General features: G+C 45.1%; 42 protein-coding genes and 4 pseudogenes (1 of these 46 running past the window's edge). 29 read left to right on the forward strand and 17 right to left on the reverse strand.

Annotated features, from left to right (window positions below; translation table 11 throughout):
* From F6K64_RS19965 to F6K64_RS38995, 3 genes and pseudogenes are all read left to right on the forward strand, one after another.
* Positions 1 to 198 (forward strand): transposase (locus F6K64_RS19965; protein ID WP_287265468.1); only part of this gene is annotated, 198 nt, incomplete at its 5' end.
* Between the two features lie 307 nt (positions 199 to 505).
* A pseudogene (locus tag F6K64_RS38990) lies at positions 506 to 805 on the forward strand (IS701 family transposase); the annotation flags it as partial.
* Positions 806 to 1,208: 403 nt separating this feature from the next.
* Positions 1,209 to 1,488 (forward strand): annotated as a pseudogene (locus F6K64_RS38995) (IS701 family transposase); the annotation flags it as partial.
* 289 nt (positions 1,489 to 1,777) lie between these two features.
* On the opposite strand, the gene F6K64_RS19975 reads toward F6K64_RS38995, so the two are convergent.
* Positions 1,778 to 2,032, reverse strand: coding sequence for a hypothetical protein (locus F6K64_RS19975; RefSeq protein ID WP_287266156.1), 255 nt, complete (start codon positions 2,030 to 2,032; stop codon positions 1,778 to 1,780).
* Positions 2,033 to 3,626: 1,594 nt separating this feature from the next.
* Here F6K64_RS19975 and F6K64_RS38300 point away from each other — a divergent pair.
* The 5 genes from F6K64_RS38300 (at position 3,627) to F6K64_RS38305 (ending at position 4,961) form a co-directional block, all read left to right on the forward strand.
* The gene (locus F6K64_RS38300) at positions 3,627 to 3,809 is read left to right on the forward strand and encodes a transposase DNA-binding-containing protein (protein ID WP_161603132.1); all 183 of its coding nucleotides are present in this window, start codon (positions 3,627 to 3,629) and stop codon (positions 3,807 to 3,809) included.
* 138 nt (positions 3,810 to 3,947) lie between these two features.
* The gene (locus F6K64_RS19980) at positions 3,948 to 4,196 is read left to right on the forward strand and encodes a hypothetical protein (RefSeq protein WP_008180813.1); all 249 of its coding nucleotides are present in this window, start codon (positions 3,948 to 3,950) and stop codon (positions 4,194 to 4,196) included.
* A gap of 134 nt (positions 4,197 to 4,330) precedes the next feature.
* The gene (locus tag F6K64_RS19985) at positions 4,331 to 4,654 is read left to right on the forward strand and encodes a hypothetical protein (RefSeq protein ID WP_008180811.1); all 324 of its coding nucleotides are present in this window, start codon (positions 4,331 to 4,333) and stop codon (positions 4,652 to 4,654) included.
* On the forward strand, positions 4,654 to 4,857 hold the full coding sequence (locus tag F6K64_RS19990; RefSeq protein WP_008180808.1) for a hypothetical protein: 204 nt from the start codon (positions 4,654 to 4,656) through the stop codon (positions 4,855 to 4,857). Before F6K64_RS19985 ends, F6K64_RS19990 begins: the two co-directional genes overlap by 1 nt.
* Positions 4,854 to 4,961: a hypothetical protein gene (locus F6K64_RS38305; protein ID WP_353737160.1), complete on the forward strand. Its 108-nt coding sequence runs from the start codon at positions 4,854 to 4,856 to the stop codon at positions 4,959 to 4,961. The genes F6K64_RS19990 and F6K64_RS38305 overlap by 4 nt, the downstream gene beginning before the upstream one ends.
* Positions 4,962 to 5,353: 392 nt before the next feature.
* On the opposite strand, the gene F6K64_RS19995 is transcribed toward F6K64_RS38305, so the two are convergent.
* Positions 5,354 to 5,542 carry a CAB/ELIP/HLIP family chlorophyll-binding protein gene (locus F6K64_RS19995; RefSeq protein ID WP_008180807.1) on the reverse strand — a complete coding sequence of 63 codons (189 nt, stop codon included), beginning with the start codon at positions 5,540 to 5,542 and terminating at the stop codon, positions 5,354 to 5,356.
* The gene (locus F6K64_RS20000; RefSeq protein WP_044492440.1) at positions 5,539 to 6,540 is read right to left on the reverse strand and encodes a succinate dehydrogenase/fumarate reductase iron-sulfur subunit; all 1,002 of its coding nucleotides are present in this window, start codon (positions 6,538 to 6,540) and stop codon (positions 5,539 to 5,541) included. Before F6K64_RS20000 ends, F6K64_RS19995 begins: the two co-directional genes overlap by 4 nt.
* A 408-nt stretch (positions 6,541 to 6,948) precedes the next feature.
* On the opposite strand from F6K64_RS20000, the gene F6K64_RS20005 reads away from it, so the two are divergent.
* Together F6K64_RS20005 and F6K64_RS20010 are read left to right on the forward strand one after the other, a co-directional pair.
* On the forward strand, positions 6,949 to 7,368 hold the full coding sequence (locus tag F6K64_RS20005) for an AbrB family transcriptional regulator (protein ID WP_008180804.1): 420 nt from the start codon (positions 6,949 to 6,951) through the stop codon (positions 7,366 to 7,368).
* A gap of 1,164 nt (positions 7,369 to 8,532) precedes the next feature.
* On the forward strand, positions 8,533 to 9,393 hold the full coding sequence (locus F6K64_RS20010; protein WP_008180802.1) for a CPBP family intramembrane glutamic endopeptidase: 861 nt from the start codon (positions 8,533 to 8,535) through the stop codon (positions 9,391 to 9,393).
* Between the two features lie 498 nt (positions 9,394 to 9,891).
* Here F6K64_RS20010 and F6K64_RS20015 read toward each other — a convergent pair whose 3' ends face one another.
* The 6 genes from F6K64_RS20015 to F6K64_RS20040 all read right to left on the reverse strand — a co-directional run bounded on the left by F6K64_RS20015 (position 9,892) and on the right by F6K64_RS20040 (position 12,521).
* Complete coding sequence (locus F6K64_RS20015; protein WP_071986820.1) at positions 9,892 to 10,011, reverse strand: photosystem II reaction center protein J; 120 nt, start codon at positions 10,009 to 10,011, stop codon at positions 9,892 to 9,894.
* Positions 10,012 to 10,265: 254 nt separating this feature from the next.
* Positions 10,266 to 10,385 (reverse strand): photosystem II reaction center protein PsbL, encoded by a 120-nt coding sequence (gene psbL, locus F6K64_RS20020; protein WP_071986819.1) that lies wholly within the window; start codon positions 10,383 to 10,385, stop codon positions 10,266 to 10,268.
* Positions 10,386 to 10,396: 11 nt separating this feature from the next.
* On the reverse strand, positions 10,397 to 10,531 hold the full coding sequence (gene psbF / locus F6K64_RS20025) for a cytochrome b559 subunit beta (RefSeq protein WP_071986818.1): 135 nt from the start codon (positions 10,529 to 10,531) through the stop codon (positions 10,397 to 10,399).
* A gap of 122 nt (positions 10,532 to 10,653) precedes the next feature.
* Positions 10,654 to 10,899, reverse strand: a complete 246-nt coding sequence (gene psbE / locus F6K64_RS20030; RefSeq protein ID WP_008180799.1) for a cytochrome b559 subunit alpha — start codon at positions 10,897 to 10,899, stop codon at positions 10,654 to 10,656.
* Positions 10,900 to 11,032: 133 nt separating this feature from the next.
* Positions 11,033 to 12,037, reverse strand: a complete 1,005-nt coding sequence (locus F6K64_RS20035) for a photosynthesis system II assembly factor Ycf48 (protein ID WP_044492399.1) — start codon at positions 12,035 to 12,037, stop codon at positions 11,033 to 11,035.
* 136 nt (positions 12,038 to 12,173) lie between these two features.
* A complete protein-coding gene (locus tag F6K64_RS20040) occupies positions 12,174 to 12,521 on the reverse strand; it encodes a rubredoxin (protein WP_008180797.1) in 348 nt (115 codons plus the stop codon).
* Positions 12,522 to 12,844: 323 nt separating this feature from the next.
* Between F6K64_RS20040 and ndhC the strand changes: the two genes are divergently transcribed.
* The 7 genes and pseudogenes from ndhC to F6K64_RS20075 all read left to right on the forward strand — a co-directional run bounded on the left by ndhC (position 12,845) and on the right by F6K64_RS20075 (position 20,964).
* Positions 12,845 to 13,207: a photosynthetic/respiratory NAD(P)H-quinone oxidoreductase subunit C gene (ndhC, locus tag F6K64_RS20045; protein ID WP_008180796.1), complete on the forward strand. Its 363-nt coding sequence runs from the start codon at positions 12,845 to 12,847 to the stop codon at positions 13,205 to 13,207.
* Positions 13,204 to 13,950: a photosynthetic/respiratory NAD(P)H-quinone oxidoreductase subunit K gene (gene ndhK / locus F6K64_RS20050; protein ID WP_008180795.1), complete on the forward strand. Its 747-nt coding sequence runs from the start codon at positions 13,204 to 13,206 to the stop codon at positions 13,948 to 13,950. The genes ndhC and ndhK overlap by 4 nt, the downstream gene beginning before the upstream one ends.
* Entirely contained in the window at positions 13,943 to 14,473 is a 531-nt protein-coding gene (locus tag F6K64_RS20055; protein ID WP_008180794.1) for an NAD(P)H-quinone oxidoreductase subunit J, read from the forward strand. The genes ndhK and F6K64_RS20055 overlap by 8 nt, the downstream gene beginning before the upstream one ends.
* 906 nt (positions 14,474 to 15,379) lie before the next feature.
* Positions 15,380 to 16,357: a family 2A encapsulin nanocompartment shell protein gene (locus F6K64_RS20060; protein WP_287266158.1), complete on the forward strand. Its 978-nt coding sequence runs from the start codon at positions 15,380 to 15,382 to the stop codon at positions 16,355 to 16,357.
* Positions 16,350 to 19,067, forward strand: coding sequence for a SufS family cysteine desulfurase (locus F6K64_RS39000; RefSeq protein ID WP_502708054.1), 2,718 nt, complete (start codon positions 16,350 to 16,352; stop codon positions 19,065 to 19,067). The genes F6K64_RS20060 and F6K64_RS39000 overlap by 8 nt, the downstream gene beginning before the upstream one ends.
* Positions 19,068 to 19,275: 208 nt before the next feature.
* A pseudogene (locus F6K64_RS20070) lies at positions 19,276 to 20,253 on the forward strand (family 2B encapsulin nanocompartment shell protein); the annotation flags it as partial.
* A 39-nt stretch (positions 20,254 to 20,292) separates the two neighbouring features.
* Positions 20,293 to 20,964 carry a LamG domain-containing protein gene (locus F6K64_RS20075; protein ID WP_287266214.1) on the forward strand — a complete coding sequence of 224 codons (672 nt, stop codon included), beginning with the start codon at positions 20,293 to 20,295 and terminating at the stop codon, positions 20,962 to 20,964.
* 185 nt (positions 20,965 to 21,149) lie between these two features.
* Here the strand turns inward: F6K64_RS20075 and selD are convergent, their stop codons facing one another.
* Positions 21,150 to 23,561, reverse strand: a complete 2,412-nt coding sequence (gene selD / locus F6K64_RS20080; protein ID WP_287266159.1) for a selenide, water dikinase SelD — start codon at positions 23,559 to 23,561, stop codon at positions 21,150 to 21,152.
* Between the two features lie 688 nt (positions 23,562 to 24,249).
* On the opposite strand from selD, the gene F6K64_RS20085 reads away from it, so the two are divergent.
* From F6K64_RS20085 to F6K64_RS20095, 3 genes are all read left to right on the forward strand, one after another.
* Positions 24,250 to 25,170, forward strand: coding sequence for a putative selenate ABC transporter substrate-binding protein (locus F6K64_RS20085; protein ID WP_287266160.1), 921 nt, complete (start codon positions 24,250 to 24,252; stop codon positions 25,168 to 25,170).
* 280 nt (positions 25,171 to 25,450) lie between these two features.
* On the forward strand, positions 25,451 to 26,218 hold the full coding sequence (locus tag F6K64_RS20090; RefSeq protein WP_287266163.1) for a phosphonate ABC transporter ATP-binding protein: 768 nt from the start codon (positions 25,451 to 25,453) through the stop codon (positions 26,216 to 26,218).
* Positions 26,219 to 26,636: 418 nt separating this feature from the next.
* Positions 26,637 to 28,271, forward strand: a complete 1,635-nt coding sequence (locus F6K64_RS20095) for a PhnE/PtxC family ABC transporter permease (protein WP_287266164.1) — start codon at positions 26,637 to 26,639, stop codon at positions 28,269 to 28,271.
* A gap of 145 nt (positions 28,272 to 28,416) precedes the next feature.
* On the opposite strand, the gene F6K64_RS20100 is transcribed toward F6K64_RS20095, so the two are convergent.
* A complete protein-coding gene (locus tag F6K64_RS20100) occupies positions 28,417 to 29,535 on the reverse strand; it encodes a trans-sulfuration enzyme family protein (RefSeq protein ID WP_287266166.1) in 1,119 nt (372 codons plus the stop codon).
* 487 nt (positions 29,536 to 30,022) lie between these two features.
* Here F6K64_RS20100 and dxr point away from each other — a divergent pair, with 487 nt between their 5' ends.
* The 6 genes and pseudogenes from dxr to F6K64_RS20130 all read left to right on the forward strand — a co-directional run bounded on the left by dxr (position 30,023) and on the right by F6K64_RS20130 (position 37,609).
* Positions 30,023 to 31,234 (forward strand): 1-deoxy-D-xylulose-5-phosphate reductoisomerase, encoded by a 1,212-nt coding sequence (gene dxr / locus F6K64_RS20105; protein WP_044492437.1) that lies wholly within the window; start codon positions 30,023 to 30,025, stop codon positions 31,232 to 31,234.
* Between the two features lie 217 nt (positions 31,235 to 31,451).
* A pseudogene (locus F6K64_RS20110) lies at positions 31,452 to 32,323 on the forward strand (RNA-guided endonuclease InsQ/TnpB family protein); the annotation flags it as partial.
* 371 nt (positions 32,324 to 32,694) lie between these two features.
* Positions 32,695 to 32,952 carry a zinc ribbon domain-containing protein gene (locus F6K64_RS20115; protein ID WP_008180765.1) on the forward strand — a complete coding sequence of 86 codons (258 nt, stop codon included), beginning with the start codon at positions 32,695 to 32,697 and terminating at the stop codon, positions 32,950 to 32,952.
* A 278-nt stretch (positions 32,953 to 33,230) separates the two neighbouring features.
* The gene (locus tag F6K64_RS20120; protein WP_287266168.1) at positions 33,231 to 34,817 is read left to right on the forward strand and encodes a glucose-6-phosphate isomerase; all 1,587 of its coding nucleotides are present in this window, start codon (positions 33,231 to 33,233) and stop codon (positions 34,815 to 34,817) included.
* Between the two features lie 253 nt (positions 34,818 to 35,070).
* Entirely contained in the window at positions 35,071 to 36,735 is a 1,665-nt protein-coding gene (locus tag F6K64_RS20125) for an alpha-keto acid decarboxylase family protein (RefSeq protein ID WP_008180762.1), read from the forward strand.
* A 232-nt stretch (positions 36,736 to 36,967) separates the two neighbouring features.
* A complete protein-coding gene (locus F6K64_RS20130; RefSeq protein WP_071103214.1) occupies positions 36,968 to 37,609 on the forward strand; it encodes a response regulator transcription factor in 642 nt (213 codons plus the stop codon).
* A 68-nt stretch (positions 37,610 to 37,677) separates the two neighbouring features.
* Here the strand turns inward: F6K64_RS20130 and F6K64_RS20135 are convergent, their stop codons facing one another.
* A complete protein-coding gene (locus F6K64_RS20135; protein ID WP_044492396.1) occupies positions 37,678 to 38,166 on the reverse strand; it encodes a low molecular weight protein-tyrosine-phosphatase in 489 nt (162 codons plus the stop codon).
* A 171-nt stretch (positions 38,167 to 38,337) separates the two neighbouring features.
* On the opposite strand from F6K64_RS20135, the gene F6K64_RS20140 reads away from it, so the two are divergent.
* On the forward strand, positions 38,338 to 39,729 hold the full coding sequence (locus F6K64_RS20140) for an SGNH/GDSL hydrolase family protein (RefSeq protein ID WP_287266170.1): 1,392 nt from the start codon (positions 38,338 to 38,340) through the stop codon (positions 39,727 to 39,729).
* Positions 39,730 to 39,841: 112 nt separating this feature from the next.
* On the opposite strand, the gene F6K64_RS20145 is transcribed toward F6K64_RS20140, so the two are convergent.
* From F6K64_RS20145 to murC, 3 genes are all read right to left on the reverse strand, one after another.
* Positions 39,842 to 40,195 carry a YbaB/EbfC family nucleoid-associated protein gene (locus F6K64_RS20145; protein WP_008180753.1) on the reverse strand — a complete coding sequence of 118 codons (354 nt, stop codon included), beginning with the start codon at positions 40,193 to 40,195 and terminating at the stop codon, positions 39,842 to 39,844.
* 954 nt (positions 40,196 to 41,149) lie between these two features.
* Positions 41,150 to 42,130, reverse strand: coding sequence for a UDP-N-acetylmuramate dehydrogenase (gene murB / locus F6K64_RS20150; protein WP_008180749.1), 981 nt, complete (start codon positions 42,128 to 42,130; stop codon positions 41,150 to 41,152).
* Between the two features lie 206 nt (positions 42,131 to 42,336).
* Complete coding sequence (murC, locus tag F6K64_RS20155; RefSeq protein ID WP_008180746.1) at positions 42,337 to 43,884, reverse strand: UDP-N-acetylmuramate--L-alanine ligase; 1,548 nt, start codon at positions 43,882 to 43,884, stop codon at positions 42,337 to 42,339.
* A gap of 636 nt (positions 43,885 to 44,520) precedes the next feature.
* Between murC and F6K64_RS20160 the strand changes: the two genes are divergently transcribed.
* Positions 44,521 to 45,534, forward strand: coding sequence for a type I glyceraldehyde-3-phosphate dehydrogenase (locus tag F6K64_RS20160; RefSeq protein ID WP_044492436.1), 1,014 nt, complete (start codon positions 44,521 to 44,523; stop codon positions 45,532 to 45,534).
* Between the two features lie 203 nt (positions 45,535 to 45,737).
* Here F6K64_RS20160 and F6K64_RS20165 read toward each other — a convergent pair whose 3' ends face one another.
* Positions 45,738 to 48,386: a KGGVGR-motif variant AAA ATPase gene (locus tag F6K64_RS20165; RefSeq protein ID WP_287266173.1), complete on the reverse strand. Its 2,649-nt coding sequence runs from the start codon at positions 48,384 to 48,386 to the stop codon at positions 45,738 to 45,740.
* Positions 48,387 to 48,388: 2 nt separating this feature from the next.
* Positions 48,389 to 48,817 carry a hypothetical protein gene (locus tag F6K64_RS20170; protein WP_287266174.1) on the reverse strand — a complete coding sequence of 143 codons (429 nt, stop codon included), beginning with the start codon at positions 48,815 to 48,817 and terminating at the stop codon, positions 48,389 to 48,391.
* 771 nt (positions 48,818 to 49,588) lie between these two features.
* Between F6K64_RS20170 and F6K64_RS20175 the strand changes: the two genes are divergently transcribed.
* Positions 49,589 to 57,671, forward strand: the 5' portion of a protein-coding gene (locus F6K64_RS20175) for a non-ribosomal peptide synthetase/type I polyketide synthase (RefSeq protein WP_287266177.1). It continues 1,463 nt past the right edge of the window; 8,083 of the gene's 9,546 nt are visible here — the first part of the coding sequence; it begins with the start codon at positions 49,589 to 49,591; the stop codon falls past the right edge of the window.

The following is a 57,671-nucleotide window of genomic DNA, read 5'->3' on the forward strand; positions in this document are numbered from 1 at the left end:
TATCTTCCCGAGTATAGTCCTGATTATAACTTAATTGAATTGGTTTGGCATTCAGCAAAAGAATATATTGCCAATCGAGTTTTCAAATCAATTGAAGAATTAGAATGTTTGTTAAATCATCTTTTAAATGAAGGAGGGTTAATTATAAAATGGGTACGAAAAATAAAAAACAAAGGCAATGCTGTTATCACAGTTTAAATGCGCAACAGCTTAATCGAGGCGCGACCCAAGGGCAGTTTACCTGCCCATTGGAATGCGCGCCTCCAAGTAATTTGATTAATAAATTGCCTATAGGTCAATCACGAAACCCAAAAGTTTTGGGTAGTATACTATCGGATTTATGACCCATAACGGTGAAGTTACCGTAAGAATAGGGTCGCCTTAATCAATGGAGGCGCGCTTTCCTATGGCGAATTAAATTACGGGGTCGCGCCTCAAGTTTTAACCCTTCTATGCATAGCTTGTCAACCATAAAGGCGACCCTATTCTAAGGTTTCGTCTCTAGGATGGTAAGACAAAAATAGAACAGGTTTTGGATAGGCTCCAAAACCTTGTCTATTCTAAGGAGTTGCCATTTAGAACTGTATTGATGGACAGTTGGTATGCCAAAAATAAATTAATGTTATATATCGATGGTTTGGGATAATATTATTATTGTCCTCTCAAACGGAATCGACTTGTGGATGAGACTGGCAATCAAAAAGATTATCAAAGAATTGAATCATTAGTTTGGGATGAAAAAGAGTTAAAATCCGGTAAATTAGTAAAAATTAACAAATTTACCTGCTCCAAAAAAGTGAAACTTTGACCGGTAAGTGTCTCCACCGACAAAACGGATTTTATCGCTGTCTTGATGCAGTCGCTCATGGTTTGAATTTACCGTAAGATAGGGTTGCCTTGTCTTGATGCAATAGCGAGTGGGGGAAACCACGGCAGTCGCTCATGGGGGAGACCCCCAAGACCGCGCTGCCTCCCCAAGACCGCGCTGCATCGCTATTAAAAAATATTTAACCCTTTTCTGCATAACCTGCTAACTATAAAGGCGACCCTATCTAAGGTTTTGTCTCCGGGGGAAACCACGGCAGTCGCTCATGGGGGAGACCCCCAAGACCGCGCTGCCTCCCCAAGACCGCGCTGCATCGCTACAAACGATTTATCTCAGAATTATGAGGCGCGACCCAAGGGCAGTTTACCTGCCCATTGGAATGCGCGCCTCCAGGGACGTTGTACAAAAAGAGTGTAAGGTTCGATGTCAGGTTGAGGAGTTTCATCTTAAATTAAAACAATTGACTGGTATTGAATCATGTCAAGGTCGCAAGGGTCGTATTCAAAGAAACCATATTGCTTGTGCTATTTTAGTTTGGCTCTTTCCTTAAAAATTTGGCTTATAAAAGTGGTCAAACAATTTATCAAATTAAGCATGGGCTCAAATCCAATTACTTAATTAACCAACTAAAACGTCCCGACATTACTATGTCTATAGTTTAGTTATTAGACTCTCGCCGTGGTCTAGCCCCCTGGTTGACTGACAAAACTCAACAAGCATAGTCAAAAGACCTTACTGTAAACTAAGCGCCGATACCTCTTCTGCTCGTCCTGTTTTCGGGAAGCCATCGCTGGTGATGGGTCGGGTTTCCCACTTAAAATTAGGGTTTCAAACAACTCCCAACCAAGAGTAGCGTGCAGTCAATACCCATGCCCAACCAATGCATGAGATAACTGTTACCGCGCGCACCAGTGAGGGTCTACAAAACGGCGTAATCCTCGGGCTACGACCTTAGTTCCTTGGGCAGTGAGATAAAGAGTAGCGTACCCCAAGACGAAACACAATCGCGATCAGGCGCTTTGCATTCCGAATCTCACAGCTTTCCAACTCAAAACCATTGGACTTGTCATCAAGAAAGCTCTCTTCAATATCAAAGCGTAAGCCATATTCCCGAAATGTCAGCAAGGGTGGTCGGTTCGTCCCTGACGATGTACCAAAGTTCTCCGCTAATTCCATCATTTGCCAGACCCAGATTAACTGCACCATGCATATTCGGTTTTGTGAATCCAGACATTTTGGAGTAAAAGAGCTTCACCCCGTAGAACATGAAAATCTCGTACTTGAGACCAACCTAACCCATGTCGCCAGACCCAGAAATCACAGACCAATGCGGATGCGATAATGCGTTCCCCAGTTCAGCCAAGGCATACAACATTCACCTGAGTATTGATGAATCCTCTGTCTGCTAGCAGTACAACTTGAACTCTATCTGGGATTAATCGCGACACTGTCAAGAGCTTTGTCATTATAGCTGCCTATCAAGACGCTGCATTAAGAATGCTCCAGTACTCGCGCTCGCCACTGGCACTGCTCTTCCTCGATATACCACAGCTACCCTAATCAGACAATATTGATTCCACAGCATGGAAGTATCCAAGCGAAGGATACAATAGTTCATTTTCCCATCTATTCTTCGCTTCCTGAATCAGTGGGCTATATAACCGTTGTGGATTAATCCGGGGACCGAAGCAACCATCGACTGAATCGACGTTGCGTGACTGTCGCAAACACAGCACTTGAGTGGATGTACATAGTCCATTTTGTCAGATTTACGCTACCTGAGTGAATTAGTCCAACTACCATCCAGACGCCTTGTATGTAGATGCCTGATATCAGCCCATTGTTTGGATTGACCCAATAACGTAACTTCGGCATTATAGAGACGGGAGGTGTTTTCGCTTGTCATCCTGTCTGAGTTTAGTCACCCAGTCAGAATATGGCATTTGTAGCCAATTTGAGAAGGTAACACCTTCCATCACTGGGAAAGGATGAGTCTTCCGTTGGGTAGCGCGCCGCTACACCGATTGCTGCACCGATCGCGCTATGTGAACTTTTGTCAGTCAACCAGGTCTAGCCCCACCATTAGTTGTGCCAGTTGCGTAAGTCCTATATTAAATTCGCTCAAGGTGCGCGCCTCCTAGGGCGAGTAAATCGCCCTTGGGTCGCACCTTCGGGTCGCACCGCCAGGAACGGGCAAGATGCCCATTCCACCTCACTCTTAAAATCATTCCATTATTAAGCAATGCCATCTAATTGGCACAACTGATCCCCAATCCGGGTGCAATACTCCGGTTTAATTCAGTCCCCAGAGGCTTGTAAAGACCTAGCATGCTAGGTCTTTACATTTGTGTAGCCGCAACAATCACCTCGTCAGGGCAAAGAGGAAATACCAGGCAGAGGTAGTATATAGCGCTACGGGCAAGGCCAGAGGAATCCCCCCTACCTTAATACTATCCATTAGGCAAAAGTAGTCGAAACAGTGATAGAGACGTTTGATGTAGGCAAGGATGGGGAGAGGAGTGGTGAGCGTAATTATTAACTGGAGTATAGACTAACAGGGGTTTCCCAAGACTGTGATCGCTAATCTTGAAGTGCGATCGCTAATCTTGAAGTGCGATCGCTAATCTTGAAGTGCGATCGCGCTTAATTCGGTGCAGCAAAGCTGGAGTGGACAGTGAGGCGGAGGTTGTGAGAGTATGAAAGGAAAAAGCCAATCAGGGGATGAAGAGGAACAAATGAAGGATTGGATAAGCCAGGAGATAAATCCGAAATTTTTCAGGACATACGCCACGCAAAAAGATTGAGAAAGACACTTCTGGTCTTAAGTGAGCATCCAGGAGAAACAGTACCAAAAGCGAGTGGAAATGCCAGCGAGAGTCAAAGTATCTACAGATTTTGGTCAAATAAGACAGTGAAAGGGACCGACTTATTGGCTTCACACAGGGAAGGCGTAGTGAGGAGGTGTGTCGGTCGCCGTGAGTAGTGCTGGCAATACAGGACACGACCGACTTGGAGTATAGGACACATCAAGCCACGAAGGGTTTGGGATATATCAATCAGACCAAGCAACTTCGAATCAAAGTTCATAGCTGTATAGCGGTGAGTGCGCGATTGAGAGCCATTGGGACTGCTACATCAGCAGAGTTGGACAAGAAAGCACAGGAGTGGAAAGAAAAAAGAACGCAAGAAAAAAGCGATTCAAGAAAAAGAAAGCTATCGATGGTTAGAGACTCTTACAGGAGCCGAGGAAGGACTAGCCGAAAAAGCGAAGCTCATACATGTTGCTGATCGCGAGGCCGATATCTTTGAGTTGTTCGCCCAAAAGCGCTCTGCCAAAGCGCGAATTACTGATTCTTCGAGAGCAGTATAACCCCAGGGTGAAAGAGGAGATGGGATATCTTTTGCCGACGATTGAACAAAGGCCAATCTTAGGTAAAATGACCATCAACTTAGAGCGTAATCCCAAACGTCCAGCTCGCCCGCGCACTATTACAAATCCGAGGGATGAGAGTCACTCTGGAAGTGCCTCAACATCACCCCAAACCCCACAATCTCCAGCCAGTGGAAATCAATGTACTACTCGTAGAAGAAACTGAGAAACCTGCTGATGGTAGTCCACCCATTCGTTGGTTATTGCTCACCACTCTACCCATTGACAACTTTACTCAAGCTTGGCAATGGGTGCAGTGGTATAGCTATCGGTTGCTGATCGAACCCTTTCACAAAACCGCTCAAAAGTGGCTGACGCGCGCGAAAAACTTCAACTTCAAACCCGAGAGCGTTTACTCAAAGCACTGGCTACTTATAATATTGTTGCTTGGCGATTAATGTGGTTAACTTATCAAGCTCGACTTAATCCCGATGCTTCTTGCCAAGTTGTTTTCTCTCCACCGGAATGGAAGCTCAAGCGACTTCAATTTCAACCCAAAAACCCCTCGAAAAAACCTCCTACTCTTGCGTTTTGCTCTGACGCGGGATTGCACGCTTGGGTGGATTTTTGGCTCGTACTGGAGATGGCGAACCTGGCTTGAAAACTCTCTGGCGAGGGCTTTCTACCTTCTACCATTTGCTTGAAGGTTCACAACTTGCTTCTACATCAAACGTCTCTATCACTGTTTCGACTACTTTTGCCTAATGGATAGACCTTAATAAGGGGGGCGGACAATAGGCAAAGGTGCGCTTTCCGGAGACGAAACCTTGAAGAGGGTCCCCTTATTACAAAAGTTTTAACCCTTTTACGTATAGCCAGTAACCCATAAAGGCGACCCTCTGAATACGGTAACTTCATTCCTGCATCTAATTATTAAATTAGCCACGAGTCGCACCTAAAAGTTGACTACAACAGCGTAGGTGCGCTTGACCTTGGCGAATTAAATTAGCCACGGGTCGCACCTTTTGCTGCTTGTATCAATGTCAAACACCTTAATGGGTAGTGCTATAACCGTCAACCCTCAACCCTCAACAACCGTGATGGTAAGAGCAAAGAAATCTCAAGCTCCCGATCATTATATAGTGGTTGGAAATTCCTTAGAGTAGACCCAGCCAAGTCAACAAACCTTGACCAGTGAGCAATTCCAGTAACAGGATACAAACTAAGGCAACCATCGCAAACCTGCCGTTGATTTGCTCAGCATAGGGAGTCCAACCAAAAGCTGGTTCAGGTTGGTTAAAAGACTCCTCAGATGATTCACTAGAATTGGGTGTTTCAGAACTCATGGCTGCTCAGATCCTTCAGACTCCAAATTTTTTACCGATTCAATTAGCGATCGCACTTGTGATGTCCCTGCTGATGGAGAAAAGCTCAAGGGAAACTTACCTCGAACTAGCATTCGTAATCCCAGTGGTCCTAGGCTCGCCAAACCTTGGATATCTCGAAATGAGTTACCAACCACCTGCAAGCCAAACTTACGCTCATCAATCCAACCTCCCTCTTTCACTAAATCAATTAGGACTTTGCGGTGGCGGATTGGACGACTATCTTGGTCATCAATACCTTCAAGAATATCCTGTTTAATCTTACCGATTTGATCCATAGGAGCCACACCCATCGGGCAAACGGCATTACACATCATACAGCGGGTACAACCCCAGACTCCTTTTGTTCCTTCGTTATATTTCTCCAAACGATTTTCCGTGGTATTATCACGGGAATCTACCACCAGACGCTGTGCTTTAGCCAAGGCATGAGGACCGACAAAATCTCGATTAACTTCTTTGGCATTACACTCAGAATAACAGGCACCACACATGATACAATTACCTGCCTGAGCCAAATGCGATCGCTCTTCAGGACTCTGTAAAAATTCCCGTTCGGGAATCTTCCTAGCAGCAGTGCTGACGTAGGGATCAACAGCTTCTAAGTTATCCCAGAAGCTGCTCATCTCAACGACTAAATCCTTGATTACTGGCATATTCCCCAGAGGTGCTATAGTAATCTCCGGAATTTTAGATTCATCTGGCAGCTGTTGGTTCCCCAATTCATTGCCCACATTTTCCTTACAGGCCAAAGCCGACCGACCATTAATTCGTATGCCACAGCTACCACAAATCGTGTTGCGACAATTTTTGCGAAAAGCTAAAGTACCATCTTGTTCCCACTTAATACGATTCAAGCATTCGAGAATCGTGTTTCCTTTCTCGACATCCAGCTTATAAGTCTGGAGTAGTGGGGCAGTGTTTTGAGTCTGTCGAATGATTTTGAAATCAACTTGCATAAAACTAAGCTCTTGAATATTCCAACATATACAAGGATAATCGGTAAGGTTAAGGGCTAGGGTCAACAGGACTCCTATTCCGGTGAGTAGTTCCTCTTGATAATTAGGCCATACTTGTTTGAGTAGTCCCTCCCGAAGCAATACCGCTCGCTAGTTGACTTCTGGTGTAAGAGTGCTTTCCTTTTGGTATGTTTCCTGGATTATTTCCATAGTTATCATGTTACTGCCCCTAAAGGCTTAGGCAGGGATTGTCTGATCTGTTATTATTGAAATACGTAAAGATTTAAACAAATGATCCAAAATATCTTGTCAACTGAGATAGATTTAACGATATATTTTTAATAGAGCCAAAGTTTGGCGATTAATGATCTTGACCACTCTGAAGTTTAAAGGATATCTCGTGAGATTATGCCAGAGATTTCAAGTACTCCCCTAACTGGTAAAGCATTACTTCAAAAAGTAAAAGAGCTATCACACTTGCCTCGCCGAGAGACAGCCAAGCGTTGCGGCTATTACACTATAACTAAAACAGACCAGACCCGCGTTAATTTAACAGATTTTTATGATGCGGTTTTAGGAGCCAAGGGTGTTCCCCTGGATCCAGAAGGCACAAAAGATGGTCGGGGGCGTGAACCGACTTATCGTGTGAGTGTCCATAAGAATGGTCAAATTGTTATTGGTTCAACCTACACTCATGCCATGGGATTAGAGCCTGGTGATGAATTTGAAATTAAACTAGGCTACAAACATATCCATCTCAAGCAGGTGGATAACGATTTTGAATCTGAAGAGGTATCTACTCAAAAAGCAAAGAAAGCCACCTCTTAGTGCGTGTTCCCTAGCGCTCTCTTGGTGCGCGTTACCTAGCGCTTTGAAAAAGTGCGGGGTGGCACCGCTTTGAAAAAGCTCGGGGTGGCACCGCTTTGAAGTAATCCTTCTTACAGAAAATCCTGCGAGTTTGAAACCCCCGTCTCTCAGCGAGCGGGGATGAAAAACGACCATGTGGGGCTAGCGTTGCCTCGCCGTGAATATTTTTTGGGCACGTGAGCTTTTAAGAATCTGTTACCGACGTGATGGGTAAAGCCCCCGTGATTTATCCGGGGGATAAAACAGAAATTGACGAATAAATTCGTCAATGGATATTTTTTTATTCTGTTGTCGGTAATCCCTAAACTAGCGCTGTCCTATATAATAGGAAGTGAGACAACCAACTTGCCTGAATATAAATAGACAACGTAAAAACCTGTTCAAAGTAATGATACGTGCACCTCGGTTTCGTCTAAGGATCTGGAAGTCTATGAAACGAATAAGGTAGATATTGTATTAAAGTTGATTGTCTCCCATTCTAAAAAGGTAGGGTGGGGCACACCACAACCTGGATCTTAAATCCAAACCCTGGGTTTGAAGTTACCGTTAGAGAGGGTCGCCTTATTAAAAAAGATTTAACCCTTTTCTGCATAACCTGCCGACGATAAAGGCGACCCTCTCTAAGGTTTCGTCTCCGGGGAGATTTGGCCTCTACTGTGCTTGGTTAAAACCAATCATAGCAAGCCGAATCGTTGAGCCAAGAATCCCCATCTATTAGCGAGCGGGGAGTCTCAAAATAATTGAATCGGTACCATAAGGCACAAGCAAACCGCAGGTAAAAAACCTGAAAAAGCTTGGGCTAAGCTCACTATGAGGGAAAAAGGACAGACCCACATCTACTTGGAAAATGTCAATTTTTTAAGCAAGTGGACTGGTTGATCTGCTGAAAAGCTGATCACCTTGAAGAATCATATGTCTACCCTTCGATAGTGGAGGATGCCCCATAAGAAGACAGTAGAAACAAAAATCTTCTTTCTACTACCTGAGGAGTCGGTAAAGCAGGCTATTACTAACCAGCCCGATGTGCTCTGTCCTTAGGGAACTTGGCATAGGAAAAAAGCAGCCGCTTATGATAGTGTAGTTGAGACCTTATAGTAATTTGATAGTAATTTGCCAATCTCGCCAATGGCTATTCTTGATCAGGCAACTAATGGGTCGTTTGTGTCATTAATGACGTCAACTACTCTTTTGAAGGTAGGAACTTTTTTCCTAGCTTGGGCAGTTTTTTGGCTTCCCCTAGCTTTCCCTATAGCTATGGTTTTAAAGTGGCGTCCAAATCAGCCTTTAGCACCAGACCAAAAGTTACCACTACTGGCAGCACTTTACCTGATTGCTCCCCTAATTTTATGGGGAGCTTCTCAACTAGAGGGGGTGCCTTTCTCCGATTACGGATTGGATTGGAAATTAAGCGTTTTAGGGTCTCTAGGATTGGGACTAGGAGTAGGTATTCTCAGCTTAATCATAGTATTTACTGGGCAATTATTACTAGGCTGGGTGAGGTGGAATTATGAAAATTGGCAGCGTTTGGGACCGATATTACTGCCAGTGATGTTATTAGGGCTGTGGATTGGGCTTACAGAAGAGTTAGTCTTTCGTGGCTTCTTAGTGAATCAACTACAGCAGGATTATTCTATCTGGGTAGGAGCAGCCATCTCTAGTGGGATTTTTGCCCTGTTACACCTAGTTTGGGAACAAAAAGATACTATCCCTCAGTTACCAGGATTATGGCTAATGGGAATGGTATTAGTCCTAGCCCGTTGGGTGGATGGAGGCAGTCTGGGTTTAGCATGGGGACTACATGCTGGTTGGATTTGGGGTTTAACTTGTTTGGACTCAGCTGAGTTAATTGCTTACACAGGCATTGGACCAATTTGGATAACGGGTTTGGGAGGAAAACCGTTAGCTGGGATAGTGGGTCTTCTTTGTTTATTGGAAGTTGGGGCTTTATTATTACTGATGTTGCCAGATCAGCTGGTCAACATTTGATCAACATAATAGACTTCGCGGCAGTTGTCGGGAGGGAACAGCGGATCACCGAAACAGTGGACAATAATTGAGGCAAACACTATCAGAAAACTACTTTTGAGGTCTAATCAATATTTAACCTGTTTTAAATTGGCTTTAAGCCTGTCAACAGACTCCTATATATAGCACTACCCATTCAGATTAGGACATTCCTAAACTCCGAAACGTAAGTAATCGCTTACTTTTAGGTGCGACCCGTGGCGAATTTAATTCGCCTACGGAAAGCGCACCTTTGACTTCTGACTTCTAACTTCTCACGCTAAGCGTAGCGCTATAACACTACCCATTAAGGTTAGGACATTGATAAAAGCTGAAAAAGGTGCGACCCGTGGCGAATTAAATTCGCCACGGGTCGCACCTGTGGATTTACTTCATGTTTAATTTCGCGCCTTTCTTGTCGTGCGCGTTACCTTGGCGAGGGAACCTCGCCGGGGTGTTAATCAGAGAAATCGGTCAACCTTACATGGAAGAACCAACTCCCACATAGGCACCATAGAAGAAAAGACCAACCACTACGAGGACACCAGTACCAGCGATAGTGGCAACTATCCATAAAGGAATTCTTCCCCCTCCAGACACAGCTTATACCTCCAATTTTAAATCAAGTTTTTTTTAGATGCAGTTAACGATAGAAGGCTTAATAACTAGTCTTAATAACTAGTAATTTCCTTGAAAAGCCTCCCTAGTGGTAAGGGTTTTGTGCAACTCCTATCAGGAGTAAAGTAGTAAATTCCCGATTAACCGGAAATTACCAGGGAATTAACTAAGAGTCTTTTCCCGTCTACATCCTAGCCTTCTCTAAGATGGAGATTTAGGCGAATCTGTTAAATCAGTTAATTAAAGAAATAACTGGAAAACAGAATACCAAGCACAAAAATCAGTAATAGACCTAAGTAAAGAGACGTCCGATTGAGTTCAACCGGCTGTCTATTGGGATTGGAATTCCGCTCCATAATTGCTTCTCCTATCGTTGAATAAATTGCATGGCTGCGATCGCGCCTAAGAAAAAGACTGAAGGAACGGCTAGGGTATGAACCGCTAACCATCTAATCGTGAAAATCGGATACGAAACTGGTTGATTGGGATTACTGCTAGTCATGATTGTCTGCCTTTATCTAAAAAACCTTTAGGTGCGCTTGACCCATTAAGAATTAAATTCGCTCAAAGTGCGCTTTCCCATGGGCGAGTAAATCGCCCTTGGGTCGCACTTTCGGGTCACACCTATGGAGCAAATTGTTCAACTTGCTGTTTAGCATTGTAGCGGTCGGAAACGATTGGTAGTTCCATCCGCTCTTGAGTAAAGTATTCATTAGGACGGGGTGTGCCAAACACATCGTAAGCCAGACCAGTGCTAACAAAAAGCCAACCAGCGATAAATAGGGCTGGGATAGTAACACTGTGAATGACCCAGTAACGAACGCTGGTAATAATGTCACCAAACGGACGTTCTCCAGTTGTACCTGCCATCGTAGATTCCTCTTACCAACAACCGTTTAGAATTCCATAACTATAATAGTTCTAAGTGCCGTTTTTTTCTACATCTTCAATGTTGAAACATAAAACGAAACTGACTGGCATCGATCATAGGGATTTCAAAGCCCTAAGCTTCCTGGGTATGCGGCTCATACTTGAGTAAAATCCCTTTCTGACCAATTACAAACCCCTGTTCTGGTGTTACAAAGACGATTTTGTAAAAATTGGAGGGAACATCCTTAAGATCCCGGTCTTTTTGCCAAGTTTTTCCACCATCAAAGCTACAAAGCAAATTACCACTGCCACCTGCTAACCAAATTTCATTGGGTGTGCGATAGGCTAAGTCAAGTAATCCCAAGCTGTTGGAAACTTCCGGATACATCGGTTCTTGCCAATCTTCTAGGTCTTCAGCACTGCTAAATTGTACCTGACCACCCCGGGCAAGAATCCACAGACGACCATCGGGGGTAAACCCCATATTCTGAAGACGCTTGGAACTGTAACGATTATGCTGTAACCAAGCACTCTGACCTGGATCCCAAGTGGAGTAAAAGTTACCTCTAGCAGACACAGCCACGTATTTACCATCTTCAGAGCGGGAAATATTACGGGTGACTCCGACCGCCTGTGCTACCTGTGCTTTCCAGGTTTTCCCAGCATCCTTAGTCTGATAAATTGCGCCAACATCAGTGGTCATCTCTGCTGAGTTGGGTCCGAGAGCGAGCACTCTGTTGGGTGAACCTGGTAACTTTTCACTTAAGAGAATGCGAGACCAAGATTCCCCCCCATCAGTAGTATGGAGCATGATCGAAGGTTGACCAACAATCCACCCCTCATCACCAGCAAAGCTTACAGAGGAGAAGCGATAATTTTCATCTCCGAGATCCAAGCCTTTCTGTTGCCATGTATTACCCCCATCCTTAGTCTCAAAAATTGTGGCATAGCTACCCACAATCCATCCATGACTAAGATCCCCCGTAAAGCCAAGGTCTTGCATGGTCGCTTCTGTAGGTAAGGAAATAACCGCCCAAGGATTGTAGCTTATGGATGAAGGAGATTTGCAGCTGACACAAATTAATGCCACCGCCAGTAATATTAAAATTTGTTTCAGCGTTTTCATCAAATATCTCATTATTTCCAGAACTTTTTGAGTATGGCAGCTTTCTCCGTAGGTTTTCAGAACCCAGCAAGGGCGATGGCTTCTAGATCTAAGCTTTGGTGATGCCAGCAGTTGCTCACGTTCAATAAACTTGCCAACTGCCCTGATTTCAGTTCAAACCGTAAAGGCTCAGAAAAAATAAAAAGCCTAATCCTAAAGCGCTAAAAATTAAAAGGTTTTTTTGTGCTGGTGTCATGCGGTTAACACCTAAGCCATAGGTAAGATTCTCCTGAAATCCAGACGGGGCATTAACAGCACCAATATTAATAAACTGAATTTTCGGAGCGCTGCACACTGGACAGCGCCAATCATCTGGCAAATCCTTATATAATGTCCCTCCTGGAACATTGCGATTGCTATCTCCCTTAGTCGGATCGTAAACATAGCCACAAGCACGGCATTCATAGCTGCTGGGTGCTTGTTCAGCTAGGGTTTGCTCTGGGGCTCGTTCAGTCATTGCTCTGTAAGCTTAAGCAGCAAATCTTAATAACTATGTTAAAAAATATTATCACACACTAAGGGTCAGATTTTCTTAACTTTTGATTTAAGCTCAGGAGTTTCTCCCCAATGCCTGACCGGATTTTTGATCAACCCTTGAAATGGTAGGGTCTTCTAGGCAAAGCGATTACCCTCAACTACGAACAACCTTGAAGTCTATGGTAGTCATTGGCTTTTGAGAACCAACCACTGATCCCTGAGGACCGTTCAAAAGGGCAGAGCACCTATAATAAAGTTTGTAAAGAAGTACTAACGCCAGTTTTTACCTGGCACTGACCAATTGTGTTTGTTCTTAGCGGTTACGAGTATCTCTTAGGCTTCATACTAGCTTGCAGCTTAGTGCCCCTACTAGCCCTGTCGGCTTCCAAGCTTTTGCGACCTAGCCATCGGGAGCCAGAGCGACGCACCACCTATGAATCTGGTATGGAACCAGTGGGGGGTGCTTGGATTCAGTTCAACATTCGTTACTATATGTTCGCCCTGGTGTTCGTGATTTTCGATGTTGAAACTGTATTCCTCTATCCCTGGGCTGTCGCCTTCAATCGCCTGGGATTACTGGCATTTGTGGAAGCCCTAATTTTTATTGCAATTCTTGTGCTTGCTCTGGTTTATGCTTGGCGCAAAGGAGCCTTGGAATGGTCATGAAATCTAATCTTACAAAGGATAGTGCTGCTATAGAACAGCAGCAAACAAACAAAATTCTTAACCCGATTGAGCGAACCCAAGTCACTCAAGACCTATCGGAAAATGTAATTTTGACTACAGTAGACGACCTTTACAACTGGGCGCGGCTTTCCAGCCTCTGGCCGATGTTGTATGGTACGGCTTGCTGCTTCATTGAATTTGCAGCAATGATTGGGTCGCGGTTTGACTTTGACCGTTTTGGTTTGGTTCCTCGTTCTAGCCCCAGGCAAGCGGATTTAATTATCACAGCGGGTACCATAACTATGAAAATGGGACCAGCACTGGTTCGTCTGTATGAGCAGATGCCAGAGCCGAAGTACGTGATTGCCATGGGAGCTTGTACTATCACTGGCGGCATGTTTAGCGTTGATTCTCCAACAGCAGTCCGTGGTGTGGATAAATTGATTCCAGTGGATGTCTATATACCTGGATGCCCCCCTCGTCCAGAAGCAATCATGGATGCTATTGTCAAGCTTCGCAAAAAGGTGGCTAACGAGTCGATTCAGGAGCGTGGTCAGCTCAAGCAAACCCACCGTTACTACAGCACCACTCACAACATGAAAGTGGTACCAGAGATTTTGACGGGTAAGTACCTGCAATCAGAGGAGCGCTATACTGCACCCAAACAGTTGACCGAGGAGATGGGAATAGCAGTACCACCAGCACTCAAATCCTATCAAAAGCAGGAGGTAAAGCGTGGCTGAAGAGTCAAAACCAGTAGAGCAAACCACACAATCCTCTGAGATAGTTGAAGCGGGAAAAGTCTCCGGATGGCTCAAGGAAAACGGTTTTGACCATGAGTTCATGGAGCTGGATCACCTAGGCGTTGAGGTACTCAAAGTTCAACCAGATGTCTGGCTTCCCATTGCTACTGCTCTGTACGCCTATGGGTTTAACTACCTCCAATGTCAAGGAGGCTATGATTTTGGTCCTGGGGCAGACTTGGTGAGCTTTTACCACTTGATTAAAGTGAGTGATAATACTGATCAGCCTGAGGAAGTGCGTGTAAAAGTATTCCTACCGCGAGATAATCCTAAGGTTCCCTCGGTGTACTGGATTTGGAAAGCTGCTGATTGGCAGGAGCGGGAAACCTACGATATGTTCGGTATAGTTTTTGAAGGACACCCTAACCTGAAGCGGATTTTGATGCCAGAAGATTGGGTGGGTTGGCCTTTGCGGAAGGATTACATATCACCGGACTTCTACGAATTACAGGATGCTTATTGATTAGCTATGGGTTTGTGATCGTTTCCCTGATGCGATCGCAAACTCAACATCGCACTTTCCTCACTCCCTAAGAGGGCTGATGGGTTATAGTCAAATCAACTTACTTAGGATTCTCGATGACCTGATCAGCTTTTAGCTTCCAGGAAAAGAAGCCCCAAATCTGCAAGGGTGATCGACCACCCATGGCCTACGGCCAAGTGTGAGTGTGGGATAAATTTTGCACAAAGTCTTTCACACAAAACCGGCACGATGCCTTATATTATATTGACTGACAAGCAAGGTCTAAAATGCTGCTTGTTGGTGAAATGCTTCACGTATTTGGATGCATCAGTTACCTCAAATCTTTGTCGTTGATCGTAACTTTGCTCTAAATCTCTATCCTTCTGATTACTTTTAAAATATAGCTTAGGCACAAAGATGGTGCCAGTTTCGAATAGATAAACAAAGAGCGCATTTTCCGCAATGAAATAGCCCTGGTTAGATATACTTATGCCTTGGTTAAATTAACTAGGTTTTTATTTTTGTCTGATCAGGTGCAAGAGCTGAGTATACTTAGATATTGCACCAAGTTAAAAATTTACCTGTCAAACTAGGGAACAGGGAACGGGGAACAGGGAAAAGTGATAAGATTTGACTATTTAAGTACTGAAATTGATTGTTATCACTGCCGTTATTAAGTTTTTTGTAGTTGTGCAATATTTCATTATATAGTGTTTTTGTAATTCAATAAACACTATATGTGGAAAATCCCTTGTCAACAAGCACAATAAGCCATGGTTAATTAAGAAATATTACCGATTACCTAACAAGATATTAAGATTTGTTTACTCTAAATTCCTGTCCGCGTCAGGAGAATAGTATATTAATCGAGGTGAATTAAATTAATGTACTGCTTGGATTTAAGAGATGGTTTATACATCAGACCAACCGCAACAAAGCTTAAGTACTCAAACAGCGCGTAATTTAGCGACGACGACTAAAACAGCGCCCCAAATGCGGGGGAAGACCCCACGTTTACTCCTCAAGCTTCTACCTTGGGTTGAGGTTTCAGGTGGTACTTACCGGGTGAACCGCCGAGATGTCAGAGTTACAGAAGAGATGGCCACGAACGACCATGGGGAAAAGAACATTGAAATACTAAGTGGTCACGAAGGCGAACCCAGCCTCACCCAAACCTTTGTTGACTACGACGATGAACCTCGGGAGTATCCCATAAGTATTGCCCAGACAATCTTGAAGGTTCATACCCGAGTCGGTGATCTCTACAGCAATGCCACGGATCAGGTGCGAGAGCAGTTGCGCCTCACCGTTGAAGGATTGATGGAACGTAAGGAAAACGACATTATTAACCATGATGGTGATGGTGATCCCGACAAAGCCTATGGCTTACTCCATGCCGCAGATCCATCTATGCGCATCTCCACTCGTACTGGGCCACCCACACCGGATGACTTTGATGAACTATTGGCAAAGGTCTGGAAACAGCCAGCATTTTTCTTAGCTCACCCCCAAGCGATCGCTGCCTTTGGTCGAGAATGTACGCTCCGGGGTGTTCCTCCTGCAAGCGTTCAACTATTTGGTTCACCCTATATCACCTGGCGAGGGGTTCCGGTAGTTCCCAGTAATAAGTTGAAGGTAAACGAGGGCAAAACCAATATTCTGCTGATGCGAGTTGGCGAAGCCGCCCAAGGGGTGGTGGGTCTACAAAAAACTGGCGTGCCTGGAGAACAAGTGCCGGGCGTGTCTGTGCGCTTAATGGGGATCAGTGACCAGGCGATTGCCACTTACCTGCTTACCATCTATTTTTCCGTAGCCTGCCTCGTGCCCGACGCCCTGGGCGTTCTGGAGAACGTAGATATTACGACCTACCATAATTATGACTGAACAACAAGGTTTAAATCTTTCCCCATCGCCTCAGAACAGTCAACCCCTTGAAAGTTCTTTTGGAGGGGATCTATCCGATCCCCAAATGTTAGATCAAATATTGAATCAGCTCTTTGCCCAGCTACCCGAACCGCTAACTTCACCAGAGGCAATGGCTGGCATGATGCCAAAGATGTTGACTGGACAGGGTTTAAGTCAACCGGTAGCGGCTGCTCAATCCCAATCCAGCAGCCAGAGTCCCAAGCAACCGGAGGCTCAACCCCAGCAGACCACTAGTGGGCAAAGTCCAGAGCAATTGCTGTCTGATGCCCAACAGCAGCTGTCCAGCCTACAGGGTCTAGGCCAAATAATAGACCCAATCATGTCTGAGGCTCAACAACTTATGTCTGGTCTGGAGAGCCTAGACCTATTGGGAGCTGAAGCTCAACAGCAGCTGTCCAGCGGTTCAACCCCAGACCAGATGGCTGGAACTAGTCAGCCATCTCCTGATCTCCAGGGAAAAACACCCACATCTGCCCCATTAACGCCAGTGCCTCAGGGGGATACCTCTGGCTCTGCCTTAATGCCTAAGATCTCCTCAGCACAAACCCCCAACTTGTCTCCGACTCAAACCAGTGAGGCAGCAACCAAAAGCACAACTGCACCCAGCACCGCTGCTACCGAAGCCAATCGGCAAGGGCGTCAAGTACCCAGTAAATCTCCAAGCAGTGGCAATGGCATCACAGGGATGGGGGATCTCAGCCTCAGCGAGTTCCTACCCAACTCAGCCGAATTACAGCGTCTGTTTGAGCAACGCATGGGAGCCGTTCTGCCAACCGAACCTGCTCTTCCAGCTTCCCCTCAATCTGGCTCAGACCAGATGGGAGCAGCAGGATCTACCAGTACAGCATTGCAGAACCCTGAACAGGTAGGATCGGAGGTTGAACCAAAAGCTAAAACGGTGCTAAACCCTGAACAAGCTGGTGCAGTGGGCCAACAATCCTCTCCTGATATCCAGGGGAAAACACCGGCTTCTTCCCAACCTGCATCTTTATTTGAGGAAAGTTCCTCCGATTATTACTTTTTGCAGAATCTGTCTCCAACCATAACCTCTGCTGCCTCTACGCTACCTGCTGGTGACCCATCCGGTACCAACACCGTGGCCCCGGAACAACTCGGAGGGGCAATAGAAACCCAGAGCCGTGAGCTACAAGGTCAAGGGGAAGGGGAAATCCGAAACCTCAAACAACTTGGGGGACAGAGCACCAGCGAGGCTCTACCCCAGGTTGAGATGCTACCCGGTGCCGAGTTCCTGAGCATTTTAGAGGAAGGGGCTGGTCACATTCCTCTGAGTGAAGCAGATCTGCATCAGTCTCTAACCGAACCTCCAGCAGCGGTGCCCCTACCCCCTGGAAGCACACCTAAGTTTTACTTTTTGCCAGACTCAAAACCGGCGGAGTCAAGCTCATCCAAGCCTTCCACTGATCAGCAAACCTCGCAACTGCCCCAGGATAGCTTTGATGTGGAAGCGGTACGGCGAGACTTCCCAATTCTGCACCAGCAGGTTCATGGCAAGCCACTGATCTGGATGGATAATGCGGCCACCAGTCAAAAACCCCAGAGCGTGATCGATACTCTATCCCAGTTCTACGAGCAGGATAATTCCAATGTGCACCGAGGGGCTCATACCCTAGCGGCGCGCTCTACCAATGCCTACGAAGACGCTCGGGAGAAAATTCAACGGTTTCTGGGCGCAAGTTTAGCCAAGGAAATTGTCTTTGTACGGGGTACGACCGAAGGCATTAATCTGGTGGCGCAAACCTATGGTCGCAAGCATGTTAAAGCTGGGGATGAGATTGTGCTCACCACTTTAGAGCACCACTCTAACATTGTGCCCTGGCAGATGCTAGCCCAAGAGAAAGGGGCCCTGTTAAAGGTTGCTCCTATTAGTGATCAAGGGGAAATCCTACTGGAGGAATATCAAAAACTGCTCAGCGATCGCACCCGTATCGTTGCCCTGAGTCATGTTTCCAATGTGTTGGGAACGGTGCTGCCCATCAAAACCATGGCAGCTATGGCTCATCGCCATGGTGCTACGGTGGTGGTCGATGGAGCTCAATCGGTTCCCCATTTCCGAACCAATGTTCAAGATCTGGGGGCTGACTTTTATGTTTTCTCCGGTCACAAGCTCTTTGGCCCCACTGGCATTGGTGCCCTCTATGGCAAGGCAGCTTTACTCAAAGAGATGCCCCCCTGGCAAGGTGGTGGCAACATGATTGAGTCTGTTTCCTTTGAAAAAACCACCTTTAACGACATTCCGGCTAAATTTGAAGCAGGTACCGGCAACCTGGCGGCAGCCGTAGGTTTAGGGGCAGCCATTGACTATCTCAATCAAATTGCTTTTGAAGCGGCGGCTAAACATGAAGAAGCATTGATGGCCTATGCTACAGCGGCAATGGCTACTATTGCAGGATTGCGCCAGATTGGCACAGCAGCGGGTAAGGTCAGTACGTTGTCCTTTACTCTGAAGAATATTTCTTCAGAGGATATGGGGAAATTCTTGGATAGTGAAGGCATTGCCGTACGTGCTGGACATCATTGCGCCCAACCCACCCTGAAACGGTTTGGGTTGACTAGCACTGTGCGCCCCTCCTTAGCGTTTTACAACACCTTTGGAGAAGTAGATAAGCTGATTGCAGCAATTAAAAAGGCCAAACACCAGCTATCCTAAAACTCAATCTAAATATCATAATCAGGGTAAACGCATCTTGTCAATAAACTGGGAGTATTTTTCAATAAACCAGGCTTTATTGCGCTTGTTGACAAGGAATTTTATACATAAAATAGTGTTTATTTAATTTTAAAAACACTATATATAGGAATCGTGCCAATTAGATGCGTTTACCCTTAGACCCTAATCGTTTAAGAGAACCCATCCCATGGTTTACACATCGGAGCAGCCACAACAGAGTTTAAGTGTTCGTGCAGCCAAGAAACTAGCCTGCACCATGAAATCCCCACCGCAAATGCGGGCCATTTCACCACGCTGGTTGCTCCAGCTATTGCCTTGGGTTGAAGTGTCAGGGGGGACTTACCGTGTCAACCGACGGGATGTCAGGATTTTAGAGAACGTTGCCGCAAACGAGGACGGAGAAAAGAACATTGACATCTTAAGTTGTCACGAAGGGGAACCCACCCTCACCCAAACCTTTGTTGACTACGACGATGATCCGCCGGAATATCCCTTAAGGGTGGCTCAAACGATTGTGCGGGTGCATACCCGGGTCAGTGACCTCTACAGCAATGCCAGAGATCAGTTGCAAGAGCAGTTGCGCTTGACTATTGAAGCGCTAAGGGAGCGCAAGGAATGGGAAATTGTCAATAACGATGGCAATGGTGATCCAGACCGAGCCTTTGGGTTACTCCACAGGGCGGATCCTTCCATGCGACTCTCAACACGCACAGGTCCCCCCACCCCGGATGATTTCGATGAACTCCTGGCTAAGGTGTGGAAACAACCTGCTTTTTTCCTGGCCCACCCCAAGGCGATCGCTGCCTTTGGTCGGGAATGCACTCGTCGTGGGGTTCCCCCAGCCACGGTGAACCTGTTTGGATCGCCCTTTATCACCTGGCGTGGAGTTCCCATTATTGCCAGTAACAAACTTGCCGTAGACGCCAAAGGCAAATCCAATATTCTGCTGATGCGCGTGGGTGAAGCGCAGCAAGGGGTGGTAGGGCTGCGTAAAACGGGTTTGATTGGCGAACATGAAGAGATTCCAGGTGTGTCCGTGCGGTTGATGGGCATTGACCAGAAGGCGATCGCCTCCTACCTCGTCACCCTTTACTTTTCCGCCGCAGTGCTGGTTCCCGATGCTTTGGGAGTACTACAAAATGTAGATATTGGTCGCTATTATGATGAAGATGCAAATAGTAGGAAAAGACCCTCGGCATCTTCTGTGTCTTCCAAACAGGCCGTTCTCACGTTTGATGGTGAGGATGATTATATCGATTTGGGAAATCAGCCTGAATTTAAAATTGCCAAAGAGATCACCCTAGAAGCTTGGGTTTATTGTGAAGCCCAAGTTAGAGAGGCTGGTATTATTTCCAATGTTTTTGATACAGGTTCTGCTAAGAGTGGATACGGTCTCTTACTCAATGGGAAAAGCGGGATATTTTTTGCTTTGAAAACCTCATCTCAAAAAATTCTGTATTTGAATAGTAAAAGCAATAGCCTTACATTAAATCAATGGCATCATATTGCTGGAACTTACGATGGTAAAGAAATGAAGGTCTATGTGGATGGAGTAGAAAAAGCAACTCGAGCTATAGAATCTTCTGGTATTGATTACGAGCCCGAAAATGATTTAGCAATTGGCAGATATAACGATAACAATGAAACCCATCTTTTTAAGGGTAAGATTGCTGAAGTCAGGCTTTGGGGAGTGACTCGTACTCAGGCAGAAATCCAACAGGATATATCCCGCCGTTTGATCGGCAATGAACCAGGACTAGAGGGATATTGGCCTTTGGACGAAGGTAGTGGCAATACCGTTTCTGATCGTACAAGTCATGGTAACAATGGCACAATTAATGGTGCAACTTGGGGGACTTCTGATTTGCAGCTTTGACCAAAATCTGCAAAAGTCAAATCAGCAACTCCAAGGTCTAATATTGTTTTTCCCTCAGATGCTTCTAAGACCGTTTGGTAAAATAAAATAGGGACAATATAATTGTTCTAAGGGTTGTCCTGTAGACAACCCTATTTATTTTTTTCACAATCAGTATTTACCTGCAATATGCTGTAGTTTTCTCTTTAGCCAATATTCAGGGTAATTGGCATAGTTTCCGGAGCAGGAATAACCCTACCAATCAAGCAGCTTTGCTTGTGGCCAAATGTTGTTAACTTCTTGATACATTCATCAACGTTTTCAGCTGGAATAGCAGCCAGGAGTCCACCAGAGGTTTGAGGGTCAAATAACAACTGGTATTTGGCTAAATCACTAGCCTGGGTAGCATTATTGATGTAGATGGCTAGTCGTAAATTTTGAGGGTGTAGGGAACTGGTAATTCCTGCTTGCACGGTTTCTATGGCTCCTGGCAAAATCGGTATGGTATCTAAGTCTAATTCAACGCCCACTTGGGAGGCTTTTACCATCTCGAACAGGTGTCCGAACAGCCCAAATCCAGTAATGTCAGTGCAGGCTGTTGCACCGGATTTAAGCAGGACTTGGGCAGCGGTTTGATTGGAGAGCAACATGGATTCAAGGGCTTGCTCAATCCAGCGACCTTTAGCTTGGTAGCGCATATCAGCTGCAAACAGTGTTCCTGTACCAATAGCTTTGGTTAGAATCAACACTTGCCCCGGTTTCATCCCGCTTTTGCGCAAAAGTTGGTCGGGATGAACTAGTCCGTTGCAGGACAGACCAAAGGCTAATTCCGCGCCTTCAGTGGTATGACCACCAATTAAGGGACTCTGACAGTCTTGGAGGATTTTATTGGCTCCCGACATCAATTGATAGAGGGTTTCCTCGATCTTTTCGTCTGTCCCGTAGGGAATGGTGACGATGGCTAAGGCACTTTGAGGGGTTGCTCCCATGGCAAAAATGTCACTCAAACAGTGATTGCTGGCAATTTGACCGAAGATATAGGGGTCATCGATCAAGCTACGAAAATAATCGACTGTCTGTACCAGCAGTTGACCGGCTGGCACTTGCAAAACAGCTGCGTCATCTGGGTCCCCCAATCCAATCATAATATCGGCTCCTCCCATGATCGGCAGCCGTTTGATCACCTTTTCTAGGGTTGTACTACCGACCTTTGAACCACAGCCTGCACAGTGCATTTTGGGTTTGCTAATCGGTGATGGCAACAGGGAACTGGAGAGATTGTCTTCTTGTCTTTGGAGCTGTTGATCTCCCCTACTGCTTGGTTCTTCGGCTTCCATTGACGGTAAATCGTCAAACTTATCCATGAATTTGCGGTCAATTTGGTCTTTCCATAGCCACAGCAGCGGTGAGCGCCACTCCAAAAATGACCAAGAAGCGATCGCTTGTTTGTCCCCGGTGCCAATTAAACTTAAATATCGAGCCTGGGGATGGTAAGGGAGCAGTTTTTGCCCTAAGACAATCCGTCGCAGGTTTTCAAATAATGGCTTTCCCTGACGAACAGCAAATACCCCAGCTTTGGGCCGCTGGTAGTTTTGCATGGTGGCAATATCTCCAGTAGCAAAGACATGGGGATGGGAAATCGACTGTAAGGTATCGGCAACGAGAATGAACCCTCGCTCATCGGTGGCAAGTCCTGAGGCTTTAATCCAACTGGGAGCCGAGGCTTGAGTCACCCAAAAGACATGGTGGCATTCGATTTTTAAGCCAGAGTCGCAGATAACCCATTTTTGTAAATTTGTAGTGGGAGCATCTTGCTCGTTTTCCGTATTTCCAGGGAGCAAGATGCTCTCACTACTATTGTTTGTGTAACTTTGGCATGCTCCGAGTGGATGGTCATCGCCATTAGCGGCTATTTCACTGACCCTTTCCCCTAAATGAAGCCCAATGCCTCGCTGCAAGAGAATTTTTTCTAAGTGACGGCTGACCGACCTATTGTGATAAGGTAACAGTTGATTACCCCGATGGAATAAATGAATTTGTAACTTCTCCGTCGGTTGACCAGCATCGGTTAAAATTCGATGCAATTTTGCTTGCATGTTGAGGGCGAGTTCTACTCCACCAGCTCCACCCCCAACAATACCCAAGGTGAGAGGGCCCATGGGATTTTGTTCCACCTGGGCAGCGATTTGCTCCCAGGCTGCCAAAAACAGGGGAACCGGTTTAGCATGAATCGCATACTTAGCCGCACCAGGTGTTCCAACCGTTGCTGGCGTACTGCCAATATCAATGGATAAATAATCAAAGGCAACAGGGGGATGATTGGCACAAATTACTTTCTTTTCAGTTAACTCCAGAGCAATCGCTTGGTCTAAATATAACTGGGCTTTGGAAAACACCGCCAGACGACGCAAGTCGATGTGAGCTTCATCGTAGCTGTAAAAACCGGCAACATGACCTGGTAGCATTCCCGAATAGGGAGTGTGGGCATTGTCGGTAATCAGGGTTAGACGGACACCAGGCAGAGGTTTCATGGCAAACTTTTTGAGAGCGATCGCATGGCTGTGACCGCCGCCAACTAAGACTAAATCTGTGGTGATCGGTTGAGGAGCTGGCTGCATGAGACCCGTTGAAAAAATTGAAAAAGCTGTCTTCAGTTTATCTAATTTTGGTTCAATAAAACCCACATGCCAGACTTTACAGTGTAATACGTAATAATCACGCTTTATCTGTGGCTTATAAAACACCGATAGCGCCAAATTCAATAGGGTCCATCTCATATTTGAAAAGGTGCGCTTTCCGCATCTAATTATTAAATTCGCGTCGCACCTAAATGTTGCGTAGGGTGCGTTAGGGGGCTTGCCCTCATTTTCCGCCTCGTAGACAGCGTTGGGACAGCCCGCCCCGGATGCTGTTGGCGAAACATTTTTTAACACGCTGAAAGCCTTGATATTCCGTTTAATGGTCGAAAAATATTTTATAGTTTTGTAACGTAATCAACGGCAGAATAAGTGTTTTGGATGTTAACTTATATTTCGCCAGCAGCATCCGCCCCGTAACGCACCACCGGGCCAAACAGCAAAAGCGATGCAGCGCGGTCTTGGGGGTTTCCCCCACTCGCGCTTTGCATCAAGACAATGAGATGCACCCAATTCAATATTTATAGGTAAAAAAAATCGCCAAGCTACACAGGATTAGCGTATTACTTTAATACTACAACTTAATCGGCGGAATCTGGGATAAAAAAAATCAAAGTTTAACCTTATCCAAAGTATAATTTTCACAGTTTGATGATCAAGAAAAAAAACAATGAACAAAAAAATCTTACTAGGTTTTCTTTTACTCCTATTACTACCGGTTACTGCCTGTTCCCCTAGCTCCAATTCTACATCCTCGTCTGGAAATGGAGCTCAGGTGCAATCTTTTACCACTGGAGCAATCCCCGACCAAGATCCTGAAAAGTTACAGCGACTCTACGGCAAGCTTGCAGCTTACCTAGAAGCAGAGTTAAAGGTTCCGGTAGAATACAAGCCTGTGATTGACTATGCAGCAGCGGTAACAGCTTTTCGGGTGGGGGACTTGGATCTGGTCTGGTTTGGTGGACTGACTGGGGTTCAAGCACGGTTACAGGTAGAAGAGGCTGAAGCGATCGCTCAACGCGATATTGATGCTGAATTTCACACCGTTTTTATCGCCAATAAAAGCAGTGGGATCAAACCCATTAAGGACATTAAAGATTTAAAAGTTTTGAAAGGTCATACCTTAACCTTTGGGAGTGAGTCATCTACCTCTGGACGCTTGATGCCCCAGTATTTTCTCGAACAAGCAGGGGTAACCTTAGACGATTTTCAAGGTGAAGTTGGGTTTTCCAAATCCCACGATGCCACAATTCAATTGGTTGAGGCAGGGAGCTACAAGGTAGGAGCCTTAAACGAACAGGTCTGGAAGAGTCGCGTTGCAGCTGGAAATGTGGACTTAAAAAAAGTAGAGTTGATTTGGCGAACTCCAGCTTACTATGATTATCACTGGGTGATTAATCCTAAAGTCAAAGAACGCTACGGGGATGATTTTGTCGAGCGGGTTCAAGCCGCCTTGTTAAAGCTAGATCCTAATGTTCCCGAGCAAAAAGAAATTCTTGACTTATTTGGAGCTACTAAATTTATTTCTACAAAAAATGACAACTATGCCCAAATTGAGGCAATTGGACGGAAAATTGGCAAGATTAAGTAAATAAGCTGATGTGGATTTAAATTGGCTATTCCCCGTTCCTTTATCCGCTGTTCCCTGTTCTCTTTGAGCAATTTAGGTGGCGTTGCTGAATCTTCGAATGAATAGGAGTAGGGTGGGCATCCTGCCAGCCAGAAAAGATCCGGTGCGCTTACAGTCGTCGAATTAAATTCGCCACCGGTCGCACCGCCAGGAACAGGCAAGATGCCCATTCCACAAAACTATTCAAATCATTCCATTATTAAGCAACGCCAAATGCTGAAGAGCTTATCACTAATCACCAATGACTAAAATTCCTATCTTTGAACTCAAACAGGTATCCCAGCAATTTGGCCAGTTTCGGGCATTGACTAACCTTAACCTCAAGATTTATCCTGGGGAACGAGTTGCCCTAGTCGGGGCGAGTGGTGCAGGTAAAAGTACCTTGATCCGCTTGCTCAATGGCATCTTACTCCCCAGTAAAGGAGAAGTCTGGGTCTTAGGTCGTAATCTAGCTAGAATCTCCCCGCGCCAATTGCGTCAGGTACAGCGTCGCCTTGGCACCGTTTACCAACAGTTCAATCTAGTCAATAACCTCCGGGTGATTCATAACGTTAATGCGGGTCATTTAGGACGCTGGTCATTGATGAAAGCCCTTGTTTCTTTATTGTTTCCCCAAGAGGTAGACACTGCTCTCAAGGCTTTAGCTCAGGTAGGAATTCCCGAAAAGCTTTATGCACCCACCGAGGAACTGTCTGGAGGACAGCAACAACGGGTTGCCTTAGCTAGAGTGCTGGTGCAAAATCCTGACGTGATTCTTGCTGATGAACCGATTTCTAACCTGGACAGGCAAATGAGTCGGGAAATTATGGATTTGCTCAAGGAGATAAGTGAAACCGGGGGAAAGACATTAGTAACTAGTCTCCATTCTCTCGAATTCGCCTGCAGTCATTGCGATCGCTTGGTGGGATTGCAACGGGGACAGATTGTCTTTGATGTTCCTCCAGGGGTTTTGTCTCAGAGCATGATCGACAAATTATATGCTACAGAGACTGATCTGATGAATGTATAGTTTGGAATTTTTAGGAACCGTTCCGTCTCCAATTATATAGCAGTCGAAGTAAAGTTTAAGACACATTAGACATCTCTAAATAATCTTTAATCGAGTCACAGCAATCAAACTAAGCGGGTCAACAATTGATTTAAAATTGAACCTTAGGAACGATGGTAGCGGTACGAAAGTAGTGATTTTAACTCCCGAAATATTGACTACACCCTAGCCAAATCATTACATCTTTACTAGTACCATTTTTCCCGCAAATCTATGGCTAATTCCGTCCATAAAACTCTATTTTTATGGTGTTATGGTATTCTGTAAATCTCTATTTGTGTTCCATGTTCCCTGTTTTATGTTCCCTGTTTTTTTTATCCACTGTTCCCTTGAAAACAAAATACTATTCAACTAATATACTTCCGTTGCAATAACTTAGATGACTCAAAGTTTATCTCGTCCACCATTACTGAATCGCAGCCTGCTGTGGGCAATTTGTTTTGTCATTTTTATCGGGATGGCGGTTGTTAAAGCTGGTATCTTTGAGCAAGATCTTGTTAATCTGGGAGGATTTTCCCAACTCTTGCGATTCTTGCGGGCGAGTTGGCACCCCGAAGTGAGTCCTGAGTTTCTGCACCTGACCCTGAAGGCTACCCTCACGACCCTAGCTTATGCCGCCTGCGGCACTTTCCTGAGTATCTTGCTCGGCGTGGTGGCAGGAGTGATCACCTCCCAGGTTTGGTGGTTGACAGTCTTGCCTCACTGGACTCTGCGACAACCCATCTGGCTGGGAATTCGGGGACTGCTGGCCTTCCCCAGAGCGATTCATGAGATGATCTGGGGGGTTTTTTTTGTCAGTATCTGGGGTTTAGATCCTCTGGCGGCCATTATGGCCATCGCCATTCCCTATGGGGCAATTGTCGCGAAGGTCTTCTCAGAAATTCTGGATGAAACGCCCCGAGGTGCTTTGATGGCATTACTCAGTAGTGGCGTGTCCCCCTTGATAGCCTTTCTTTACAGTATCATTCCGCAAGCCTTTTCAAATCTCCTGTCCTACACCCTCTATCGCTTTGAGTGTTCCATTCGTTCAGCTACTGTACTGGGGCTGGTTGGGGCTGGTGGGTTGGGCTATGAGATCTTGCTGAGTTTACAGTCTCTGCGTTACGAACAACTATGGACATTTTTCTATGCCCTAGTTTTATTAAGCGCTGTGATTGACATCAGTAGTGTCATCTTGCGCCGCCGAATTAATTTAACAGTAGTTTTAATTTTAGTGGCCTTGTGCTGTTTGGGGTTTTTGTATGTCAGTCCTGATGTGAGCAAGTTTTGGTCTCCCCGAACTCAAAAACTCTTGGGTGAGATTGCCCAAGCATCATTTCCCCTCGATTTTAAGGCTGTGCCCTTGTCGCAGCTGTGGAAGTTATCACTACAAACTCTAGTTATGTCTGTCCTGGCGAGTGCTGGTTCTGGTCTTGGAGGGATTGTTCTGTCTTTTCCGGCAGCCCATAATTTTTTGCTACCAGGGGGATTGCTCAATCCCAGTCCAAAAGCTTCCCGATTAGCTGCCTTACAAGGCTGGTCTATCCTAGTATTCACCAGGATCATACTACTGTTTGGCAGAGCTATTCCTGCCCCAATTTGGGCATTAGTGGTGATGTTTGTCATGTTTCCGGGAGTTTTACCTGGTGCGATCGCCCTAGGATTGCATAATCTCGGCATCCTTGGCAGGTTGATGGCAGAAATAAATGAAAATTTGGAAAAGCCTCCCTTAGAAGCCTTAAAAGCACAAGGAACTCCAGGAGCACTCTTGTTTCTCTATGGGATATTCCCGATGAATTTACCTCGTTTTCTGGCTTATATTTTCTATCGCTGGGAGGTGTGTATGCGGGAGACGGTCATTGTAGGATTAGTTGGGGCTGGAGGATTAGGGGTGTTGTTGACCGAACAACTGAGCAGCTTTGATTATCGCAGTGTGGGGATGACGCTGCTTTGTTTTGTCTTTTTGACTTTTTTCGTTGATTGGGTGAGTGCTGCCGCTAGAGAATCGATAACTCCTCATAAATCTCTAAAGTAGTAATGCGATTACGCTTCTGCCTTACTGGCGTTGCACAATAACGGGATGATGTACCTATTTACTGAAGTTTGAACTGTAGACTATAAGCCACTTTCAGTTATGTGCAAAAAATGGTATCATCCCACAAATGTGCAACGCCCCCTCACTAACCTAAAGCTTGGGCAAGATCTTCTAGCAAATCATCAGTATGTTCAAGACCCACAGACATCCGTAACAGATTGTCTGGGGTTCGGGTACCAGGAAATTCCATGGAAGCACGATGTTCGACTAAACTCTCAACACCACCCAAGCTAGTGGCTCGTGTAAATACCTTCACCTTGCCAGTAAAGGCAAAGGCATCTTCGATGTTTCCTTTCACCTGGAAAGAAATCATACCCCCAAACAGGTTCATCTGAGCAGCAGCAATTCCATGTCCTGGATGGTTTGGCAATCCCGGATAATGAACAGCTTCTACTTTGGAGTGTTCCTCTAAAAACTGTGCCACCTTCAAGGCATTTTCTGCATGAGCTCTCATGCGGTAGGGTAAGGTCTGAATGCTCCGCAGGAGTAACCAACAGTCGAAAGGGGCGGCTACTGAACCGCCAGCCATCTGAATTGTTTTAATTTTGTGAAAAAATTCATCCTCAACCTTAGTAATCACGGCACCTCCTAAGACATCACTGTGTCCACCGAGATACTTGGTTGTGGAGTGGATAACCAAATCTGCACCCAACTCCAAAGGACGTTGGCTAATCGGTGTTGCCCAAGTGTTATCGCAAACACAACAAACATTATGCTGATTGGCAATGTGGGCAATCTTGCTGATATCGGTAATCCTTAACATCGGATTGGAAGGCGTTTCTATCCAAATCAGCTTGGTGTTGGGTTGAACTGCCTCCATCACTGTGGTAGGATTAGCCATATCTACAAAAGTAACCTCCAAATTCCAAGGGCCGAAAATTTCTCGCAAGAGAAACCCAGTTCCTGTGTAACTATCTAGAGGTGCAACTACATGATCTCCAGGAGACAAAGCCTGGAAGATACTCAAGGTAGCTGCTGAACCAGAAGAAAAAGCGGCGGCGGCGGCTCCCCCCTCCAATGTAGATAGGCATTTTTCCAGACTGTCCCGATTCGGGTTATTGTCTCGACTGTAGTTATAACCCTGAGGGTAGCTGCCGTCTGGCTGACGTTCAAATGTAGTAGATAGATAAATTGGGGACACTACTGCCCCTGTGGCTGAGTCAATATTATGGCCAGCATGCACTGCCAGTGTCTCAATTTTCATGCAACCTTTTGCTCAAATCACTGATAATACCTTTTCATAGGGAAGACGCCACATCATATATATCTATATATATAGAATATAGCGTTCCTCATACTTATGAGGTAAAGTCAATTTTCTTCCGCCCTTATTAAGGGTGGCAAGGGGGGATTCGTACTCCGTACTCCCTACTCCGTACTCCCTACTCCCTAGTCCCTATTCCCTAAAACCCAGGACTTTGTACCTCACCCAATTGAAAACTACTATATATAAATGTTGGCCATATCATTCCGCATTAATCCGGTCTACGTTGTGTGATTGACTACATAAGACTTGCTGATCACTCACAATAGGGGTAAAACTTAATCAAAACCGATATTCACTAAGGTTTGTTGCCAAATTGCCAATACGATCAGAAAAATTTACCAATCGTTTTAATTAGGTTGAGTTACTTATAGGCTTCCCATTGCCCCGGTATGATAGGGGAGTTGTTGGTAATTATAAAAAAATTGTGAAAAAAATTACACTCTTAGGTTCCACTGGCTCAATAGGTACCCAAACTCTCGATATTGTTAATCAATACCCCGAGCAATTCCAGTTAGTGGGATTGGCAGCTGGGCGCAATGTGGAAATGTTAGCCGCTCAAATTCGGCAATTTCGACCGATGATTGCCGCAATTCGTGATCAAGAGAGATTGCCAGAACTCAAAGCAGCAATTGCTGACCTTGACCCCCAACCTATTCTTTTAGGGGGCGAAGCTGGAGTGGTAGAAGTGGCACGCTATGGTGATGCGGAAGCTGTAGTTACTGGCATTGTCGGCTGTGCGGGTTTGTTGCCTACTATTGCTGCTATTGAAGCGGGTAAAGACATTGCTTTAGCGAATAAAGAAACTCTAATTGCAGGTGGTCCAGTAGTACTACCCTTAGTTGAAAAGCATGGTATTAAGCTGCTACCAGCTGACTCAGAACATTCGGCCATTTTTCAGTGTCTTCAGGGAGTGCCAGCAGGGGGATTGCGGCGGATTATCCTAACTGCATCTGGGGGGGCTTTCCGAGATTGGTCCGTAGACAAGTTAGCTTCAGTGAAGGTGGCTGATGCCCTGAAGCATCCCAACTGGTCAATGGGACGTAAAATTACTGTAGACTCTGCCACCCTGATGAATAAGGGATTGGAAGTGATTGAGGCTCACTTCCTGTTTGGCATGGATTATGACCACATCGACATTGTGATCCATCCCCAGAGTATTATTCACTCCCTGATTGAACTGCAAGATACCTCAGTATTAGCTCAGTTAGGTTGGCCAGATATGCGCTTACCTTTACTCTATGCCCTCTCATGGCCGCAACGGATCTATACCGATTGGGAACCACTAGATTTGGTGAAAGCTGGTAATTTGACTTTTAGGGAACCGGATCATCAGAAATATCCCTGTATGGGCATCGCTGATGCGGCTGGTCGGGCTGGGGGGTCGATGCCAGCGGTATTGAATGCAGCTAATGAACAGGCAGTTGCCCTATTCCTAGAGGAGAAAATTGGTTATTTGGATATTCCTCGTTGTATTGAATCTGTATGCGATCGCCACCAAGCTGATAACTGTTCCAATCCTTCCTTAGACGATATATTGGCAGCAGATCAATGGGCAAGACAGGAAACTATAGCTGCTAGTAAGTTGCTCAGGGATTCGATCACTTTGCCACAGCCTGTCGCTTCAACAAGCCCTTGAGTGGGTCTAATCCCTGCTTAAAAATCCAAAAAAGTTTTGGGAACAGTCGCGCATAGCCCCGACGTTAAGGGCTAGTTCAGTCGGGGTAGTTTAGGCTATCAATATGGAGCAATTCACCTCACGTTATACCCATCGGGTTAGCGTGAGGTGAATTGCGGTCAGAAGCTTAGTTCTACTCAAGTGGCATTCCTGGATAGAATTATGTTATAATTTAAATATGCTGACACTAACCTACGAGTACAAACTGATTCCTTCCCAAAAACAAATCGCCGTCATTGAAGATATATTGGCGGTTTGCCGAAAAGTGTGGAATTACGCTTTAAGGGAACGAAAAGATTGGTACAAAAGTCGAAAGTGTGCAGTTAATTATTGTTCATTACAGCATGAATATATAATTCCAGTAGATCAGCCATATCCTAAATACAAAATACAAGCTGCTAATTTAACTAAAGCCAAAAAAGCCAATCCTGAACTCAAAAGAATAAATGCTCAGGTCTTACAACAAGTTTTAAAGACTTTAGATCGAGCATTTAAAAACATGAAAGAACAAGGATATGGTTTTCCTAGATTTAAAAATCCAGATCGGATGCGATCGTTTGTATTTCCTCAATTTAAAACAAATCCAATTAAAAATGAGTGGATTAAGCTACCTCAAATTGGAATAGTTAAAATGAGATTATCACGGCCAATTCCAGATGGATTCAAGATAAAGCAAGTTAGGATAGTTAAACGAGCTAGTGGTTATTTGGCAATGCTGTCTTTACAAAGTGAAGTCAGTGTTCCTGATCTACCAGGATGGGGTCACCCGCTGGGGATTGATATTGGACTAAATAAGTTTTTAGCAACTTCTGATAATGAGTTAATAGAGCGCCCTAGATTTTTAAGCGAGCTGCACGGTAAGCTTAAATTGACGAGCGACCCCGCGCCGTCGCACGGCGCTAGGGAACGCGCGAGTTGCTACAACGCAGATTGAAGCTAAAGAAAAAAGGGTCGGCAAATAGACATAAACTTAATCATAAAATTGCAAGACTTCATCAAAAAATCTCAGATACTCGAAAAGATTTTCAATTCAAGTTAGCACATCATCTGTGGTGAGCATTCAGCTATCAGCTATCAGCTATCAGCTATCAGCTATCAGCTCAAAGCTTTGAGCTTTTAAATAAAACAAGTAAGCATTCGTTTAATCTTTGTTACGTCAGCTGTTCGCTTAGGGTGGGCCTTTAGCCCACAGCTGACGGCTGACGGCTGACGGCTGAATGCTTACCATCTGTGTGACCAAGCTGGGAACGAAGTTACCGTAAGAATAGGGTCGCCAAAATGGTTAGCAGGCTATGCATAGAAGAGTTAAAACTTGTTGATTAAGGCTCCACTATTCTAAGGTTTCGTCTCCGGAATGATATTTGTTGAGAACTTAGACTTGAGAACTTGGGCAAAAGGAATGTTAAGTAAACATACCCGTATTGGCTGGTTTTGGTCAGTTATTTAATATCTTAGCTTGGGTTTGTTGGAAACGAGGGGTATATTTTGGCAAAGTTGACTACAGATTTACCAGTCAAATTTGTCCAAATTGTGGTAAACATACAGGGAAAAAGGATTTGTCTGAACGTATACACAAATGTCCTGAATGCCATTACGAAATTAACAGAGATGTTTCAGCTGCTCAAGTAATTTGTCAACGTGGTATCACTGCGGTCGGGCAGATCTTGAAGTTACCGTAAGGATAGGGTCGCCTTATCACAAAAGACTTGAACCTTTTACGCATAACCTACCAACTATAAAGGCGACCCTATCTATCGGTTTCGTCTCGTGGGAAAAAATGACTGTGTAGGCGGGCTGTCGGGGGTTGACAACAACCTAGATAAGTGCTTTGGAAGCAGTAAACCCAAATTGTGAAGTTTGGGAATCCCCCGTTATAATCTCTGATTTAACGGGGGAGGATGTCAAGTGCTTGCCTTAAACTTGTGAGTGGACAATAACAGAAGTTGGAGAGCTACTTATGGACGCCGCTGCACTCTGGCAACGCTATCAGGATTGGCTTTATTACCACGAAGGGTTAGAGCTTTACCTTGATATCAGCCGTATGGGGTTTGATGATGCCTTTGTGGAGGCGATGCTGCCTAAGTTGGAAAAGGCATTTAAGGATATGGATGCCCTAGTCAACGGTGCGATCGCAAACCCTGATGAAAACCGCATGGTCGGTCACTACTGGCTAAGAGACCCGGACTTAGCCCCAACTCCAGAACTCCAACAAGACATTGTCAACACTCTCGACAAAATTGAAACCTTTACCCAAAATGTCCACACGGGTGCCATCCATCCCCCTAGGGCACCAAAATTTACTGATGTTCTTTCCATTGGTATTGGGGGTTCTGCCCTTGGTCCTGAGTTTGTCGCTGAAGCCCTCGGGCTAGACTCTCCTCCTTTAGCCATTCACTTTATTGACAATACTGACCCAGCTGGCATTGATGCTGTGCTAGCCCAACTCCAAGACCGATTGTCTAGCACTCTGGTATTAGTCATCTCCAAATCTGGGGGAACACCAGAAACTCGTAACGGCATGGTGGAAGTTAAAACAGCCTACGAGTCTCAGAATCTAGACTTTGCTGCCCAGGCTGTTGCCATTACAGGTGTTGGCAGCAAACTAGATCAATTGGCAAAATCCGAAGGTTGGCTGGCCACCTTTCCCATGTACGATTGGGTAGGAGGACGTACCTCTGAAATGTCAGCCGTAGGACTACTTCCAGCTTCACTACAAGGGATTGATATCCGTCAGATGCTGGCTGGTGCTAAAGAGATTGATAGCGCTACCGGTAGCCCCCAGCTCAAAAGCAATCCAGCCGCCTTACTTGCCCTATGCTGGTACTTTGCTGGCAATGGCAAGGGGGAGAAAGATATGGTCATGTTGCCTTACAAAGACAGTCTATTGCTATTCTCCCGCTACTTACAGCAGCTGGTAATGGAATCTCTAGGTAAGGAAAAAGACCTAGATGGCAATACGGTTTATCAGGGCATTGCGGTTTATGGTAACAAAGGCTCAACGGATCAACATGCCTACGTACAACAACTTCGGGAAGGTGTTCCCAATTTCTTTGTCACGTTCATTGAAGTCTTAGAAGACCGACAAGGGAAGTCTCCAGAAGTAGAAGCCGGTGTAACTGCGGGAGACTATCTATCAGGTTTATTACAAGGTACTCGGCAAGCGTTGTATGAAAATCAACGGGATTCCATTACCGTAAGCATTCGTCAGGTCAATGCTAGAACGGTGGGTGCATTAATTGCCCTGTATGAACGTGCTGTTGGTCTTTATGCATCCTTGGTGAATATCAATGCTTATCACCAACCTGGGGTAGAAGCGGGTAAAAAAGCCGCCGCTGCCATTCTGGATTTACAGAAACAGGTGATGGAGGTACTACACCAGGAAAGTGCTGCCATATCTATTTCGGAGTTAGCTGAGAAAGCGGGAGCCCCTGACCAAATTGAAGGGATTTACAAATTGCTGCGTCATCTGGCTTATAACCAGCGGGGTATTGTCTTAGAAGGGAATCTGGGGCAACCAAGTAGTCTGAAAGTTTCTGCTGTATAAGCTAATAGACATTTGACCTTTTTTGTTGACAGTTGACTGTTAATCCTTGACAGCCAACTGTCAAATTTAAGGCTAGTTAACAAAAAAGACCTTGGGCTTCCCTTGTCAACCCAAGAAACTTGCTAGAATAAAAAGCATAAAAGGTTAGATTATATCTAAAATGTAACGTTTTTTACAAAAAATTAACGTTTTTTCAAATTTTGGTTAAAATGCTGGGCATAAAGGTAGCTTCATTAAAGAGGTCAGAGGTGCAATGGCTCAGTCTGATGTAGTAACTGTCGGTCAATACCTTACTCAACGCCTGCAAGCCGCTGGTGTCAAGCATATTTTTGGCGTAGTAGGAGATTACGTCCTGGGTCTGATGGATGTCTTGCTAGAGAGTTCTGTAGAGTTAATCTACACCTGTAACGAACTCAATGCCGGATATGCAGCTGATGCCTATGCCCGCCTTAATGGTGTTGGTGGGTTGTGCGTTACCTATAATGTCGGTGGACTCAGTCTAGTGAATGCTGTGGCTGGTGCCTACGCTGAGCTAGTCCCCTTGATCGTGATTAGTGGAGCGCCTAACAGTTCCCAGCGGCAGCAAAAGTTACTCCTACATCACACTGCCGGTAATTACAATCTACAGCTGGAAATTTTTGAAAAAATTACAGTGGCAGCCGTGAGGCTTACCAGCCCTAGTCAAGCGGCAAGGCAAATCGACCAGACCATTGCTGCTTGTTTGCGCCACCGGAGACCTGTATACATTGAAATTCCCTCAGACTTAGTCAATCAACCTTGTCCTGTTACTGGGGAGCGTGACCTGCCAGAAGCCCCAATTATAGATATCAACGCTTTATCAGAGGCAGTTGAAGAGGCGGTAAGTTTGCTAGAGCAATCCCAGCATCCCGTTATTATAGCTGGGGTTGAACTCCACCGCTACGGTATAGCAGACCAACTTACCAACCTGCTGGAGCAGACGGGATATCCCTTCGCTACCACTCTGTTAGGCAAGTCAATTCTCTCGGAAGGCCACCGACAATTCATTGGTAGTTATGCAGGAGCGTTCAGTCAGGAGTATGTACGCCAACGAGTTGAAACAGCCGACTGTATTTTATGCCTGGGTGCCTTCATGTCAGACATTAATCTGGGTGGTTTCACTGCCCAACTGCCGGAAGACCGATTAATTAACGCTAATTCTGACAAAGTTAAAATCAAACACCACTTCTATTCTCCAGTGTATCTACCGGATTTCATGGCTGGTCTAACTGCCAAACTTCAGAAGAAAAAGTCTGATGTCTTGGATATCAAGCCAGCTATAGAGTCTTTGTCTAAACGCTTTGAGTCACAACCTGAGCAAAAGCTAACCAACGCCAGGTTCTATGAGCGGATGACTCACTTTATTGATGATGAGTCAATCGTGATTGCTGAAACTGGTGATGCTTTAATTGCTACCGTTGATTTGGTACTCCAAGGAGACAGCGACTACATTGGACAGGCCCTTTACACATCTATAGGCTTCTCAGTTCCTGCCTGTCTAGGAGTCGGTTTGGCTGTTCCTAACCGTAGACCGGTTGTGTTTGTCGGTGATGGTGCCTTCCAGATGACCTGTCAGGAACTTTCTACGATTATTAGGCATCAACTTAACCCGATTATCTTCTTAATTAATAATGACGGGTACACTATTGAGCGAGCTATACATGAAGGCTCGTACAACAATATTCAACCTTGGAAATATCATCAGTTACCCCAGGTTTTTGGAAATAGCTGGAGTTGCCAAGTGCGTACTGAAGGTGAGCTAGAACAAGCCTTAGAACAAGCAAAAGTTAACCACAATAGTATCTCCTTTATCGAAGTTCATTTAGATCGCCTCGATTGCTCTGATGGTGTCAAGCGCTTGGGGAAAGCGTTAAGTGCTATGCAAGGATTATCAGAGTAGTAGCTGCTCTAGGCAAGAGGGGGGGCTGACTGACTAATTAATCACTTAGTGCTTCTTTGTGAACCCTAAGCTATGTTGTTGTCTAGGTATCTATATTTATTTTACCAGGCAACTCCTATCTCCAGACAGTTCTGGCGGAGCTGGCGTCGAAGTATTTTTGGTCACCAATTGAGCACCAGATGACCTAGCTTAGGAGTAGGTTTGTTCTAAATGTCAGTACTATAGTTATCCCATGCCATTGATTATTCTGGTTGCAGATGACGACCTGGGCACTCGTCTGTCTGTAAGCGATTATCTGGAAATGTCAGGTTATTCAGTTATTACTGCTGAAAATGGTCAGCAAGCGCTGTCTATGATTGAGACTTATCACCCTCACCTTCTGGTTACAGATATTAATATGCCCCGAATAGATGGCTATGAACTGGTGAGAAAAGTGCGTCAGAAGCCCCCATTGCGGTTGTTACCTGTGGTATTTTTAACCGAACTCAATAGCACCAATCAACGCATCAAGGGTTATCAGTCGGGGTGTGATGTCTACCTACCTAAGCCCTTTGAGATGCAAGAATTGGGTGCAGTCATTAACAGTTTACTAGAGCGATCGCAAGTGATTCATATGGAGTTACGATACTCATCACCAGAGATTAATCATCAATCAGGGAATAATACCCAAGCTCATGCTCTACACCTGACCGAGCGGGAACAGCAAGTATTGAATTTACTGGCTACTGGTTTATCCAATGTCGAAATCGGTAACCAACTATACCTGAGTCCGAGGACAATCGAGAAGTACGTTAGTAGTCTGTTCAGAAAAACTGATACCAGTAACCGAGCCGAACTATTACGATTCGCCTTAGAACAGCATTTAATCAAATGAATTAATCGAGTTAACCACCAATGGCACCAAAGGTGAGTTCACCATTGGCAATTAGTAGTTGGGAGTTTTTAGTTTTGCCTAGTCTTGGTGTAATTGTCAACAACGTGTTCCAGCAGACCTTCGCAAGCGTCTAGCAGTAAATCAATCACCTTATTAAAACCCTCTGGTCCACCGTAGTATGGATCGGGGACTGATCGCTCGGTGTGATGACTGGCAAAATCACACATTAGCCTTACTTTATCTTTATACTTCCCAGCTGGATCAAGAGAGATAATATCTTCGTAGTTTTGCTGATCCATAGCCAAAATCAGGTCAAATTCTTCCAAGTCAGACCGATTAAACTGCCGTGCTTTCCCCTGGAGTATAATCCCCCGACGTTTGGCAGCTGCTGTCATACGCCGATCCGGGGGAGAACCAATATGATAACTGGAAGTACCAGCGGAATCGCAGACAATTTGGTCAGAAAGATTTGCTTGTGCTATCAAGTGATTCATGATGTTCTCAGCTGAGGGAGAACGGCAGATATTACCAAGGCAGACAAAGAGTAAGGAGGGCATGAGTATATTAATTGGTCAACTACGAGCTGCGCCGTGTTAAGTTTAGCAACGAAATTGCTCTTAGGGATAGTTGAACCTATGTGGTGCGATGTCGCTTCATGCTTCAATGTCTAGCAACGCAGTGATTTAAACACACCAACTTATAAAGGGATACCTCCTAATTTAACGGTTATGCAAGGAAGAGATTTAATATTTAAGTCGCGCCGTAGCCTTTACCGCAAGCGCCGCCGACGGTTTAACCTACTGACGATGCTCGCAGGGATAGTTCTAAGTTTGATGATTGTGGAATTGTTGGCTCGTTTGTTACTGGCTGCGGTCGGCAAAATTAATGAGATAGCTACCTACAAGGGGGCACCCAGAGATTTAACTGTTTACCGTCCCAAGTTCGTTGACCAGACACAGCAGCTTTATGATGGATTACCAGACCTTGGTGATCTAGCTGTCCAACGGGATTTAGCTGTAGGTTACAGTTTATTGGGGAAGCAACAGAGTGATTTCTGGCGCATTAATGAGCAGGGTTTCCGGGACGACGACCCCGTTCCCTTGGTCAAACCCAAAAATGAAATTCGGATTTTTTTGTTAGGTGGCTCGACAGCCTTCGGTCAAGGGAATGCCAATAATCAAGTTACCATAGCCAACTACTTAGAAGCTCGTCTCAATGAACGGATAACACAGCAAAGGCGTTCCCCACAGAAATACCGACCGATGACCTTACCCCCTTCTGAACCGGAATTAAAGCAAGCACTTGCTCTGCCGCCAAAGATCCGAGATGGTAAGTATCGTGTAATCAATGCCGCCGTACCAGGGTATACATCTGGCAATGCACTAGCTCAGTTAGCTCTAAAGATTTTACCTTACAGTCCAGACGCAGTAATAGTGTTGGGTGGATACACAGACTTGATCACCCCCAGTGACCAAAATTTAACAGATATTCCTAACACAGAAGCCTTCTTGCAAAATGCGACTGGGCATTTTTGGACTCATCTCACCCAGCAGTTGAAGCATTTAGTTACAAAAACTTATCTTGCTAAAGCAATCACATATTGGGTCTTGCAGCCTCAGCCATCAGTGAGTCAGCGGTCTCTAGTGATGAGGGGGGACGTTATGCCACTGAAGAAGTATCTTCCTCAGAAATCCGATGAACTCGAACGTCGATTGACGCGCTATCGAAATAACCTCAGACATATGCTGCGTTTAACCGCAGGACAGGGAATTCCTTTACTAGTTGCTGTCCAACCAGAAATCACTGGTCGTGGCAACAACAAGATCAAACCAGCAGAGAAGGAAATTTTGCAGCAGTTAGGAAAAGTTTACCAAAAACAAGTGCAAGCCAATTATCCCAAATTGGTGGTAGCGGGTCAGCAACTGGAGAAAGGCTTTCCCAAAAATATCAAGGTTCTCAACTTGTACACAATTTATCAAAACTTTCCCGAACTCGCCTTTCATGATGCCATTCACTTGACAGAAGCAGCCAATATACACGTGGCTAAGAGCTTATATTATGGACTTACTTCACTGCCAAAGCTACAGGTAGCTTCGTTTTACTCAAATCTTGATCAATAGTCAGGTATTAATGGGATATTCGGCATGAGGTTTGGAACCATTTAAAATGATTAATTTCCTCATGCCTATAGTTTTTTCCTACGGAATCCCGAGTGGGGATTGACCGATGAAGTTATAAACCTGGTAAATTTAACCCACTGGTAAGTTCTTCCATGCGCTCCCGCATAGTGGCTGTGGAGGTCTCATAGGCATTTTTCATGGCTGCTAACACCAGTTCAGATAAAGCCTCAGCTCCTTGATTGATAGCATCCTCAGAAATCTCTACACGTAGGGGTTCCTGATTGCCACTGAGAAACACCTTCACCTTACCGTCTTCCCCTGATGTTCCCTCAATTTCCATTTGCTCCAACTGATCCTGGAGCTCTTTGGCACCCTTTTGAACTTCTTGAGCTTTTTTGAACGCTTCGGCTAGTTCTTTCATCTTGCCGAGACCGAGACCAAATCCTTTTCCTTTGTCTTGTGTCATAAAAAATCCCAGTTAAGTTTAGAAATCCCCTGTCTAATGACCGGGCAGGAAAAACAAACGTCAAGCGCGGTTTTAACCGCTGCCCAGGTTGGCACTAAGCCCAGTCTATGGGCAAGGGGTGCGCTGACATTAGAAATCCTGTGGTGATTAACCTTTATCTATTGTGTATCTATCGTGTATCTATTGTGATGCTATTTGACTGTCCACTAACCTTTCCTGGCCTTAAAAGCAATAGGAAATAGGGGAATAAATTCCCGGTCTCCTTATTCATACATGGGCTGAAGTCATATAGTTAACTTCCTCCCGTTCTTTTCTAGTTTAGCCAAGCACAACTATAAACTAAAAATTGATCATGTTGGTCATCAGCTTTGAACTGAGATTCCAACATGATCGGTTTTGGTATATCTACTGGAACCATAGGAGGGGATTTATCCCCTCGCTGGTTTTTATGCCTGCTCTAAAGAGATAGGGCTTTCAACTGCTATTGAGTTCTCCACGCATTGAAATACGTGGATTCTAAACGGATGTCGTTACTCGGGTTGAAACCACGCTCAACGACACTGCTTACAGTAAGATTTAGACGAAAATCCAAACTATACTGTTGTGGCGCACTCAAAAACGCCTTACTTCCCTGGCCGTAGGCCACGCTACGCGAACGGATCAACAAAGAGTCAACCTGTGGAGCTACTTTTAACTTAAAAACCTTTCAGAGTGGTTGTACCCACAAATTAGGGCGATAAATTGCTACTTTTTGCTGCTATCACTTGCCTGTGTCTTGAGGAGTAGGATTTCCCCGTCCCTTAAGTGGCCGGAATTTAACCGAAAAGCGCAAAAAATCAAAGCAACCAACCTTGTCCTTACTCGTACTTTCATTATAGCACGATGGCCGGGATAAATCCCGGTAAGCTTCTTGGCCGTAGGCCACGCTACGCGAACACCGCCCACGTATGGGAATTAAGTGGCTAACTCTGGCTTGATGTTTTTCTGTTTTTTGGTAAAATCACCTAAAATCCTCACTTCTGGCTCTAAACACAGTGACCAGTGCTTTTCTACTTGCTCCTGTATATGGTGGATCATGCGGAAGATATCGCTAGCCTTAGCATCACCACAGTTAAGTATAAAGTTGGCATGGCGTTCGGCTATTCTAGCACCACCAATTTGGTAGCCTTTTAGACCAATTTGTTCAATTAGCCAACCAGCAGCATAGGGGTCAGGGTTGCGGAAGACACTGCCACAACTAGGTAGGTGGTAAGGTTGGGTAGTATGTCGTTTTGACAAATGCTGCGATGTCAGTGAGCGCACCTGTTTTGGTTCAGCACCCGGTTTTAACTGAAATGTGGCCTGGGTGACTATGCGATCGCTACCTTGAAGGATTGAGGTGCGATAGCTAAAGCCTAGGTCTTGGCTAGTGAGTTGCGCCATTGAGCCATCAGGGGATAGAACATCTGTATGAAACAGAAGATCAGCTGTGGAACTTTTGTGGGCACCAGCATTCATGACCACAGCACCACCAACGGTTCCAGGTATGCCCACAGCCCACTCTAGCCCTTCCCAGCCTCGTTTGGCAGCCTGCCATGCCAGACGGGCAATCGGTACACCAGCACTGGCGGTAATTCTCCCTGTATCTGCATCAAAGTGAGTATGGCGCAGATAGCGAGTACAAATTACCAAACCCGGCAAACCGATATCGCTGACTAGAAGGTTGGAACCCGCCCCTAACAGGGTTAGGGGTAATTTTTGGTAGTGAGCCCACTGGAAACTAGCTTGTAGGTCTTCTAGGCTCCGAGGGGCGACGTACCACTGAGCGGGACCTCCCACACGAAATGAGGTGAGTTTGGCTAAGGATACCTGGGACTGAAGTGGACAATTGGTTCCTGGAATATACAACTGTAACTGGGAAGGAGTTTTTTTCTGGGTTAGCACGCTAGTTATCATCAGGAAAATCAGGGTAGAGAGTCGGATCTACACACAATGAAAATAATGCCGATCGGTTTTTGGCAGTCACATTGGCTAGAATTGCTAGGGGGTAGAGTACCCAGAGGAGTTCGTGGAAAGTTGATTCACGAGTATAGTAGAGGCTTGAGATCATACTGACCTTCTGAGGTAGGTCTATAGTTACGATTCCCTAGCTTGATTGACAATTATTGATGCTTTGGGGCTAAATCTTGCTTAACTAAGCCATTGTCAGGCTGTTGGTAAAACCCCATAACCTTAGGAATAATCTGATTCAGATTACCGGCTCCCAAGAATAGGGCTAAGTCCCCAGGATAGAGAATTTGGTTGAGAAACTCTACCACTGATTCGAGAGTTGGTTGGTAATGCACATCCTTATGGTTAGATGCGATCGCCTGATAAAGGTTTTCCCCACTAATTTCTCCTAAATCTGGTTCCCCAGCACTGTAGATATCACTGATAACCACCAAGTCAGCGTTACTAAAGGAAACACTAAACTCGGGGAGAAACCTCAGGGTACGACTATATCGGTGAGGTTGGAAAATTGCAATTATTCGCTGGTCAGCGTTGACCTGAATTCTTGCGGCAGCTAGGGTTGCCTGAATTTCACTGGGGTGGTGAGCATAGTCATCCACAAAACTAATATCATTGCACTTGCCCCGCAGCTCAAATCGGCGTTTTGCTCCCTCAAAGCTAGCGATCCCGGAGGCAATTGCCTCAAACTCTAACCCCAAATTTCGTGCTACTGCTACTGCGGCTAGGGCATTGCTGAGATTATGTTTGCCCAGCAATTTCAGCTCCAACCGACCTAAAACCTGATTGCCCTCCCAAACTCTGGCGGTAGTGCCATTAGCTTCATAAGTTACATCATCAACGCTATAGTCTGCCCCCATATCCCGCCGTAGACTATAGCTGATATTCGGTTTTAGTTGCGATCGCACTGTCTCGCAATCAATACATCCCACTAAATTTTTACAGCGCTTCGCGAACGTCTGGAATATTTCAACAACCTCCTCTAACTTCTGGTAATGGTCTGGATGATCCAGCTCAATATTGGTTACTACACCAATCTCGGCGGAGAGCTTAACCAATGAACCATCGGATTCATCAGCCTCAGCAACCAGTAATGGTCCATTTCCCAGCCTGGCATTACCACCGATAGCATCCACCTCACCACCGATAATCATGGTGGGGTCACAACCCGCTTGCCACAGTAGATAACCGATCAAACTACTGGTTGTAGTTTTCCCATGAGTCCCAGCGACTGCTATACTGTAATAGTCTTCAATCAACGCCGCTAGTAAATCTGAGCGATGGAAAATCGGGCAACCTAGCTTTAAAGCTGCCTGATACTCAGAGTTTAATGGGTTAATTGCTGTGGAACAGATAACTTGAGGCAATCCTAAACAGGGGTCAGCTACAGATATAGTCGGACTTGATTGTGATATTTCTGTGAGCGCCTTTGGGTTCAAACTCGTGCTAACCGTTTTAGCTGCTACGTCCTCACAAGCTGGTGCGTTCCTGGATTGGAAAAATTCTAAGTTGGCAGCACACTGCTGTCTGAAGATCTGAGCACCTACTGCTTGCAAACGTTGCGTGATATGGGTTGTCCGAGTATCTGAGCCAGATACTCGGAATTGGCGTTTGGCTAGGATGTAGGCAAGAGCTGACATCCCAATTCCGCCAATACCAATGAAATGAAATGGTTTATTACTGAAATCAACAGTCTTTGGCATTTTAACTCCTTACACACCACACCGCACACGCCTAATTTGCCAATAACACGCGCTATCATATCAGGAAAAATACATATCCAGGAATAATTTTTGGTAAATAAGTACATCTGTACTGTCAAACCGGGGAATAATACCTTAAGTTTGATAACGTAACTGTTACATAACTGATTTTTGAGTACCTAGATTGTCGTATATATTACACGTCAACAAGAGTTCTCAATCCGGAAAAACGTCCCAAGACCCATAAACACCCATAAAATAGCACTAGAACAGAGCTAGTGGTGATTTTTGGGTTTATCCGTATGACTCCCAACCATGAGGGTTAGGACTTACATACCAAACTAATCGGTTGAGACTGGTTAGGGGAGAGGGGCTTTGGGAGCGACTGCATTCAGACATGGCGTGAGTAAAATCAGGTTGCCGAGGCAATATTGAGATCTGTCAGATCTGTGCCATCCCCAGAGGAGACTCTGCTCCCAAAACCTCCAGCTTTGGAGATAAGTATACCCATCTGGCTTCAAAACGAGTACATCACACCACATTAATTCAGTAAAAGTTTCAAATTGTTTCAACCTTTGCGATATTATTAGAATCATTAAGAAAATATTTACTTTGAATTACAGAGGGCAAGAAGCAGTGATTAGAGTAGCGATCAATGGTTTTGGACGCATCGGACGCAACTTTATGAGATGCTGGCTGACTCGGGAGAATAGCCAGTTAGAGATAGTGGGAATCAATGATACCTCTGATCCCAAGACAAATGCCCATCTGCTCAAATACGACTCAATGCTGGGCAAACTTGATGCAGATATCAGTTGTGATCAAAATTCCATCACAGCTAATGGAAAAACTGTCAAGTGTGTATCCGACCGGAACCCCTTGAACTTGCCCTGGGACTCTTGGGGTGTTGACCTAGTTATCGAAGCCACTGGTGTCTTCCGAGATCAGGATGGAGCTGGCAAGCATATAGCTGCTGGTGCTAAGAAAGTGCTAATCACTGCTCCTGGCCAAGGCGACGTCCCCACCTATGTCATGGGTGTTAATCACGAAGACTACACCGACGAAGGAAATAACGTGATTAGCAATGCTAGCTGTACTACCAACTGTCTAGCTCCCTTTGCCAAAGTACTGCATGAGCAGTTTGGCATTATCAAAGGGACAATGACCACAACCCACAGCTACACGGGGGACCAGCGGCTTCTTGATGCGAGCCACCGGGATGTACGTCGGGCTCGGGCAGCAGCGCTCAACATTGTCCCTACCTCTACTGGTGCGGCCAAAGCGGTAGCCCTAGTGATTCCTGAACTGAAAGGGAAACTCAATGGTATTGCTCTGCGGGTGCCAACTCCTAATGTGTCTATCGTTGACTTGGTGGTTCAAGTGGAGAAAAGTACCATTGCTGAGCAGGTCAATCAAGTGCTCAAAGAAGCAGCTGAAGGCCCACTCAAGGGAATTTTGGCTTACGGCGACGAACCTCTTGTTTCCTGTGATTACAGGGGTCATGATGCTTCCTCAATTGTGGATTCTAGCTTAACTATGGTCATGGGTGGCGATATGGTTAAGGTTGTTGCCTGGTATGACAATGAGTGGGGTTACTCTCAGCGGGTTGTAGATTTGGCTGAGTTAGTTGCCCAAAAATGGTCGAATTAGTTGTGAGAGCCTAGTTCGTAAAGCAAGAGTCTGGGGAAGAGTGTTTATTCGTTAGGGTTCATAGTTTATTGAACCAATGCGTTTAACCTATTCCCCTCTCTCGCTCTAATTTATTGAATTTTGAAACAGCCCTGCTCCCTTAACCGTTTCAATCACCTTCTTTTAAGGAGGGGAGCGGTAAATAATCCCTTAATAAGCATCATCTAGATTCCTTGTCCAGCTCGACGAGCTAAAGCCATAATTTTTGGTCTGCCAACATTTTGGGAAAACCCTAATCCTAAACGAAAGATTTCTGAAACGTAATACTTATCGCCGTCAGCGATAATGACTCCATTTTCTTTAAGGAGGCTAATGTCTTCTGGAGATAAGCCAATATTTTCTAGTTGAAAAGGGTTTTTTTTATTATCTGCTGATAATTGACGTAATTTATTAAATACTCTTTTTAACGGTTCATTTTCTAGCTCTATTTCTGTAATTTTTTCTTGGCTGCATTCATCCAAACAACCTCGAATTGCTTTGGGAACTAGAATTCGGTCTTGCCAATAATCATCATCAATGGATTGTCCTGCCGCAATTTTAAGAAAACGCACGACATCCCTAGACTGAATTTGTCCATTGTAGTCAGATAATGCGGCAATGACAAACGGAGCAGAACGTGCTTGTCTAGAGCGATCGTTTCCTAGGTTTTTGCCCCACAAGGGTCTTAGACTTTCCGTAAGTTCTGCTTCATTCATATCTTGAAGCTCGTCTGGATTTAAGTTTAACCAAATCTTAGCTTTATTGGCAACCCAAGCAACTAATCTCAATACGCTTTCTTCATTCCACCTTAACCCATAAGGCTGATAGCGATACATCATTTGACCGGAATTTTGACGGACAGAAGCCTTGAAAATATCTTGTCTGACAAAAATAATAATTCCTAAACCACGAAAGGGTTGTTGTTCCAGCCATTGAGGGACATCTTGCAATAACGCTCGTAAAGCAGTTTGTTGAGCTTTATCCTGAGCAAATTCTTGAAATAAGTCCTCCAAGCCGTCAATTACAGCTACTATTTTTTGTTTATTATCAGCTAGATACTTAGGTAAATCGCGACCTTTACCTGTCATACCTAGACTCTTGGCAATGACATCCAACCAGCGATCGCGCCATTGACCTTCATGTAAATTCTGTTGACATCCTTCTCGAATATAGTCTTTAATCTCACTGTCATTGACGGGAGGTGTCAACCCTATCTGTTCAGCACAATATTTCCGGACGTCATCTACTATTTCTTTTGCTTTATTATTGAGATTAGTTGAAGCGATAATTGGTGCTATAAAGGCTGTGCTATCTACATTACTTACTCCTACATCTTCTCCAAATTTTTGCCATTCTTTTCTGCGTATAATTTGCATAAACGTATAAGTTTTACCCGAACCCTTGGCTCCAATAACGACAGTGATTGGAATCTGGTTTCGATAATTATTAGCTAAATTTGCCAAAGATTCAGTAACTAGAAAATCTTCAGTTTCAGCATGCTCTGCATAAATCATTTTTTCGGCTATATCTCTCAAGCTTTCTCTTTGAGACTTTAATAAACTTAAAGGTTCATCTGGTGGATTGGATTTATTTAAATTATCAGGCAGCCATTCTAATAAAGGATGTAGTAAATCAATCAATTGAGAAGTTCCCAAGTGCTGCCAAACCTCTTGCCAAGAATTAGACAAAATTTGTAACCTTTCAGTAAATGGGGTGGTAATTCTAATTGGTTCACTATCTTCCCCTAGCAAGGTTTGAATGGCTTCTAAAAGTGTTTGTTCTGATTCGATAATTAAATTTTCAGCTGTTTCATCTTGAGGAACTTTAGTCAAAATAAAAGCAGGGTAAGGGTCTTTATCTCGTGTCGAGGGTGCTAGTTTAGCAATTAATTCTAAAAGCCTTACAGTTCCGTTGATGGATTGTCCGCTTAACGTAGAGACAAAGATCCGATAGACTCGCGGATCTAAAATTAATCCTGCTGCTAATTCCGAGAGTCCTGCTCGCAAATCCACTAAAACAACATTAACTCCTAAGGCTTTGCCGAGACGAGCTAAACTATCCGTCAAGATAAAAGGATTTTTATGGCCTTTAATTAGATGTTCTGGCTTAATGGCTAAACCAGTCAATCGGCTATTAACACGAAAGGAAGGTAATATATAGATTCCGTCTACTAAAGCATTTTGAAGTTTTTGGGTTGCTAAGTCAATGGTTTGCTCTGCGTCTGGAGAAGGGTCTCCATGAATTAAGGCAATAATATCGGCGAAACAAATAGGAGGATAAGGCAGCCTAGATTCTAATAACCAACTAATTCCAGGAGCCTCTAAATCGCCATCAATCAAAAGAACTTTTTGCTTGGCGTTGATTAAAGCTTGTGCTAGGGCCAGAGCATGAGTCGTTCGACCCACACCACCTTTAAAAGAATGAAAGGCAAGCACTGGAGGTAAATCATCTGGGAAGATATCCGGTGCTTGAAGCTTCTCAGTTCGTTGCCAAATAACAGTAGGTCTAGCTAGATTGGGGATAAGTTTAGGAGTTGGGGGTTCTTCCTCTGTTTCTTCTAAAATAATCGGTAAGGTGCGCTGATTGCCCTCGGCACTTTCGAGGATAATACAATCATTACCCTGTTGGCCATTATCTTGGAATCGAGGTTCGTAGACTTCCTGAAGCCATGTTTTGATTGAGCTTTGAGTACCAGGACGAATACCGAGAACTAATTCATCCCAATACCCTCTAGCCCAAACTAAGTCTTTTGGCCATTGCTCTTGCTCTTGCGATCGCAACAATACTTCTTCTACATCTACCCAGGTGTACAGTCGAATATCTGATGGAATCATCGTTATATATTCTCTTTAATCCAATTACAAAGCTGATGGAGCCACTCGATTACGTGTTCTTCATCTTCTTTCTTTATGGTAATGCCATATCGCCAAACTTGATGAGCTTTTCCGATATCTTGAATAGAATCATCACAGGCAATACGAAAGGAAGGAGTTGACTTATTTTTAGTTTGGGTTTTAAACGTAAGTTGATTAGCAGAAATTCTCAGCTCTTTACACCAGCTATCTAAATTATGACCATATTTTTTTATCGGATCTTGAAAGTATTTTGTGGTTCGTAAGTTGTTTCTTCTCAACCGAATACTCTTGAGTCCACATTCAGCGGCATAAAAAAGCAAAAGATAGGAAGAAGGACCAGTGAGAGAGCGATGAGCTGCAAGATGCTGATGAAAAGCTTGTTTTAATTCACTTACACCAGCATGTATCATACTCGGATTTTATCTAATAGCTTACGGTAGAACAGGAACTTTAATAGTTTAACTCGTCTAGTAAGTTCGAAACAAGGGAATTGATTGACTGTGAGATAATCCTTGGCAGGGTTGATGGCAATAAGCCCTCTCTCCCTTATTACTGGGGTAAAGTTTAAGGTGAGCTAAGGCGCACAGGCTTGCGCGAAGGTCAAAATTATCGGTCGGTATAGCGCTACGCGCAAGGCAAGAGGCAACAGGCAAGAGGCAAAAGTTGACGTGCATTAGCTTAGGTGCGCTTTCCGCATTAAGAATTTAATTCGCCACGGGTCGCACTTTGTCAGCTTTTATCAATGTCAAACACCTTAATGCGTAGTGCTATACTATCCGAGCAGCACTGTTTTACCCCTCTTAGAAACGATTAGGACAGATTTATTGACCAGAAATTAGCCTTCGCTTCGCAGCTCCTACAGAGCATCCCAAAATTCCTGTTCACCGTTGATAACAGGGTCAAAGGGAAAAAGTAAAAGTTTTTAATTATAACTAATTATCGACCAAACAGCCAGCTAAACTAGAAACTATTCCCGGTTTGGCTTCAACCTAATGAGTAATATCATGTCCCGATAATTCCCCTTAATAACAATCGCCCCATCTCCCCATCTATCTTGGACGAGCAATGTCACAGCCCTACTATCAGTTAAGGAGTTGAGAGTAGTTTTCAGCAGCTCACCCTTGATTTATCTCTGATTATCGTTTAAGGTATCTAGTGTTTGAAAAACTTGGGATTGTGTAATGGTTACAGGGACAACGATTGAACCAAAAATCAATCTAACCGAACAAAGAACCTACTGGCAGCAAAGGCTCTCAGGGGGTTTAGCAGTGTTAGAAATCCCAATAGATTATCCACGTTTATCGGTGTCATCGGTAAAGGTAGCAACAGAAGTCACCAAGCTGGATAGAGAGTTTTACCAAGACCTAAAAACCCTAAGCGATCGCTTCAAGGTCAGCCCATTTACCGTCCTCCTGGCCGCCTTGAAAATTATGTGGTTCCGTTATACGGGCATCGCAGATATCATCATCGGGTCTGTGGCAACTAGTGTAAAAGAAACCAGGGGGTTGAAGACCTCCCAGCAAGGGGAACACAAGGGTGGAGTTAGGATTAATCCGATTGCCTTGCGCACAGATCTAAGCAGTGATGAAAGCAGTGATATCAGTGGGAAAGAACTATTAAAGCGGGTTAGCCAAACAGTTGAAGAAGCTGCCTTATATCGAGATTACCCATTTGAAGAACTCCTCAAGGGGATTAACAGCAATCAAGAATTAGCAGAAGAATTAGCAAAAGCCCCGATTTTTCAAGTGATGTTGGTGTGGTGCGATCAACCATTCCCTCTGTCACAGACAGGAATTAGTGAAGCAGAACTCAAAGAAATCTCAGCCTACACCAGCCAGTGCGATCTAGTGGTGGTAGCTAAAGAAACAGAAGGAAAATTAACCATTAGGTGGGAGTACAACAGGGAGTTATTTAAATCCGACTCAATTAGGCGAATGTTGGGGCATTGGCTTTCCTTGCTAGAGGGAATGATGGCCAATCCGGAGCAGTCAATTTCTACCTTGCCCCTATTAACTGAAGCCGAACGGCAGCAACTGCTGGTGGAGTGGAACGATACCTCAGCAGACTATCCCCAGGACAAGTGTATCCATCAGTTGTTTGAAGAGCAAGCTGAACGCACCCCAGATGCAGTAGCTGTAGTATTTGAACAAGAACAACTAAGTTACCGAGAACTTAACCAACGAGCCAATCAACTGGCCCACTATTTGCAAGAACTGGGTGTAGGGCCAGAAGTATTAGTGGGTATTTGTGTAGAGCGAAGCTCCTTCAGAGCCGCTTCGCGAACGCATTTAATGCTGGTGGGACTATTGGCAATCCTTAAAGCAGGTGGGGCTTATGTGCCCTTAGATCCAGCCTATCCCCAAGAGCGCTTGGCCTATATGTTAGAAGATGCCCAAGCACCAGTATTATTGACTCATTCGTCCTTAGTTACCAATCAAGAGTCATTAGTTGCCGACAAAGAAAAATTAACAATAGTTTGCTTAGATACTGATTGGGAACTAATTTCTCAACAAAGCCAGGGAAACACCGATAGTGGCGTAAAGCCGGAAAACTTAGCTTATACGATCTACACCTCTGGTTCCACAGGCAAACCTAAGGGAGTGCAAATTCCTCATCAATCCGTAGTCAACTTTTTAACTTCGATGGCCCAACGGCCTGGATTAAGGTCACAGGATACTCTGGTAGCAGTTACCACCATATCCTTTGATATTGCCGGACTAGAACTTTACCTGCCCCTTAGTGTTGGAGCCAAGATCGTTTTGGTCAGCCGTGAAGTAGCTTCTTCCGGGCAGTTGTTGGGGAAACTGATCAAAGATAGTGACGCTACGGTGATGCAAGCCACTCCAGCCACCTGGTATTTGCTTTTAGCATCCGGTTGGGAAGGTATCCCAGGGTTAAAAATCCTTTGTGGTGGCGAAGCGTTACCCTCAGAACTGGCGGATCAGCTCTTAGAGAGGAAAGCTTCCCTGTGGAATATGTACGGTCCGACAGAAGCCACTATCTGGTCAACTGTCCATGAAGTAGCTAAAGGCAGGCAATCCCAACCAGGATTAGATGCTCCAGAATCAATCGGCCAACCCATTGCCAATACGCAAATCTATATCCTCGATGCCCATCTGCAGCCAGTCCCCATTGGAGTCGCTGGCGAACTACACATTGGTGGAGCCGGGCTGGCTAGAGGTTATCGTAATCGTCCAGATTTAACCAAAGAAAAATTTATTACCAATCCCTTTGATCAATCAAAATCAGAACGCCTCTACAAAACTGGAGATTTAGCCCGTTACTTGCCCGATGGCAAGATCGAGTTTCTCGGTCGTATCGATCATCAAGTAAAAGTTCGCGGCTTCCGCATTGAACTTGGAGAAATCGAATCAGTGCTGAACCGACATGCTGGGGTAAATCAAAGTGTCGTTGTTGCCCAGGAAAACCAAGGCAATGGTGTTTCAGGAGGGGATAAACGCCTGGTAGCTTATATTGTTCCCAATCCCAACTACCAAGGTAGTGAAGAGAAAGACGAAAGCGAAGCCCAAGCTATCCAAGAGCAATGGCAAGAGTTGTGGAACCTGGCTTATAGCCAAGAAGCAACTGAAGCCGATCCCACCTTCAACATCAGTGGTTGGAACGACAGCTATACCGGTGCGCCTATCCCAGCCGCCCACATGCGCGAATGGGTAGAGGGGACAGTTGAGAGGATTCTCTCCTGTAAACCCAACCGCGTACTAGAAATTGGTTGCGGTACTGGGATGTTGTTATTTCGTGTTGCTCCCCACTGTTCCTCTTACTGCGGTGTAGATATTGCTCCCCAAGCCCTGCGCTATATCCAGGAACAGATGGATAAATTGGAGGGCAGTTGGTCTCATGTAGAGCTGCGCCAGGGTTATGCTGACAAAGCGTTTGAGGAAATTGAGGCAGGAGCATTTGACACCTTAATCATTAACTCAGTGGTGCAACTTTTCCCCGGTATAGATTACCTAGTAGAGGTTATCGAAATCGCAGCGAAGTTGCTAAAACCTGGGGGAAGCATTTTCATCGGAGATGTACGTAGTTTGCCCTTGTTAGAAGCTTTCCATGCCTCTGTGCAACTCCAACAAGCTCCCACCTCCTTGACCAAAAAGCAATTGCTGCAGCGAGTGCGCAAAGCCATAGTCCAAGAGGGGCAAATGGCCATCGACCCGGGCTTTTTCACCGCCTTGGGGGCACATCTTCCCCAAATTAGTGACGTCCAAATACAGCTCAGGCGGGGGCGTTACCAGAATGAAATGAGCAAATTCCGCTATGATGCGATTCTTCATGTCGGTAAAGATATTTCTCCTACAGCAGAGCCGAGCTGGTTAAACTGGGAAGAGGCGAAAGGGAATGGTAATGATAACCAATTAAGTGGGATCCAGGAACTACTGGTGGCAGAACAGCCAGAGGTCTTAGGTATTAAAGGAGTACCTAATGGCCGTTTGTCTGAAGAAAATCAGCTTCTGGAACTGCTGCACAATGGAGAAACTGCCACAGTAGGTGAACTAAGGGAAAACCTCCAAAAGTTAAAGGTTGATGGCATAGAACCAGAGGATTGGTGGGAATTGAGCGATCAACTGCCTTATACCATTGCTATTAACTGGTCTGACTCCCAAACTAAGGGTTGCTATGATGTTTTATTTCAAAAAGGCACATCTGCGCCCAAGTTCCCCATGACCCGATCTCCTGGTCTGCCCTGGACAGCCTATGCTAATAATCCCTTACAAGGACAAGTAGCCAGCCAATTGGAACCAGAATTACGCCGTTATTTGCACAAAAATCTACCAGACTACATGGTTCCGGCTGGCTTTGTGACCCTAGAGGAAATGCCTCTGACCCCGAATGGCAAGGTAAATCGCCGGGCACTGCCTGCCCCAGACCGGTCTCGTCCCGATTTGGCAACAGCTCTAGTGAGACCCCAGTCAGAAACAGAGCAAGTTATCGCTAAGGTATGGCAGGAAGTTCTGCAGTTAGAGGTAGTGGGGATTAAGGATAATTTCTTTGAACTAGGTGGTAATTCTTTACTTCTGACCCAGGTTTATAACAAATTAACAGGAACTTTTGGCTCCCAACTATCCATTGTCAAGCTGTTTCAATACCCAACCATACAGCGTTTGGCTCAAAATTTAAGTAAGGTACAAAAAGAAGAACTAGGTCTGAGTGACCGTAAACCAAAGAAAAGGCGTACCATTACTGGAACGGAAATAGCCATCATTGGCATGTCTGGTCGTTTCCCAGGTGCTAAGAATATTGATGAATTTTGGCAAAATCTGCGAGATGGTATTGAATCCATTTCCTTTTTTGGTGAGCAGGAATTGGAATTAAACGACACCACCTTATTCAACGATCCTAACTACGTCAAGGCGGGAGCCGTTTTACCTGGTGTTGAGGAGTTTGATGCTTCTTTCTTTGGCTACAGCGCCAAGGAAGCAGAAATTATGGATCCCCAACAGCGAATTTTCTTAGAATGCGCTTGGGAAGCTCTAGAAACGTCTGGCTACAATCCTCAAACCTATTCCGGATCAGTAGGGGTTTATGCTGGTTCTGGCATGAACACTTACTTAATCAACAATGTTCATCCTAACCGTAGTTTTTCCCCCCAACGCACATTTCTGGGTTCAGCCTTCGATCTTCAGGTAAGGTTAGCTAATGGTAAGGATTTTCTGCCCACAAGGGTTTCTTACAAGTTGAATTTAACTGGGCCGAGCGTTAATGTACAAACCGCTTGTTCTACTTCCCTAGTGGCAGTACATATGGCTTGCCAAAGTCTGCAAAGCGGCGAATGTGACATAGCTTTGGCAGGAGGTGTTGCGGTTACAGTTCCCCAGAAGACGGGCTATCTCTATCAAGAGGATATGATTTTTTCTCCCGATGGTCACTGCCGAGCTTTTGATGCTGAAGCGAAGGGAACTGTGTTTGGGAGTGGAGTTGGCATTGTTATCCTCAAATTACTCAGCAAAGCCATTGAAGATGGGGATAATATCCAAGCAGTGATTAAAGGTTCTGCAGTTAATAATGATGGAGCCTTGAAGGTGGGCTATACAGCTCCCAGCGTGGAAGGTCAACTAGAGGTAATATCATCGGCTATGGCAGAAGCTGAGGTCGATGCTAGTACGGTTACTTATGTAGAAACCCACGGCACAGGAACAGCTTTGGGAGACCCGATTGAAATAGGAGCCCTAAGCCAAGCATTTGCCAAGAGTAGTGATAAAAAAGGCGGTCTTGCCGAGGGTTCCCTTGCGCCTTACTCCGCTGAGGCGGAGAGCTTCGCTAACGGCGGCGCGGGGTCTCGGCCCTTTTGTGCCATTGGCTCAGTAAAAACTAACATTGGACATTTGATTGAAGCAGCAGGAATTGCCGGACTGATTAAAACAGTATTGGCCTTAAAACACAAGCAAATACCGCCAACGCTCCACTTTAAACAAGCTAATCCCAACATTGATTTTGAAAATAGCCCTTTCTACGTTAATACAAAACTTTCTGAATGGGAAAGAAATGGAACTCCCCGCCGGGCTGGAGTGAGTTCTTTTGGTATGGGAGGAACCAATGCCCATGTGGTTTTGGAAGAAGCACCGGAACAATTCAAAATTAAAAATGCAAAATTAAAAAATGAGCGCCCGTGGCATGTTTTGACACTATCGGCGAAAACAGATCAGGCTTTACGAGAGTTGGCAGAGCGTTATGTGAATTATCTTGATGGTGATCAAGATGCAGAGTTGGGTGATATTTGTTTTACAGCTAATACAGGACGCAAAGACTTTAACCATCGTTTAGCGGTTGTGGCTGAATCTAAACAGCAGCTACAGGAACAATTGGCAGCTTTCCCACCACCGATGGTTGGTGTAGTAAATAGTCAGCAAAAACCAAACGCGATCGCTTTTCTGTTTACTGGGCAAGGTTCCCAGTATGTGGGTATGGGTCGTCAACTCTACGAAACCCAACCGACTTTCCGAGAAGCCCTAGATCGCTGCGACGAAATCCTGCACTCTTATCTAGACCAATCTTTACTAGAAGTACTTTATCCCGACTCTGACCAGTCACTAGCCACTGATAACTGGTCACTGAATCAGACGGCTTATACCCAACCGGCTTTATTTGCCATCGAATATGCCCTGTTCCAGTTGTGGAAATCTTGGGGCATAGAACCTGATGTAGTGATGGGTCATAGTGTCGGGGAATATGTCGCTGCTTGTGTGGCTGGAGTGTTTAGTCTAGAAGATGGCCTGAAACTGATTGCCCAACGGGGAAGGCTTATGCAGGCTTTACCTCAAGATGGGGAGATGGTATCTTTATTGGCTTCATTAGAACAAGCGATCGCAGCCATTAAACCCTATGAAAAAGATGTTTCTATTGCTGCGATTAATGGGCCATTAAGTATAGTCATTTCTGGAAAGCGAGAAGCGATTAATGCAGTTATTACCACTTTGGAAGCTGATGGCATCAAGACCAAAAAGTTAACGGTTTCCCATGCTTTCCACTCACCATTGATGGAGCCAATGCTGGAAGAGTTTGAGCAAGTGGCCCGACAAATCAGCTTTTCTTCACCACAGATTAAGTTGATTTCCAATGTTACTGGTAAAGTAGCAACGGAAGAGATAGCAACCCCAGGTTATTGGTGTCGTCATATTCTCCAGCCAGTCCAATTTGCTGCTAGTATGAATAGTTTGGAACAGCAGGGTGTGGAAGTATTGCTAGAGATTGGTCCCAAACCAATCCTCTTGGGAATGGGTCAGGACTGTTTACCGGAACATCAGGGATTGTGGCTGCCTAGTTTGCGTCCTCAACAAGATGATTGGCAACAGCTCCTGACCAGTTTGGGTCAACTCTATGTCCAGGGAATATCGGTAGATTGGTTTGGTTTTGATGAAGACTATGGGCGCTGTCGGGAACAACTACCCACTTATCCCTTCCAGCGACAGCACTATTGGATAGAAGCTCCGGATTGGTATCGCCAGGGAGTACTTACTCACCCGAATAGTAATGGTAATGGTAATGGTAACGGTAACGGTAAAACAAGCCACCACGAAGCATTGACCAAAACCCCCGAGAAGTCTCTAGAGAATTGCCTTTATCAGGTAGAGTGGCGTATCAAAGAGCGTCAGAGTTCTGCACTACTCAAGCCGAAGAACTGGCTGATATTTACTGATGCTCAAGGAGTTGGCCAGCAGTTAGTTGCCCTACTCCAGTCCCAAGACCAGGGATGTACAGTTGTCTTCCCTGGTAAGGAGTACGAACAGATAGCTGAGCACAAGTTCAGGATAGACCCTGCTAACCCTCAACACTATCAGCAGCTCTGGGAGAAAATCTCCAACATTGATGGGGTAGTACATCTATGGAGCTTAGATTCCTCCCTTGACCTAGAGTTAGCCTCAAGGATTAGCTGTGGCAGTACTTTATATCTAATCCAAACTCTCCTGAAGCAAGATGGTAAACCTCCTCGTTTGTGGTTTGCTACCCGAGGAGCGCAAGCAGTGGGAGCAAATCCTGCTGTACCTGGAGTGGCTCAATCTCCCTTATGGGGCATGGGAAAAGTTATTGGTTTAGAATACCCAGAATTCAATTCCGTCCTGGTGGATTTAGACCCTAACCCAGCAGTGGATGAGATACAAACCCTATGGGCAGAAATTCAGTCAGAGGATAAAGAAGACCAAGTAGCATTTCGCAACCAAGCTCGTTATGTAGCTAGGCTAGTATCTCGCTCCCCTGTTGTTGAAACAAACAAGCCTCTGGTGTTTGACAACGATCGCAGCTATCTAATTACTGGTGGCTTAGGAGATTTAGGTTTACTGGTAGCCCAGTGGATGGTAGAACAAGGGGCAAAAAACCTGGTGCTAGTAGGGCGAAGTAGCCCTAAACCAGCGATCGAGGATAAGTTAAGAAAGCTAGAACACTCAGGTGCTCGGGTGGTAGTAGCCCAAGCAGATGTGTCTAATGCAGGGCAAGTTACCGAGTTACTAACTAAGATAGAGCAATCCTCGCTTCCTCTAGGGGGTATAGTTCACTGCGCTGGAGTTATTGACTTCAGCGGACTGTCGCAGCAAGATTGGCAGCGCTTTGCCCAAGTTCTGGTTGCCAAAGTGCAGGGAACGTGGAATCTACATGCTCTTACCCAAAACCAGCCTTTGGATTTCTTTGTCTGTTTCTCCTCCATTTCCTCCTTATTAGGTTCTCACGGTCTAGGAAGCTATGGGGCAGCTAATGCCTTTCTCGATGCAATAGCAGCTCATCGTCAAGCCTTGGGATTACCTGCTTTAACCG

Source organism: Moorena sp. SIO3A2 (assembly GCF_010672265.1).
GTDB classification, from domain to species: domain Bacteria; phylum Cyanobacteriota; class Cyanobacteriia; order Cyanobacteriales; family Coleofasciculaceae; genus Moorena; species Moorena producens.

Excerpts from the sequence above, each read along its gene's own strand:
- F6K64_RS20165 (WP_287266173.1), bottom strand. The coding sequence starts at position 48,386 with ATGATTCCATCAGATATTCGACTGTACACCTGGGTAGATGTAGAAGAA.
- F6K64_RS20120 (WP_287266168.1), top strand. The coding sequence starts at position 33,231 with ATGGACGCCGCTGCACTCTGGCAACGCTATCAGGATTGGCTTTATTAC.
- F6K64_RS20095 (WP_287266164.1), top strand. The coding sequence starts at position 26,637 with ATGACTCAAAGTTTATCTCGTCCACCATTACTGAATCGCAGCCTGCTG.
- F6K64_RS20010 (WP_008180802.1), top strand. The coding sequence starts at position 8,533 with ATGGCTATTCTTGATCAGGCAACTAATGGGTCGTTTGTGTCATTAATG.
- F6K64_RS20040 (WP_008180797.1), bottom strand. The coding sequence starts at position 12,521 with ATGACTGAACGAGCCCCAGAGCAAACCCTAGCTGAACAAGCACCCAGC.
- F6K64_RS39000 (WP_502708054.1), top strand. The coding sequence starts at position 16,350 with ATGACTGAACAACAAGGTTTAAATCTTTCCCCATCGCCTCAGAACAGT.
- F6K64_RS20035 (WP_044492399.1), bottom strand. The coding sequence starts at position 12,037 with ATGAGATATTTGATGAAAACGCTGAAACAAATTTTAATATTACTGGCG.
- F6K64_RS20090 (WP_287266163.1), top strand. The coding sequence starts at position 25,451 with ATGACTAAAATTCCTATCTTTGAACTCAAACAGGTATCCCAGCAATTT.
- selD (WP_287266159.1), bottom strand. The coding sequence starts at position 23,561 with ATGCAGCCAGCTCCTCAACCGATCACCACAGATTTAGTCTTAGTTGGC.
- F6K64_RS20085 (WP_287266160.1), top strand. The coding sequence starts at position 24,250 with ATGAACAAAAAAATCTTACTAGGTTTTCTTTTACTCCTATTACTACCG.
- psbE (WP_008180799.1), bottom strand. The coding sequence starts at position 10,899 with ATGGCAGGTACAACTGGAGAACGTCCGTTTGGTGACATTATTACCAGC.
- F6K64_RS20005 (WP_008180804.1), top strand. The coding sequence starts at position 6,949 with ATGCCAGAGATTTCAAGTACTCCCCTAACTGGTAAAGCATTACTTCAA.
- murB (WP_008180749.1), bottom strand. The coding sequence starts at position 42,130 with ATGATAACTAGCGTGCTAACCCAGAAAAAAACTCCTTCCCAGTTACAG.
- F6K64_RS19985 (WP_008180811.1), top strand. The coding sequence starts at position 4,331 with ATGAGAGTCACTCTGGAAGTGCCTCAACATCACCCCAAACCCCACAAT.
- F6K64_RS20140 (WP_287266170.1), top strand. The coding sequence starts at position 38,338 with ATGCAAGGAAGAGATTTAATATTTAAGTCGCGCCGTAGCCTTTACCGC.
- F6K64_RS19990 (WP_008180808.1), top strand. The coding sequence starts at position 4,654 with ATGTGGTTAACTTATCAAGCTCGACTTAATCCCGATGCTTCTTGCCAA.
- F6K64_RS20100 (WP_287266166.1), bottom strand. The coding sequence starts at position 29,535 with ATGAAAATTGAGACACTGGCAGTGCATGCTGGCCATAATATTGACTCA.
- psbL (WP_071986819.1), bottom strand. The coding sequence starts at position 10,385 with ATGGAGCGGAATTCCAATCCCAATAGACAGCCGGTTGAACTCAATCGG.
- F6K64_RS20060 (WP_287266158.1), top strand. The coding sequence starts at position 15,380 with ATGGTTTATACATCAGACCAACCGCAACAAAGCTTAAGTACTCAAACA.
- F6K64_RS20145 (WP_008180753.1), bottom strand. The coding sequence starts at position 40,195 with ATGACACAAGACAAAGGAAAAGGATTTGGTCTCGGTCTCGGCAAGATG.
- murC (WP_008180746.1), bottom strand. The coding sequence starts at position 43,884 with ATGCCAAAGACTGTTGATTTCAGTAATAAACCATTTCATTTCATTGGT.
- ndhK (WP_008180795.1), top strand. The coding sequence starts at position 13,204 with ATGAAATCTAATCTTACAAAGGATAGTGCTGCTATAGAACAGCAGCAA.
- F6K64_RS20125 (WP_008180762.1), top strand. The coding sequence starts at position 35,071 with ATGGCTCAGTCTGATGTAGTAACTGTCGGTCAATACCTTACTCAACGC.
- F6K64_RS19975 (WP_287266156.1), bottom strand. The coding sequence starts at position 2,032 with ATGGTGCAGTTAATCTGGGTCTGGCAAATGATGGAATTAGCGGAGAAC.
- F6K64_RS20130 (WP_071103214.1), top strand. The coding sequence starts at position 36,968 with ATGCCATTGATTATTCTGGTTGCAGATGACGACCTGGGCACTCGTCTG.
- F6K64_RS20000 (WP_044492440.1), bottom strand. The coding sequence starts at position 6,540 with ATGCAAGTTGATTTCAAAATCATTCGACAGACTCAAAACACTGCCCCA.
- F6K64_RS19995 (WP_008180807.1), bottom strand. The coding sequence starts at position 5,542 with ATGAGTTCTGAAACACCCAATTCTAGTGAATCATCTGAGGAGTCTTTT.
- F6K64_RS20170 (WP_287266174.1), bottom strand. The coding sequence starts at position 48,817 with ATGATACATGCTGGTGTAAGTGAATTAAAACAAGCTTTTCATCAGCAT.
- F6K64_RS20135 (WP_044492396.1), bottom strand. The coding sequence starts at position 38,166 with ATGCCCTCCTTACTCTTTGTCTGCCTTGGTAATATCTGCCGTTCTCCC.
- psbF (WP_071986818.1), bottom strand. The coding sequence starts at position 10,531 with ATGACTAGCAGTAATCCCAATCAACCAGTTTCGTATCCGATTTTCACG.